The 57671-nt window shown below is 73.3% G+C and carries 44 protein-coding genes and 1 pseudogene (2 of these 45 cut by a window edge); 24 read left to right on the forward strand and 21 right to left on the reverse strand.

The window, feature by feature from the left end:
* On the reverse strand, nucleotides 1–411 hold the 5' portion of the coding sequence (locus ABT129_RS02865) for a response regulator (RefSeq protein WP_351895726.1). The gene continues 285 nt to the left of window position 1, outside the view; 411 of the gene's 696 nt are visible here — the first part of the coding sequence; it begins with the start codon at nucleotides 409–411; its stop codon lies beyond the left edge, outside the window.
* Complete coding sequence (locus tag ABT129_RS02870) at nucleotides 408–2096, reverse strand: sensor histidine kinase (RefSeq protein WP_351895729.1); 1689 nt, start codon at nucleotides 2094–2096, stop codon at nucleotides 408–410. Before ABT129_RS02870 ends, ABT129_RS02865 begins: the two co-directional genes overlap by 4 nt.
* A 148-nt stretch (nucleotides 2097–2244) precedes the next feature.
* Between ABT129_RS02870 and ABT129_RS02875 the strand changes: the two genes are divergently transcribed.
* On the forward strand, nucleotides 2245–3654 hold the full coding sequence (locus ABT129_RS02875; protein ID WP_502981631.1) for a cation:dicarboxylate symporter family transporter: 1410 nt from the start codon (nucleotides 2245–2247) through the stop codon (nucleotides 3652–3654).
* 233 nt (nucleotides 3655–3887) lie between these two features.
* On the opposite strand, the gene ABT129_RS02880 is transcribed toward ABT129_RS02875, so the two are convergent.
* A complete protein-coding gene (locus ABT129_RS02880; protein ID WP_351895733.1) occupies nucleotides 3888–4775 on the reverse strand; it encodes an aldo/keto reductase in 888 nt (295 codons plus the stop codon).
* A complete protein-coding gene (locus ABT129_RS02885; RefSeq protein WP_351895736.1) occupies nucleotides 4772–5734 on the reverse strand; it encodes an NAD-dependent epimerase/dehydratase family protein in 963 nt (320 codons plus the stop codon). The genes ABT129_RS02880 and ABT129_RS02885 overlap by 4 nt, the downstream gene beginning before the upstream one ends.
* Nucleotides 5735–5801: 67 nt before the next feature.
* Between ABT129_RS02885 and ABT129_RS02890 the strand changes: the two genes are divergently transcribed.
* The 4 genes from ABT129_RS02890 to ABT129_RS02905 all read left to right on the forward strand — a co-directional run bounded on the left by ABT129_RS02890 (nucleotide 5802) and on the right by ABT129_RS02905 (nucleotide 9605).
* A complete protein-coding gene (locus ABT129_RS02890) occupies nucleotides 5802–6341 on the forward strand; it encodes an Lrp/AsnC family transcriptional regulator (protein ID WP_351895738.1) in 540 nt (179 codons plus the stop codon).
* Between the two features lie 101 nt (nucleotides 6342–6442).
* The gene (locus ABT129_RS02895; RefSeq protein WP_351895741.1) at nucleotides 6443–6859 is read left to right on the forward strand and encodes a MerR family transcriptional regulator; all 417 of its coding nucleotides are present in this window, start codon (nucleotides 6443–6445) and stop codon (nucleotides 6857–6859) included.
* 5 nt (nucleotides 6860–6864) lie between these two features.
* On the forward strand, nucleotides 6865–7203 hold the full coding sequence (locus ABT129_RS02900) for a thioredoxin family protein (RefSeq protein WP_351895743.1): 339 nt from the start codon (nucleotides 6865–6867) through the stop codon (nucleotides 7201–7203).
* Between the two features lie 158 nt (nucleotides 7204–7361).
* Nucleotides 7362–9605: a HelD family protein gene (locus ABT129_RS02905; protein ID WP_351895746.1), complete on the forward strand. Its 2244-nt coding sequence runs from the start codon at nucleotides 7362–7364 to the stop codon at nucleotides 9603–9605.
* Here the strand turns inward: ABT129_RS02905 and ABT129_RS02910 are convergent.
* The 6 genes from ABT129_RS02910 to ABT129_RS02935 all read right to left on the reverse strand — a co-directional run bounded on the left by ABT129_RS02910 (nucleotide 9580) and on the right by ABT129_RS02935 (nucleotide 19569).
* Nucleotides 9580–10470 (reverse strand): ScbA/BarX family gamma-butyrolactone biosynthesis protein, encoded by an 891-nt coding sequence (locus ABT129_RS02910; protein ID WP_351895748.1) that lies wholly within the window; start codon nucleotides 10468–10470, stop codon nucleotides 9580–9582. The genes ABT129_RS02905 and ABT129_RS02910 overlap by 26 nt on opposite strands.
* Before the next feature lie 149 nt (nucleotides 10471–10619).
* Nucleotides 10620–12875 carry a 1,4-alpha-glucan branching enzyme gene (gene glgB / locus ABT129_RS02915; RefSeq protein WP_351895749.1) on the reverse strand — a complete coding sequence of 752 codons (2256 nt, stop codon included), beginning with the start codon at nucleotides 12873–12875 and terminating at the stop codon, nucleotides 10620–10622.
* A 163-nt stretch (nucleotides 12876–13038) separates the two neighbouring features.
* Nucleotides 13039–14388: a maltokinase N-terminal cap-like domain-containing protein gene (locus ABT129_RS02920; RefSeq protein ID WP_351895752.1), complete on the reverse strand. Its 1350-nt coding sequence runs from the start codon at nucleotides 14386–14388 to the stop codon at nucleotides 13039–13041.
* Between the two features lie 234 nt (nucleotides 14389–14622).
* Nucleotides 14623–16335: a maltose alpha-D-glucosyltransferase gene (gene treS, locus ABT129_RS02925; RefSeq protein WP_351895754.1), complete on the reverse strand. Its 1713-nt coding sequence runs from the start codon at nucleotides 16333–16335 to the stop codon at nucleotides 14623–14625.
* Nucleotides 16332–18317 carry an alpha-1,4-glucan--maltose-1-phosphate maltosyltransferase gene (locus ABT129_RS02930; protein ID WP_351895756.1) on the reverse strand — a complete coding sequence of 662 codons (1986 nt, stop codon included), beginning with the start codon at nucleotides 18315–18317 and terminating at the stop codon, nucleotides 16332–16334. The genes treS and ABT129_RS02930 overlap by 4 nt, the downstream gene beginning before the upstream one ends.
* Before the next feature lie 307 nt (nucleotides 18318–18624).
* Complete coding sequence (locus tag ABT129_RS02935; RefSeq protein ID WP_351895758.1) at nucleotides 18625–19569, reverse strand: SDR family oxidoreductase; 945 nt, start codon at nucleotides 19567–19569, stop codon at nucleotides 18625–18627.
* A gap of 118 nt (nucleotides 19570–19687) precedes the next feature.
* Between ABT129_RS02935 and ABT129_RS02940 the strand changes: the two genes are divergently transcribed.
* The 6 genes from ABT129_RS02940 to glgP all read left to right on the forward strand — a co-directional run bounded on the left by ABT129_RS02940 (nucleotide 19688) and on the right by glgP (nucleotide 29099).
* Nucleotides 19688–20707, forward strand: coding sequence for an AraC family transcriptional regulator (locus tag ABT129_RS02940; protein ID WP_351895760.1), 1020 nt, complete (start codon nucleotides 19688–19690; stop codon nucleotides 20705–20707).
* A gap of 193 nt (nucleotides 20708–20900) precedes the next feature.
* Nucleotides 20901–22331, forward strand: coding sequence for a 4-hydroxyphenylacetate 3-hydroxylase family protein (locus ABT129_RS02945; RefSeq protein WP_351895762.1), 1431 nt, complete (start codon nucleotides 20901–20903; stop codon nucleotides 22329–22331).
* On the forward strand, nucleotides 22328–23779 hold the full coding sequence (locus ABT129_RS02950; RefSeq protein ID WP_351895764.1) for an MFS transporter: 1452 nt from the start codon (nucleotides 22328–22330) through the stop codon (nucleotides 23777–23779). The genes ABT129_RS02945 and ABT129_RS02950 overlap by 4 nt, the downstream gene beginning before the upstream one ends.
* Nucleotides 23780–23886: 107 nt before the next feature.
* Nucleotides 23887–24993 carry a monodechloroaminopyrrolnitrin synthase PrnB family protein gene (locus ABT129_RS02955; RefSeq protein ID WP_351895766.1) on the forward strand — a complete coding sequence of 369 codons (1107 nt, stop codon included), beginning with the start codon at nucleotides 23887–23889 and terminating at the stop codon, nucleotides 24991–24993.
* Nucleotides 24994–25015: 22 nt separating this feature from the next.
* Entirely contained in the window at nucleotides 25016–26395 is a 1380-nt protein-coding gene (locus ABT129_RS02960; RefSeq protein WP_351895769.1) for an FAD-dependent monooxygenase, read from the forward strand.
* A 148-nt stretch (nucleotides 26396–26543) separates the two neighbouring features.
* On the forward strand, nucleotides 26544–29099 hold the full coding sequence (glgP, locus tag ABT129_RS02965; protein WP_351895771.1) for an alpha-glucan family phosphorylase: 2556 nt from the start codon (nucleotides 26544–26546) through the stop codon (nucleotides 29097–29099).
* Between the two features lie 18 nt (nucleotides 29100–29117).
* Here the strand turns inward: glgP and ABT129_RS02970 are convergent, their stop codons facing one another.
* From ABT129_RS02970 to ABT129_RS02985, 4 genes are all read right to left on the reverse strand, one after another.
* Entirely contained in the window at nucleotides 29118–30629 is a 1512-nt protein-coding gene (locus ABT129_RS02970) for a sensor histidine kinase (RefSeq protein ID WP_351895773.1), read from the reverse strand.
* On the reverse strand, nucleotides 30622–31278 hold the full coding sequence (locus tag ABT129_RS02975; protein ID WP_351895776.1) for a response regulator: 657 nt from the start codon (nucleotides 31276–31278) through the stop codon (nucleotides 30622–30624). The genes ABT129_RS02970 and ABT129_RS02975 overlap by 8 nt, the downstream gene beginning before the upstream one ends.
* Nucleotides 31279–31374: 96 nt before the next feature.
* Nucleotides 31375–33402, reverse strand: coding sequence for a M4 family metallopeptidase (locus tag ABT129_RS02980; protein WP_351895778.1), 2028 nt, complete (start codon nucleotides 33400–33402; stop codon nucleotides 31375–31377).
* 243 nt (nucleotides 33403–33645) lie between these two features.
* Nucleotides 33646–34584: a TetR/AcrR family transcriptional regulator C-terminal domain-containing protein gene (locus ABT129_RS02985; RefSeq protein WP_351895780.1), complete on the reverse strand. Its 939-nt coding sequence runs from the start codon at nucleotides 34582–34584 to the stop codon at nucleotides 33646–33648.
* A 124-nt stretch (nucleotides 34585–34708) separates the two neighbouring features.
* On the opposite strand from ABT129_RS02985, the gene ABT129_RS02990 reads away from it, so the two are divergent.
* Nucleotides 34709–36208: an MFS transporter gene (locus ABT129_RS02990; RefSeq protein ID WP_351895782.1), complete on the forward strand. Its 1500-nt coding sequence runs from the start codon at nucleotides 34709–34711 to the stop codon at nucleotides 36206–36208.
* Nucleotides 36209–36386: 178 nt separating this feature from the next.
* Here the strand turns inward: ABT129_RS02990 and ABT129_RS02995 are convergent, their stop codons facing one another.
* Both ABT129_RS02995 and ABT129_RS03000 read right to left on the reverse strand, forming a co-directional pair.
* The gene (locus ABT129_RS02995) at nucleotides 36387–38219 is read right to left on the reverse strand and encodes an ABC transporter ATP-binding protein (protein ID WP_351895784.1); all 1833 of its coding nucleotides are present in this window, start codon (nucleotides 38217–38219) and stop codon (nucleotides 36387–36389) included.
* Nucleotides 38216–40024, reverse strand: coding sequence for an ABC transporter ATP-binding protein (locus ABT129_RS03000; RefSeq protein ID WP_351895787.1), 1809 nt, complete (start codon nucleotides 40022–40024; stop codon nucleotides 38216–38218). The genes ABT129_RS02995 and ABT129_RS03000 overlap by 4 nt, the downstream gene beginning before the upstream one ends.
* Nucleotides 40025–40071: 47 nt before the next feature.
* Between ABT129_RS03000 and ABT129_RS03005 the strand changes: the two are divergent.
* A pseudogene (locus ABT129_RS03005) lies at nucleotides 40072–40212 on the forward strand (response regulator transcription factor); the annotation flags it as partial.
* 29 nt (nucleotides 40213–40241) lie between these two features.
* Nucleotides 40242–41213 (forward strand): AraC-like ligand-binding domain-containing protein, encoded by a 972-nt coding sequence (locus tag ABT129_RS03010; RefSeq protein WP_351895789.1) that lies wholly within the window; start codon nucleotides 40242–40244, stop codon nucleotides 41211–41213.
* A gap of 193 nt (nucleotides 41214–41406) precedes the next feature.
* Here the strand turns inward: ABT129_RS03010 and glgX are convergent, their stop codons facing one another.
* Entirely contained in the window at nucleotides 41407–43608 is a 2202-nt protein-coding gene (gene glgX, locus ABT129_RS03015) for a glycogen debranching protein GlgX (RefSeq protein ID WP_351895791.1), read from the reverse strand.
* 164 nt (nucleotides 43609–43772) lie between these two features.
* Here glgX and ABT129_RS03020 point away from each other — a divergent pair, with 164 nt between their 5' ends.
* The 8 genes from ABT129_RS03020 (at nucleotide 43773) to ABT129_RS03055 (ending at nucleotide 51591) form a co-directional block, all read left to right on the forward strand.
* Complete coding sequence (locus ABT129_RS03020; RefSeq protein ID WP_502981633.1) at nucleotides 43773–44990, forward strand: L,D-transpeptidase; 1218 nt, start codon at nucleotides 43773–43775, stop codon at nucleotides 44988–44990.
* 187 nt (nucleotides 44991–45177) lie between these two features.
* Nucleotides 45178–46437: a L,D-transpeptidase gene (locus tag ABT129_RS03025; RefSeq protein WP_351895794.1), complete on the forward strand. Its 1260-nt coding sequence runs from the start codon at nucleotides 45178–45180 to the stop codon at nucleotides 46435–46437.
* A 119-nt stretch (nucleotides 46438–46556) separates the two neighbouring features.
* Nucleotides 46557–47324: an enoyl-CoA hydratase/isomerase family protein gene (locus ABT129_RS03030; RefSeq protein WP_351895796.1), complete on the forward strand. Its 768-nt coding sequence runs from the start codon at nucleotides 46557–46559 to the stop codon at nucleotides 47322–47324.
* 112 nt (nucleotides 47325–47436) lie between these two features.
* The gene (locus ABT129_RS03035) at nucleotides 47437–47943 is read left to right on the forward strand and encodes an ATP-binding protein (RefSeq protein WP_351895798.1); all 507 of its coding nucleotides are present in this window, start codon (nucleotides 47437–47439) and stop codon (nucleotides 47941–47943) included.
* A gap of 424 nt (nucleotides 47944–48367) precedes the next feature.
* The gene (locus ABT129_RS03040) at nucleotides 48368–49132 is read left to right on the forward strand and encodes a polysaccharide deacetylase family protein (protein WP_351895801.1); all 765 of its coding nucleotides are present in this window, start codon (nucleotides 48368–48370) and stop codon (nucleotides 49130–49132) included.
* 38 nt (nucleotides 49133–49170) lie between these two features.
* Nucleotides 49171–50367 carry a YncE family protein gene (locus tag ABT129_RS03045; RefSeq protein ID WP_351895803.1) on the forward strand — a complete coding sequence of 399 codons (1197 nt, stop codon included), beginning with the start codon at nucleotides 49171–49173 and terminating at the stop codon, nucleotides 50365–50367.
* A gap of 59 nt (nucleotides 50368–50426) precedes the next feature.
* Entirely contained in the window at nucleotides 50427–50642 is a 216-nt protein-coding gene (locus tag ABT129_RS03050; protein ID WP_351895805.1) for an EF-hand domain-containing protein, read from the forward strand.
* Nucleotides 50643–51330: 688 nt separating this feature from the next.
* Nucleotides 51331–51591 (forward strand): hypothetical protein, encoded by a 261-nt coding sequence (locus ABT129_RS03055; protein ID WP_351895807.1) that lies wholly within the window; start codon nucleotides 51331–51333, stop codon nucleotides 51589–51591.
* A 34-nt stretch (nucleotides 51592–51625) separates the two neighbouring features.
* Here ABT129_RS03055 and ABT129_RS03060 read toward each other — a convergent pair whose 3' ends face one another.
* Nucleotides 51626–52612, reverse strand: coding sequence for a helix-turn-helix transcriptional regulator (locus tag ABT129_RS03060; RefSeq protein ID WP_351895810.1), 987 nt, complete (start codon nucleotides 52610–52612; stop codon nucleotides 51626–51628).
* A 162-nt stretch (nucleotides 52613–52774) separates the two neighbouring features.
* Between ABT129_RS03060 and ABT129_RS03065 the strand changes: the two genes are divergently transcribed.
* Both ABT129_RS03065 and ABT129_RS03070 read left to right on the forward strand, forming a co-directional pair.
* The gene (locus ABT129_RS03065) at nucleotides 52775–53302 is read left to right on the forward strand and encodes a hypothetical protein (protein WP_351895812.1); all 528 of its coding nucleotides are present in this window, start codon (nucleotides 52775–52777) and stop codon (nucleotides 53300–53302) included.
* Nucleotides 53303–53351: 49 nt separating this feature from the next.
* Nucleotides 53352–53957, forward strand: a complete 606-nt coding sequence (locus tag ABT129_RS03070; RefSeq protein ID WP_187623151.1) for a response regulator transcription factor — start codon at nucleotides 53352–53354, stop codon at nucleotides 53955–53957.
* A 113-nt stretch (nucleotides 53958–54070) separates the two neighbouring features.
* Here ABT129_RS03070 and ABT129_RS03075 read toward each other — a convergent pair whose 3' ends face one another.
* The 3 genes in view from ABT129_RS03075 to ABT129_RS03085 are tightly spaced (each overlapping or abutting the next) and all read right to left on the reverse strand, a layout consistent with a single transcriptional unit that may run on beyond the window.
* Nucleotides 54071–55186 carry a 3-dehydroquinate synthase II family protein gene (locus tag ABT129_RS03075; RefSeq protein WP_351895816.1) on the reverse strand — a complete coding sequence of 372 codons (1116 nt, stop codon included), beginning with the start codon at nucleotides 55184–55186 and terminating at the stop codon, nucleotides 54071–54073.
* Entirely contained in the window at nucleotides 55158–56126 is a 969-nt protein-coding gene (locus ABT129_RS03080; protein WP_351895818.1) for a 2-amino-3,7-dideoxy-D-threo-hept-6-ulosonate synthase, read from the reverse strand. Before ABT129_RS03080 ends, ABT129_RS03075 begins: the two co-directional genes overlap by 29 nt.
* Nucleotides 56123–57671, reverse strand: the 3' portion of a protein-coding gene (locus tag ABT129_RS03085) for a class I adenylate-forming enzyme family protein (RefSeq protein ID WP_351895821.1). The gene runs 257 nt beyond the window's last position; the window shows 1549 of its 1806 coding nt (coding positions 258–1806); its start codon lies beyond the right edge, outside the window — the gene reads right to left on this strand; it ends in the stop codon at nucleotides 56123–56125. Before ABT129_RS03085 ends, ABT129_RS03080 begins: the two co-directional genes overlap by 4 nt.

Consider the following 57671-nt stretch of genomic DNA (forward strand, 5'->3'; position numbering starts at 1 on the left):
CTCGTCCTGCCCGGAGGCCTCGCCGGCGGCGGCCCGGAACTCGGCGTACCGGGCGAGCCGGTCCCGCAGGGTCGCGAAGGCGAAGGGCTTCAGGACGTACTGGACGACGCCGAGGGAGACGCCCTCGCGGACGATCGCCAGGTCGCGGGCCGACGTCACGGCGATGACGTCGGCGGAGTGTCCGGCGGCGCGCAGGGCCCGCAGCAGCTGGAGGCCGTGGCCGTCGGGCAGGTACAGGTCGAGCAGGATCAGGTCGACCGGCGTCCGGTCGAGGACCCGGACGGCGGCGGCGCGGGAGTGAGCGACGCCGACGACGGTGAAGCCCTCGACCCGGCCCGCGTAGAGGGCGTGGGCGTCGGCGGCGACGGGGTCGTCCTCGACGACGAGGACGCGGAGCGGGGACACGGTCACGACGACACCTCGGCGCCGGGAGTGCCGGGAGCGGGGGAGGGGGCGGGACCGGCACCGCTGCCGTTTCCGCCTTCGCGTGGCAGCGGCAGCGGCCCCGCCACCGGGAGGGGCAGTCGTACGGTGAACTCCGCCCCGCCCTCCTGCGCTTCCGCGACGGCGAGCGTGCCCGCGGCGCGCGAGACCGCCTGGCCGACCAGCGCCAGGCCGAGGCCGCGCCCCGGACCCCGGGTGGTCCAGCCCCGGCCGAGGACCGCGTCCCGGTCGGCCGGGCGGACGCCGGGGCCGCTGTCGCCGACGCGGAGCAGCAGCTCGCCGTCGCCCGACCGGGCGGCGACGGTGACCGTCACCCGTGCGTGCGGGGTCCCGCCCACCGCCTCCACCGCGTTGTCGATGAGGTTGCCCAGGATCGTCACCAGGTCCCGGGACGGCAGGGTCGCGGGCACGAGCCCGTCGTCGATCCGGCTGTCCTCGGTGAGGACGAGCTCCACCCCCCGCTCGTTGGCCTGCGCCGCCTTGCCGAGCAGCAGGGCGGCGAGCACCGGCTCCCCGACGGCGTCGACGACGCGGTCGGTGAGCGCCTGGGCGAGTTCCAGCTCCGCCGTCGCGAACTCCACCGCCTCGGTCACCCGCCCCAGTTCGATGAGCGAGACGACCGTGTGCAGCCGGTTCGCCGCCTCGTGGGCCTGGGAGCGGAGCGCCTCCGTGAAGCCCCGCTCGGAGTCCAACTCGCCCGAGAGCGCCTGAAGTTCGGTCCGGTCCCGGAGGGTGGCGACCGTGCCGCGACGCTCTCCGCCCACCACCGGGCGGGTGTTGACGACGAGCACCCGGTCGGCCGTCAGGTGCGTCTCGTCGACGCGCGGCTCCGAGGACAGCAGTGCGCCGGTCAGCGTCGCCGGCAGGCCGAGCTCGGACGCCGGCCGGCCGACGACCCCGTCGTCCAGGCCGAGCAGCTCCCGCGCCCCGTCGTTGATGAGGGCGATCCGGCGTCGCCCGTCGAGCATCACGAGCCCTTCGCGGACCGCGTGCAGCGCGGCCTCGTGGTAGTCGTGCATCCGGCTGAGCTCCGTCGCGTTCATGCCGTGCGTATGGCGGCGCAGCCGCGCGTTGACGACGTACGTCCCCGCTCCGCCGAGCGCGAGCGCCGCGCCCGCCATGCCGAGCAGGGCGGTGACCTGCTCCCGTACCTGCTCGCTGATTTTGTCGATCGTGATGCCCGCGCTGACCAGGGCGACGATCCTGTCGCCGTCGAAGACGGGCGTCACCGTCCGCACGGAGGGGCCGAGGACCCCCAGGTGGGTCTCGGAGTGCGTCCGGCCCGCCGCGGCCTGCTCGATGTGCCCGAGGTAGGTCCGGCCGATCTGCGCGGGCTCGGGGTGGGTCCAGCGGGTGCCGTCCGGGGCCATGATCACCACGAAGGCGACGCCCGCGTGGCGGCGCAGGGACTCGGCGTACGGCTGGAGGAGCGCCGACGGGTCGGCGGAGCGGGCGGCCGCGACCACGGACGGGGAGTCGGCGACGGCCGCGGCGGTCGCGGTGGCCTGGCGCCGCGCGGTCTCCTCGGCCTGCGCCCGGTCCGTGACGTACGCGAAGACCGCGCACCCCGCCACGACGACGGCCACGAGCACGACCTGCATCGCGAAGAGCTGGCCGGCCAGGCTGCGGGGGCGGGGGAGGGGGAGACGCATGCGGGTAAGTGTGCACGGCGGAGGGTGGACCGGCGCTTTGCGTTCCCGAATCGTGCCCTGCCCACCGGACCGGTGACCCTCGGCCGCGCGCCCCCGACCCTTCGGCCGTGAACGAAACGTACGTAAGCGTGACCCCGGTCACAGGCTGATGGATAGTCGCGGAGTCCACCGGGACGTGGACACCCATCAGCACGAGGAGGACCCCGTGGCCGCACGACGGGACCGCACGCACTATCTCTATCTGGCCGTCATCGGAGCCGTACTGCTCGGCATCGTCGTCGGGTTCCTGGCGCCGGGCGTCGCCGTCGAGCTGAAGCCGCTGGGCACCGGCTTCGTCAACCTGATCAAGATGATGATCTCGCCGATCATCTTCTGCACGATCGTGCTCGGCGTCGGCTCGGTCCGGAAGGCCGCGAAGGTCGGCGCCGTCGGCGGTCTCGCCCTCGGTTACTTCATGGTCATGTCGACCGTCGCACTCGCGATCGGTCTCGTCGTCGGCAACCTCCTGGAGCCCGGCTCCGGGCTGCACCTCACCAAGGAGCTGGCCGAGGCCGGCGCCAAGCAGGCCGAGGGGGCGAGCGAGTCCACGCCGGACTTCCTGCTCGGGATCATCCCCACGACCCTCGTCTCCGCCTTCACCGAGGGCGAGGTCCTCCAGACCCTCCTCGTCGCCCTGCTCGCGGGCTTCGCGCTCCAGGCCATGGGCGCGGCCGGAGAACCGGTTCTGCGCGGGATCGGGCACATCCAGCGGCTCGTCTTCCGCATCCTCGGCATGATCATGTGGGCCGCGCCCGTCGGCGCGTTCGGCGCGATCGCGGCCGTCGTCGGCGCGACCGGCGTCGACGCGCTCAAGTCCCTCGCTGTCATCATGATCGGCTTCTACCTCACCTGCGGACTCTTCGTCTTCGTCGTGCTCGGCGCGCTGCTGCGGCTGGTCGCCGGGATCCACATCTGGGCCCTCCTGAAGTACCTCGGCCGCGAGTTCCTGCTGATCCTGTCCACCTCCTCCTCCGAGTCCGCGCTGCCGCGGCTCATCGCGAAGATGGAGCACCTGGGCGTCAGCAAGCCCGTCGTCGGCATCACCGTCCCGACCGGCTACTCCTTCAACCTCGACGGCACCGCGATCTACCTCACGATGGCCTCGCTCTTCGTCGCCGAGGCGATGGGCGACCCGCTCTCGGTCGGCGAGCAGATCTCGCTCCTCGTCTTCATGATCATCGCGTCGAAGGGGGCGGCGGGCGTCACCGGCGCGGGTCTCGCGACCCTCGCGGGCGGACTCCAGTCGCACCGCCCGGAGCTGGTCGACGGGGTGGGCCTGATCGTCGGCATCGACCGCTTCATGAGCGAGGCGCGCGCCCTCACCAACTTCGCGGGCAACGCCGTCGCGACGGTGCTGGTCGGCACCTGGACGAAGGAGATCGACAAGGCGCGGGTCTCCGAGGTCCTCGCCGGCCGCGTCCCGTTCGACGAGAAGACCCTCGTCGACGACCACGCCCCCACGGAGCTCCCGGACCAGCGCGCCGAGGGCGACGAGGAGAAGGCCCGCGCCGGCGTGTGACGCAGCCGGGGCGGACTCCGACCCCGAGTCCCGGGCCTTGAGCCGGATCCGGGCCTCGGGAGAGGGACGGTCCCGACCGCACCGCGGCCGGGACCGTCCCTCTCGCACTCCCCGTACGGGACCGCCCCTCGCGCTTCCTCCGTCCGGGGGCCGTGCCTCCGGTGCTCCGGTGCCGGGACCGTGCCTCCCGCGCTTCCCGCCCCGGTGCCGGCCCTCTCCGGTGCCGGCCGTGGCTAGGGGGCTCCGGACAGCTGCTCCAACTCCCCCTCGGAGAGGGGGAGTCCGGTCGCCGCCGCCGAGTCCCGCGCCGACTCCGGCCGGCTCGCGCCCGGGATCGGCAGCACCGCCTCCGACCGGGCGAGCAGCCAGGCGAGCGCCACCCGCTGCGGGCTCACCCCGCGCTCCCGTGCCACCCGGTGGAAGGCGCCGAACCGGGGGTCCTCCTCCCGGGCGGACGTCCCGTCCAGCGAGCTGCGCGAGATCCCGCCCAGCGGGCTCCACGGGAGGAAGGCGAGGCCGAGCTCCGCGCAGAGCCGCAGTTCCGGCTCGCCGGTGCGCACCGCGGGCGAGTAGCGGTTCTGCACGGAGACCAGCCGGTCGCCCAGGATCTCGCGGGCCAGCAGGATCTGCGCCGTGTCCACGTTGGAGACGCCGGCGAGCCTGACCGTCCCCGCGTCCAGCAACTCCCGTATCGCGCCCAGGGATTCGGCGTACGGGACGGCCGGATCCGGCTTGTGCAGCTGGTACAGGCCGATCGGGGCGGCCCCGAGGCGCCGCGCCGACGCCTCCGCCGCCCGGCGCAGATGCGCGGGGCGCCCGTCCACGCTCCAGCCGCCGTCCGCCGTACGGCCACGGCCGCCCTTCGTCGCCACGAGGACGTCGTCCACCCCGCCGCCGTACGAGGCGAGGGCCCGGGCCACGAGCAGTTCGCCCTCACCGGGCGCACCGCCGGGCGGGTGGTAGGAGTCGGCGGTGTCGAGCAGGGTCACCCCGGCGTCGAGGGCCGCGTGCACGGTGGCCACGGCCCGTGCCCCGTCCGGCCGGCCCTCGACGGAGAGCGGCATCGTGCCGAGCCCGACGGCCCCGACCCGTACGTCCCCCAGCATGCGGAACCGCGTCATTCCCCGGACCCCCCGACCGCCCCGTCCACCACGCCGGACGCGCCGGCCGCCCCCACGGGCGCGCCGCCGGACCCCCCGACCGTCTCGGCCACCGCCCGCGCGAGCCACTCGCCGGAGTGGGTGAAGGAGTAGCCGAGGCCGGTCGCGCGGGAGTTGTCCATCGCGTACGAGCGGGCGAAGGAGAACGGCGACACCTCGCCGACCTCCACCTCCTGGAAGACCGTCCGGCCACCCACCTGCCGCTCCATCTCGGCACAGATCTCCGCCGTGGTCAGCGGCCCGTGGGAATGAGCGTTGACCGGCCCGGTGAATTCCGCCTCGACCGTCCACGCGAGGAACGCCGCGATCTCCTCCACGTACACATAGGTGGCGGGACGGTTCACCGCGGGCACGGCGATCGGCTCGCCCGCCCGGACGCGCCGCGCGTAGTGGTCGAGCCGGCCGGTGAAGTCGTCGGCGCCGCCGAGCACATGGGCCACCCGCACCGACGTCCACGCGAACGGCGTGCCGGCCGCGAACACCGCCTCGGCCTGCCGCTTCCCCTCCCCGTAGTGGGCCTCGCGGAACTCCGGGTCGTCCCAGGCCGGGCCCGTGTCGACGACGACCGCGTCCAGGTCGAGGGCGGATTCGGCGACCGGTTCGGCCGAGTCCTCGTACTCGTACACCTCCACCGTCGACGTCATCACGTACCGGCGGGCGCGCGTCCCGAAGACGCGCCGGGCGATCTCCGCCTGGCGGGGGGTGTAGCAGACCTGGTCCACGACGACGTCGAAGGAGCGGCCCGCGAGAGCGGATTCCAGCGCGGCCTCGTCGTCGCGGTCGGCGACGAGATGCTCGATTCCCTCCGGGACCCCGGAGGAACCCCGGTTGAGAACCGTGATCCGATGCCCGGATTCCCGCAGCAGCGCGATGAGCCGCTTTCCGAAATAGCGATTTCCGCCGATGACGAGTACGTCCATGAATTCCAACTCCCTTGTTCCCGCGGACAAGTGTTACGTTGATCCGCCGCCGTCTGAAGGGGAGAACATGGGAGTCCCGGCCGCCGCACCGAAGGAACCACGGCATTCGCGCGCCGCCGCCGACGAAACCTCGGCGGTCGCGTACGACCCCATCGACCGGCAGATCCTGGACCTCCTGCAGAGCGACGGCCGCATCAAGCTCAGCGAGCTGGGCCGCCGCGTCCGGCTGAGTCCCGCGGCCGTCACCGAGCGGGTCCGCCGCCTGGAGGCGAGCGGCGCGGTCACCGGGTACGGCGCCCATGTCTCCCCGGCCCGGCTCGGCTACGGAATCCAGGCCTTCATCCGGGTCGACCCGCACGGCGGCTACACGCTCAAGCACCCGCGCACCCTGGAACTGACCGCCCGCCCCGAGGTCCTGGAGGCGCACCACGTGGTGGGGGAGGACTGCTGGATCCTCAAGGTCGCCGTCACCGACACCATCCACCTCGAAGAGGTCCTGGAGCAGACCTCGGCGCTCGGCCGGACCACCACCTCGATCGTCCTGTCGTCCCCGGTGGTCCGCAAACCCCTCCTGCCGCCCGGCGCGGACCGTCCCCGACAGCCGTGAGGGCGCCCGGACGCGGTGGGGGAGACCCAGGGGCCTGTCGTCACCTTCCCGTCCGCCCCGCTCTTGCCCTGACGTCGGCGTCAGGGCCTACGGTCGGGTACATGCGCATCGGAGAGCTGGCCGAGCGGGCCGGAACCACCCCGCGGACTCTGCGGTACTACGAGTCCCGGGGCCTCCTGACCGCCCGGCGCACGGAGCAGGGGCACCGCACCTACGACGAGGACGACCTGCGGCTCCTCCAGCAGATCAGGACCCTTCAGGACTTCGGGTTCGAGCTGGAGGAGACGCGGCCGTTCGTCGACTGTCTGCGCGCGGGGCACCCGGCCGGGGACTCCTGCCCCGCGTCGATCGCCGTCTACCGGCGGAAGGTCGCCGAGCTGGACGGTCTGATCGGGCAGCTCCGGGCGGTACGCGCCGAGGTGGGCGCCCAGCTGCTGCGGGCCGAGGCGGAGCTGCCGCTCGGTCCGGAGCCCCGGTGCGAACTCGGTACGGAGCGGGACACGGACAGGGAGGGGTGACGGGGATGACGACGCACGCGGAGGGCGTGGCCGAGGTCACGGACGCGGACTTCGGCGCGGAGGTGCTCGGCGCCGGGACGCCGGTCCTGGTGAAGTTCACCGCGGAGTGGTGCGGGCCGTGCCGGCAGCTGAGGCCGGTGCTCGCCGCGATCGCCAAGGAGGAGGCGGAGCGGCTCCGGGTCGTCGAGATCGACGTGGACCGGAACCCGGAGACGACCCTGCGGTACGGGGTGCTCGCGACGCCCACCCTGATGGTGTTCCGGGCGGGCGAGCCGGTGAAGTCGCTCGTCGGGGCCCGCCCCCGCCGCCGCCTCCTGGAGGAACTGGCGGACGTGCTCGACTGAGCCGGGACAGGGCGGGACTTCCCCAGGGCATACAGAAATACCCCGACTACAATGGACAGTCGGGGTATTTCTTCGCGTATATTGAGGGATTCCGTGTCCGGAAACGCCACGGACACGGAGAAGTTCACTAAACGCACTGTATCGCGCCGGGAGTCGAATTGTCAACCGAGGAATTTCGGAACGAGCAGCAATTCATCACCGATCTCTACGCACGGCTCGACGACCTGAGGGACGAGGCCGAGGCCGCCGTCGAGCGCGCCCTGCGCACCCCGGGGGTCGGCGGCAACCAGGGACGGCTCGAACGGGACGTGATGGTCGCCGAACAGTCCGGGCTGCTCGCCGCGTTCAACGCGGGGGAGAGCGGGCTCTGTTTCGGGCGCCTCGTCTTCAAGGACGGGCGCGACCACCACATCGGCCGGATCGGCATCCGCCGGGACGACCCGAACCGCACCCCGCTCGTCGTCGACTGGCGGGCCGAGCTCGCCCGCCCCTTCTACCTCGCCACCGGGTACGAGCCGATGGGGCTCTCCCGCCGCCGGCACATCAGCACCCTCGGCCGGACCGTCACCGCACTCCACGACGAGGTCCTCGACCTCGCCGACGCCACCCGCACCGGACACGAGAACCGCGACGCCGACGAGGTGCTGCTCGCCGCGCTCGACGCCGCCCGCACCGGGCGGATGCACGACATCGTGCAGACCATCCAGGCCGAGCAGGACGGCATCATCCGCTCCCCGCACCGCGGGGTCCTCGTCGTCGAGGGCGGCCCCGGCACCGGCAAGACGGCGGTCGCCCTGCACCGGGCCGCGTACCTCCTCTACGCGCACCGCGAGCAGCTGGCCAAGCGGGCCGTCCTCATCGTCGGACCCAACCCGGCCTTCCTCGGATACATCGCCGACGTGCTGCCCTCCCTCGGCGAGACCGGCGTCCTCCTCGCCACCCCCGCCGAGCTCTTCCCGGGCGTCCGCGCCACCGGCGCCGACACCCCGCGCGCCGCCGCCGTCAAGGGCTCCGCCGCCATGGCCGGGGCGCTCGCCGCGGCCGTACGCGACCGCCAGCAGGTCCCCGAGCGCGGCGCGCCGCTGATCGTCCCGCACGACGACGGCGACCTGGTCATCGACTGGGACATGGCCCTGGAGGCCCGCCACAAGGCGCGCGAGACCGCCCTCCCGCACAATCTCGCCCGCCCCTACTTCGTCTTCCGGATCCTGGACGCGCTCGCCGAACAGCTCGCCGACCGGATCGGCGCCGACCCCTACGGCGGCCCCAACTTCCTCGGCCCCGACGACATCGCGCTGCTCGCCAAGGGCATCGCGGGCAACCCCGAGGTGTACGCGGCCATCGACACGCTCTGGCCCGCCCTCACCCCGCGGGAGTTCCTCGCCGACTACCTGACCGAGCCCACCCACCTCGACGACGCGGACGCCCGGGAGATCCGGCGCGCCGCCGGCCCCTGGACCTCCGCCGACGTGCCGCTGCTCGACGAGGCCGCGGAACTCCTCGGCGAGGACGACTCCGCGGCCCGCGCCGCCGAGGAGGCCGAGCGGCAGAAGCAGATCCAGTACGCGCAGGGCGTCCTCGACGTCTCCTACGCCTCCCGCACCTACGAGTTCGAGGACAAGGAGGAGCAGGACAAGGACGCCTCCGAGGTCCTCTCGGCGCACGACATCATCGACGCCGAGCGCTTCGCCGAGCGCCACGAGGAGGCCGACCACCGCACCGCCGCCGAGCGCGCCGCCGCCGACCGCACCTGGGCCTTCGGCCACATCATCGTCGACGAGGCGCAGGAGCTCTCCGCGATGGCCTGGCGGCTCCTCATGCGCCGCAGCCCCACCCGCTCGATGACCCTGGTCGGCGACCCCGCCCAGACCGGCGACCCGGCCGGCGTCGGCGCCTGGGACCGGATCCTCGCCCCGTACGTGGAGGAGCGCTGGGAGCTGGTCCGGCTCGGCGTCAACTACCGCACGCCCGCCGAGATCATGGCGGTCGCGGCGGAGGTGCGACGGGCCGACGATCCGGGGTTCGAGCCGCCGAGCTCGGTGCGCTCCACCGGCGTGGAACCCTGGGACCGGACGGTCGACGACCCGGTGAAGGAGGCCGCCGACGCGGTGGCGGCCGAGCTGCGCGCCGAGGGCCGGATCGCCGTCATCGCCCCGCCGGAACTGCACCCGGGCCTGGTCGCGGCCCTGCCGGACGCCGGGTACGGGCCGGCTCCCGACCTCGCCCGGCCGGTGGTCCTGCTCGACCCCCGGCAGGCGAAGGGGCTGGAGTTCGACACGGTCCTGGTGGTCGACCCGGAGGGCATCGTGGCGGGCGCCGCGCACGGCACGAACGACCTGTACGTGGCGCTGACCCGGGCCACCCAGCGGCTCGGGATCATCCGCTCCGCAGCCCGCAGCTGAAGAGCCGCAGGCCGTCCTGGTACCCGGTGACCTCGAAGGTCCCCGCCGCGCTCCCGGGCTCCGCCCGGAGCAGGCAGGGGCCGCCGTGGAACTCCGCGTACCGGTCGAAGGCGATCCGCAGGGCGGCCGGAACGTAGGGGTGGGGCCAGACGGCCGCGGCGGCGGCCTGCCGGGACGCTTCGAGGAAGATCATCCCCGGTATGTGGTCGGTGGGCCGCTGGAAGAGGGTGGGATGGCCGGTGTCGACGACCAGTTCCCACACGCCCTCCCGCCCGGTGGGGGCCAGCAGGACGTCCTCGGGCCCGGACCGGCCGGTGAGCGGCGCCGGCGCCCTGCGAGTCCCGGCGCCGGGGCGCACGGCCCCCGCCTCGACGTGCCCGCCGCGCAGCCTGCGGTAGGCGGCGGGACCGGCCAGCCGGGCGTGGCCGGCGCCCGTCGCGACCACACGGGCAGCGCGCCGTACGGTCCACTCCACCCGGATCTCGATCAACTGGTCTCCCCGTGAGAGGAGTTCGGCGAACCGGACCTCTATGTCCGCCTCGTCGTCGGTGACCGCGAGCCCGTCCGGGTCACAGGTGAGGGAGATCTCGCCCAGCAGGATGTGCCGGGTCAGCGGGACCCCGTGGGCCGCGTGCAGCAGGGCCATCGTGGCCTGCCGCAGCGTCTCGGCCACGAGCAACGGGTCGTGGCACCGCTCGGCGCCCCGGCGGAGCGGGGCGAAGAACGGGTGGTCGGTGGGCCAGGCGGCCCGCACCGCGAAGCGGTCCCTCCCGTCGAGCGGTCGCCACTCGACGGGAAAGGTGTCCTCGCCGCGCACCCGATGGCAGAGCTGCGGCGACAGGCGCCGCTCCATGGTGTCCCGCATGACATCCCCGCTCGTCTGGATCTGTCGGCTCGATCCGGAGAGTGAAGATAGCCGAACAATCCGTAGGTTGTCCGAACGGGTGAACGATCAACTGGGTGAGTGTCACGTATCGGCCACGGAGCGGGCTCCGCCGCTCCGTGGCCCCGGGCTCACGCGGGCCGCAGCCAGACCGTCGCCAGCGGCGGCAGCGTCATCCGGATGCTGGCCGCGCGTCCGTGGTGCGGCACCGACTCCGTCTTCACCGGGTCGCGCCCCACCACGTCCCCGCCGCCGTAGCGGCCGGCGTCCGTGTTCAGCACCTCCGACCAGGCGACCACCGCCTCCGGAACCCCCAGCCGGTAGTCGTGCCGCACGACCGGCGAGAAGTTGCAGACGGCGAGCAGCGGGGAGCCGAACGCGTCGAAACGCAGGAAGGCGAAGACGTTGTCCTCGGCCGCGTCCCCGACCACCCACTGGAAGCCCTCCGGCGCGGTGTCCCGCTCCCAGAGCGAGGGCGTCGCCGCGTACACCGTGTTCAGGTCACGGACGAGGTCCCGCACCCCCCGGTGGTCGGGCTCCGCCCCGTACGCCGGATCGAGCAGCCACCAGTCGGGCCCGTGGTCCGCCGACCACTCCGCCCCCTGGGCGAACTCCTGCCCCATGTAGAGCAGTTGCTTGCCCGGGTGGGCCCACATGAAGCCCAGATAGGCGCGGTGGTTGGCGCGCTGCTGCCACCAGTCGCCCGGCATCTTCGACACCAGGGACCGCTTGCCGTGCACCACCTCGTCGTGCGAGATCGGCAGGATGTAGTTCTCGCTGTACGCGTACACCATCGAGAAGGTCATCTCGTGGTGGTGGTACTTGCGGTGCACCGGCTCCTTCTGCACGTACTCCAGCGAGTCGTGCATCCAGCCCATGTTCCACTTCATGCCGAAGCCCAGACCGCCGAAGCCCCCGGGGCCCACCTGGTCCGTCGCCCGCGTCACCCCGTCCCAGGCCGTGGACTCCTCCGCGAAGGTCACGATCCCCGGGCAGCGCCGGTACACCGTGGCGTTCATCTCCTGGAGGAAGGCCACCGCGTCCAGGTTCTCCCGGCCGCCGAACTCGTTCGGCAGCCACTCGCCGTGCTCCCGCGAGTAGTCCAGGTAGAGCATCGACGCCACCGCGTCCACCCGCAGACCGTCGATGTGGAACTCCTGGCACCAGTACACGGCGTTCGCCACCAGGAAGTTCCGCACCTCCTTGCGCCCGTAGTCGAACTCCAGGGTGCCCCAGTCCGGATGGTGCGAACGGCGCGGGTCCTCGTGCTCGTACAGCGGACGCCCGTCGAACTCGGCCAGCGCCCAGTCGTCCTTCGGGAAGTGCGCCGGGACCCAGTCCATCAGGACCCCGATCCCCGCGCGGTGCAGCGCGTCCACCAGGAACCTGAAGTCGTCGGGGGTGCCCATGCGGGCCGTCGGCGCGTAGAAGCCGGTGACCTGGTAGCCCCACGAGCCGCCGAAGGGGTGCTCCGTGACCGGCATCAGCTCCACGTGCGTGAACCCGAGGTCACGGACGTACGCGGGAAGCTGCTCGGCGAGCTGGCGGTAGGTGAGTCCGGGCCGCCAGGACGGCAGGTGCACCTCGTACACCGAGAGCGGCGCCTCGTGGTGCGGCCGCGCCCCCCGTCGCTCCATCCACTCCGCGTCGTCCCACGTGTAGTGCGACTCGGTGACGATCGACGCGGTGTTCGGCGGGCACTCGGTGCGGCGCGCCATCGGGTCCGCGCGGACCGTGTGCGTGCCGTCGGGGCGCGTGATGTCGTACTTGTAGAGCGCGCCCTCGCCGATGCCCGGCACGAACAGCTCCCACACGCCGGTCGAACCCAGCGAGCGCATCGGCAGCCCGGTGCCGTCCCAGTGGGTGAAGTCACCGGTGACGCGGACCCCGCGCGCGTTGGGCGCCCAGACCGCGAAGCGGGTGCCGGTCACGCCCCCGTGGGTCATGGGGTGCGAGCCGAGGGCCGTCCACAGCTCCTCGTGCCGGCCCTCCCCGATCAGGTGCAGGTCGAGCTCGCCGAGGGAGGGCAGGAAGCGGTACGGGTCGTCCACGGCCAGCTCGTCGGGCCCGTCGTAGCGGACCCGCAGCTCGTACGCGGGGACCTTGCGGAGCAGGGGCAGCAGCCCCGAGAAGAGGCCGTCGCCGTCGTCGTGCAGCGCCACGCGCTTGCCCTTGGTGACGACGGTGACCTCCTTCGCCCAGGGGCGCAGCACCCGGACCACCACCCCGCCGCGCACCGGGTGCGCGCCGAGCACGCCGTGCGGGTCGTGATGCTCCCCGGCGAGCAGCCGGGCCCGGTCGCCCGGATCGAGCGGAGGTGGCGCCTTCCGGGGCGCGGGGGGCTTGGTGGTGCTGCGGGCCGTCTTGCCTGCGGGGCGGGCGGTCACCGGGATGCCTCCTAAGGGGTACGGGGGTACTGATGCGCAACGGTGGGGTGAGGGGGCGGGACACTCGGCCGAACGGGTCCCACCCCCGTTGAGGGCAATCGTTCCTCCGGGGGGACCCCCACCCCCCGGAGGACGACGGCCCGCGCGGGGCGTGGGGGTCGGGTCATGGGGAGGCCGCCAGTCGTTCGATCGCCGACATCGGGACGGGGAGCCAGTCCGGGCGGTGACGGGCCTCGTAGACGACCTCGTAGACCGCCTTGTCCGTCTCGTAGGCGTGGAGCAGCGCCGGGTCCGCCCGGGGATCCGCCCCCGACGCCTCCGCGTACCCCGCGCAGTACGCGGCCCGGCACCGCGCCGCCCACTCCGCGTTCCAGGGCCGGTGCGTGCGGGCCGCGTAGTCGAAGGAGCGGAGCATTCCGGCGACGTCACGGACGGTGGGCTGCGGGCTGCGCCGCTCGTCGAGCGGTTTCGCCGGTTCGCCCTCGAAGTCGATGACGGCCCAGCCGCCGTCGGAGCCCCGCAGGGTCTGCCCGAGGTGCAGGTCGCCGTGGATGCGCTGGACCGCGCCGCCGCCGACCGCCCCGCTCGCCGCCGCGAAGACGGCCCGGAGCCCGGGCACGTGCGGCAGCAGCGCGGGGACGGCCTGCGCCGCCGCGTGCAGCCGCCGGTCCATCGCGGCGGCCAGCTGTTCGGTCTCGGCCCGCCCGAGCCGTTTGGTCGGCAGGGCGGAGGCGAGCGCGAGGTGGACCTCGGCCGTGGCGCGGCCGAGGGCCCGCGCCTCGGTGGTGAACTCCCGTCCGTCGGCGAGCGCGTCGAGGGCGAGCCGCCAGCCGTCGCGGGAGTCGCGCAGATAGGGCTGGAGCACGCCGAGCGTGGAGGCTCCGGACTCGAACCAGGCGACCGGGGCCGGGACCCTCGCGCAGCCGGCGCCGGCGAGCGCGAGCGGCAGTTCCAGGTCGGGGTTGGCCCCCGGGCTGACCCGGCGGAAGATCTTGAGGATGTAGGAATCCCCGTACACCAGGGACGAGTTGGACTGCTCGGCGTCCAGGACGCGCGGCGCGAGCGCGGGCGGCAGCGCCGTCGTGGCGTGGAAGCGCAGGGGGCCGGTCCGGCCCGGGGTGCGCAGCCGTTCGTAGAGGAGGCCGGCGAGCCGCGGGTCGCGCAGCCCCTCGTACACGGCACGTCCGGCGAACGGCCCCTGCCGGATCCGCCCGATCAGGGCGGGGGCGAGGCGGGGCGGGAGCTGGGTCCGTACGCCCAGGAGGATCTGGTAGCAGTCGGCGGGTGTTCCGGCCGGGCGTCCCGGCTGTTCCACCCGTACGAGCAGATGGAGGAGACCGGGTCCCGCGCCGTCCAGGGGCAGCAGCTCGGTGGCCGCGTCCAGCGTGAATCCCGTGACCCGGCGACCCTTGCCCGCGAACCAGCGCTGCCGTGGCAGCCATTCGTGGAGCAGGGGGGCGAGTGACGGAAGGAGGGCGTCCGGGGCCCGGGTGGTGGATGCGGTCTCCGGCATGGCATCGCGTCCTTTCCCCGGGGCGCGCAGATGGCTGTCGTATGCGTTCAAATGCGCAGAGTGTCCCGGATGGCGGCTGGGGCTGTCCGGATGTGCGGGACGTGTCGGAGGGGGAAGATCCGTATGGGTCCGGCAAGAAGGCCCATATGGACCTGAATCGTGTGTGGTTCACAGTGCCCAGAGTGGGACGGGAGGAAACCGTCCCACCCCGGACGAATCCGAACTGACCGTCGGTCAGCCCTTCTTGAGACGGAACCAGTAGAAGCCGTGTCCCGCAAGGGTCAGGAGGTAGGGGAGCTGGCCGATGGCCGGGAACGTCACCCCGCCGATCAGCTCGACCGGCTGGATGCCGTCGAAGCGGCGCAGGTCGAGTTCGGTCGGCTGCGCGAACCGCGAGAAGTTGTTCACGCAGAGGACCAGATCGCCGTCCATGCCCTCTTCGGGGGCGGTCTCCCGCAGAAAGGCGAGTACCGCCGGGTTGGAGGCCGGGAGTTCGGTGTACGTCCCCGTGCCGAAGGCCCGGTTCTGCTTGCGGATCTCGATCATCCGCTTCGTCCAGTGCAGCAGGGAGGACGGCGAGGCCATCCCCGCCTCGACGTTGGTCACCTGGTAGCCGTGGACCGGGTCCATGATGGCCGGAAGGTAGAGCCGCCCCGGGTCGCAGGAGGAGAAGCCCGCGTTCCGGTCGGGCGTCCACTGCATCGGGGTCCGCACCCCGTCCCGGTCGCCGAGCCAGATGTTGTCGCCCATGCCGATCTCGTCGCCGTAGTACAGCACCGGCGAGCCGGGCAGCGAGAAGAGCAGCGCGGTGAACAGCTCCATCTGCTTGCGGTCGTTGTCCAGGAGCGGGGCGAGCCGGCGCCGGATGCCGATGTTGGCCCGCATCCGCGGGTCCTTGGCGTATTCGGCGTACATGTAGTCGCGCTCTTCGTCCGTGACCATCTCGAGGGTGAGCTCGTCGTGGTTGCGCAGGAAGATGCCCCACTGGCAGCCGGAGGGGATCTCCGGGGTCTTCGCCAGGATCTCGGACACCGGGTAGCGGGACTCGCGCCGGACGGCCATGAAGATCCGCGGCATGACCGGGAAGTGGAAGGCCATGTGGCACTCGTCGCCGCCGGAGCCGAAGTCGCCGAAGTAGTCGACGACGTCCTCCGGCCACTGGTTGGCCTCGGCGAGCAGCACCGTGTCCGGGTAGTGGTCGTCGATCTCCTTGCGGACCCGCTTGAGGAAGGAGTGGGTCCGGGGGAGGTTCTCGCAGTTGGTGCCCTCCTGCTGGTACAGGTACGGCACCGCGTCGAGCCGGAACCCGTCGATCCCCAGGTCCAGCCAGAACTTCAGCGAGGAGAGGATCTCCTCCTGCACGGCCGGGTTCTCGTAGTTGAGGTCGGGCTGGTGCGAGAAGAACCGGTGCCAGTAGTACTGCTTGCGGACCGGGTCGAAGGTCCAGTTCGAGGACTCGGTGTCGACGAAGATGATCCGGGCGTCCGCGTACTGCTTGTCGTCGTCGGCCCAGACGTAGTAGTCGCCGTACGGCCCCTCCGGGTCGCTCCGCGACTCCTGGAACCACGGGTGCTGGTCGCTCGTGTGGTTCATCACGAAGTCGATGACCACGCGCATCCCGCGCTGGTGGGCCGAGTCGACGAACTCGACGAAGTCGGCGAGGTCGCCGAACTCGGGCAGCACCGACGTGTAGTCGGCGACGTCGTAGCCGCCGTCCCGCAGCGGGGACTTGAAGAACGGCGGCAGCCAGAGGCAGTCGACGCCCAGCCACTGGAGGTAGTCCAGTTTGGACGTGATGCCCTTCAGGTCGCCGACGCCGTCCCCGTTGCTGTCCTGGAAGGAACGGACGAGGACCTCGTAGAAGACGGCCCGCTTGAACCAGTCGGGATCGCGGTCCTTGGCGGGGGTGTCCTCGAAGGTGTCGGGGACGGGCTCGTTGACGGTCATGATGTGGGTGACCCTCCGGTCTGCGGGGACGGTCGCAGGACGAGGACGTGCGCGGGTGTGACACCCGGCTCTAGGCGCACGTAGCTGGCCCTGCCCCAGTGATAGGTCTCGCCGGTGAGCTCGTCGCGCACCGGCACGGTCTCGTGCCAGTCGAGGCCGAGTTCCGGCATGTCCAACGAGAGCGTCGCCTCCTGGGTGTGGTGCGGGTCGAGGTTGACGACCACCAGAACGGTGTTCGAACCCGATCGCTTGCTGTACGCGATCACCTGCGGGTTGTCGGTCCGGTGGAAGGAGAGGTTCCGAAGCCGGCGGAGCGCCGGGTGACGGCGCCTGATCCGGTTCAGGGTGGTGATCAGCGGGGTGATCGTGGTCCCGGCCCGCTCGGCCGACTCCCAGTCGCGCGGCCTCAGTTCGTACTTCTCCGAGTCGAGGTACTCCTCGCCGCCGTCCCGCAGCGCGGCGTTCTCGCACAGCTCGTACCCGGCGTACATCCCCCAGGAGGGCGAGAGCGTGGCCGCGAGCACCGCCCGCACCTCGAACGCCGGCCGGCCGCCCTCCTGGAGGTAGCCGGGCAGGATGTCCGGGGTGTTCACGAAGAAGTTCGGCCGCATCTGCGCCGCCGTCTCCCCGGAGAGCTCCGTCAGGTACTCCGTGAGCTCCTCCTTGGTGTTGCGCCAGGTGAAGTACGTGTACGACTGCTGGAAGCCGACCGCGCCGAGCGTCCGCATCATCGCCGGCCGCGTGAAGGCCTCCGCCAGGAAGATCACGTCCGGGTCGGCCCGGTTGATCTCGCCGATCACCCGCTCCCAGAACACCACCGGCTTGGTGTGCGGGTTGTCGACGCGGAAGATCCGGATGCCGTGGTCCATCCAGTGCCGCAGCACCCGCACGGTCTCCGCGACGATCCCGTCCATGTCGGTGTCGAACGCGATCGGGTAGATGTCCTGGTACTTCTTCGGCGGGTTCTCCGCGTACGCGATCGAACCGTCCGGGCGGTGGTGGAACCACTCCGGGTGCTTCTCCACCCACGGGTGGTCCGGGGAGCACTGGAGCGCGAAGTCCAGCGCGATCTCCAGACGCAGCTCCCGGGCCCGCGCCACGAAGGCGTCGAAGTCCTCGAAGCTCCCCAGGTCCGGGTGGAGCGCGTCGTGCCCGCCCTCCGGCGAGCCGATCGCCCACGGCACGCCCACGTCGTTCGGCGCGGCCGAGAGCGAGTTGTTGGGTCCCTTGCGGTGGGTCTCGCCGATCGGGTGCACCGGCGGCAGGTACACCACGTCGAAGCCCATGGCCGCGATCGCCGGGAGCCGCTCGGCCGCGGTACGGAAGTTCCCCGGGACCGTACGGCCCTTCACCTTCCGCACGCCCTCCGAGCGCGGGAAGAACTCGTACCAGGAGCCGAACAGGGCGCGCTCCCGCTCCACCTGGAGCGGCAACGCGGGCGAGGAGGAGAGGAGTTCGCGCAGCGGGTGGCGGTCGAGCGCCTCGACGACCCGGGGGTTCAGGGCCGCCGCGAGCCGGACGGCCGCCGGGCGGGAGACGTCGCGCAGCGCGTCCGACGCGGCGAGCACGGCCTCCCGGCCGCCGCCCTTCTTCGGGACGCCCTTCGCGGCCCGCTCGTGCAGCTCGGCGCCCTCGGCGAGCACCAGCTCGGAGTCGATCCCGGCCGGGATCTTGATCTTCGCGGTGTGGCGCCAGGTGGCCACCGGATCGCTCCACGCCTCGACGGTGTACGTCCACAGGCCTTCGGCGTCGGGGGTGACCTCGGCACCCCAGCGATCGGTGCCCGGAGCCAGTTCGCGCATCGGGGTCCAGGGACCCGGGCGGCCCGTGGGGCCGTGCAGCACGACATTGGCGGCGACCGCGTCGTGGCCCTCGCGGAAGACGGTCGCCGTCACCTCGAAGGACTCTCCGGCCACCGCCTTCGCGGGGCGCCGACCGCAGTCGACCAGTGGGCGTACGTCCAGTACGGGAATGCGTCCCATGAGCGGATTCACAGCATCACCTGATGGTTTACGGGGGTGCGGGTGGTGGTTCGCTCTTTCTAGCTCCGTCGACGGCCGGCGGGTTGCGGGCATGGCCGCTCCTGTCCGCGTTCACTCGGATGGCGGGTCCACAGGGATGAACAGGGGTCACGGGGAGACGGGTTCGGGGGGTTACCGGTGAAGCCTTCCCACCGTCCTCGGGTGGGCAATCCCGGCGCTTTGTTAACTACTAGGGCGTAGCCGTCCTAGCAAGCACACAAACAGGCCCCGCCCGAAGTCGGGCGGGGCCGGATTCACACGGGTGCCGTCAGTGGCGGCGCGGCGACGCGTCCGGTTCGTCCGCGTCCGTCGACCAGACCTGCCAGGGCTGACGGGCCACCCACTCCTCCACCGGGGCCGGTTCGAGGGCGAGGACCTCCGTCGACACCCCGTCGTCGTCCGCCATCAGCAGCGGATCGGCGCCGGTCGCCATGTAGTGGTAGATCCCGGCCACCCCCGCCGCCGTCTCCGGGCCGAGGAGCCCCGCGAGCCCGCGCTCGAAGGCGGCCGGATCCAGCTCCTCGTACCGCACCGCCCGCCCGAGGCCCCGGCCGAAGGCCGCCGCGAGCTCGCCGCCCGTCAGCGAGCGCTCACCGCCGATGTCGAAGGTCCGCCCCTCCAGGCCGTCCCGGGTCAGCGCGGCGAGCGCCGCCTCCGCCAGGCCCCGGTGCGAGAGCCACGCCGTCCGCGCCGACGCCGGCAGCGGATAGGCGAGCACACCGGCGCCGACCAGCGCCGGACCGTTCCACGGCGAGAACAGGTTGTCCAGGTACACCGGCGGCCGGATCACCACCAGCGGCACCCCGCTGTCCCGCAGCACCCGCTCCGCGAGCCGCCGCGTCTCGAACGCGGCGACGTCCGTCGGACCCAGCGGAAGCCGGGTGTTGGCGTTGAAGACCAGCCGCCGGACCCCCGCCTCCAGGGCCGCGTCCGCGACGTTCCGCGCGTACGCCTCCACCCGTTCGGTGTCGTACACCAGCGGCATCGTGACGAACCCGTGCGTCGTCCCCGCGAAGAGCCGCCGCACGTCCTCCGGGCGCCCCAGGTCGCCGGCGAGGAAGAAGGCGCCCGGCAGCGGCGGCCGGTCGGCCGAGGGGCGCCGGGTCAGGGCCCGCACCCCGTGGTGCCGCTCGGCCAGCAGACGGGCCACCGCGCCCCCCTGGAAGCCGGTCGCGCCCACGACCGCCACCCGCATCGGAATCTCACTGGACATGTCTGTCTGAGGCCCTTCGATAGACTTTCGCTGCTGTCGTGTCGGCGTCGTCCAAGGCTCGCCGCGACGGCTTCGGCCGTTCAATTAACAAACCGGGGCGGAAGTTGAAGGATCGTCCATGGCAACCGTGGGAACCGACCGTCACGACCACCGCGACCGGCGGGGCACGCGCGAGACGCGCGACACGCACGACGAGCACGAGGAACACGACGACCTCCTGAGCGAACTGCTCAAACCCCTCCGGCTCACCGGAGTCTTCGACAGCCGCTGGCACGTCCGCGCCCCCTGGGCCATCGAGGGCGACGCCGAACGCAGCTGCGCCGTCCTCCACTACGTCGTCGAGGGAGACTGCTGGATCACCACCGACGACGAACCCCCGCTCGAACTGCACGCCGGTGACCTCGTCGTCTTCCCCACCGGCACCGCGCACCGCCTCGCCGACCGGCCCGACCGGCAGGGCGTCCCGCTCAAGGCCGTCCTGCCCGAGCGGCAGCCCGGCACCTCCGGCGAGATCGTCATCGAGGGCAGCGGCCCCGAGAGCCGGCTCCTGTGCGCCGGGCTCCACTACGACGCCAGCGCCGCCACCGGCCTCTACACCTCGCTGCCCTGGGCGCTCGTCCTCGACGGCGCCCAGGTCGACCGCGAGCCGCTGCTCCGCGACACCCTGCGGCTGCTCGCCGCCCCCGACCGGCCCGTCGGACCCGGCGACCGGCTCATCACCCTGCGCGCCTTCGAGATGGCGCTCGTCCTCGCGCTCCGCCCGCTCCTGCGCGAACTCGCCGGGAACCCGGCCTCGCTGCCGCTGCTCCGGCACCCCGGGATCAGCCGGGCCGTCGTCATGATGGCCACCCGGTTCGCCGAACCCTGGACGATCGACGCCCTCGCCCGCGAGGTCGGCATGTCCCGCTCCGCGTTCACCGCCGCCTTCCGCGAGCTGGTCGGCGACTCCCCGGCCCGGTACCTCGCCGCACGCCGGATGCAGGAGGCCGGCCGGCTGCTCACCGAGACCTCGCTCCCGCAGTCCGCCGTGCCCGACCGCGTCGGCTACCGGAGCGCCGTCGGCTTCCACCTCGCCTTCCGGAAGTGGTTCGGCGTCACCCCCGGGGAGTACCGGGCGGGAGCCGTCCGGGCCGCCTGAGCGGCTCCGGGCCGGCCCCGCCCGGCCGGCCCGGAGGGCTCCGTACCTCTTCCAGGTCGGCCGACCTGACATCTTCGGAGCCCTCTGGACGGTTCTTAAGGACCCCTGGACGGACGTTCATTGTCCCGAGGGGGTGCGCCGGACAGTCTCGGGACCGGCACAGCCGTGACACCCGAGGAGAGGCGACACACCGGTGACGAGGTCCGGGCAGGAGTATCTGGAGGGACTGCGCGACGGGCGCGAGATCTGGCTCGACGGGGAGCGCGTCAAGGACGTCACCGCGCACCCCGCCTTCCGGGCCACCGCGGCCTCCCTCGCCGGGCTCTACGACCTCGCCGACGACCCCGCGCACCGCCCCGTCCTCGTCCGGGACGGGGTGCGCCGGGCCTACGCCGTCCCCCGTTCGTACGAGGACCTCGTCGCCCGCCGCCGCGCCTTCCGTACGACGGCCGAGGCCGGCTACGGCTTCCTCGGCCGCACCCCCGACTACATGGCCGCGGGCGCGGCCGGGTTCGCCGCCGCGCCCGCCGTCTTCACCGGCGCGACCTTCGACGGCTCCGGGCACGCCCTCGCCTTCCACCGCCGGCTCGCCGAGGGCGACCTGCACACCGCGTTCACCCTGACCAACCCGGCCGGCGGCACCGGCGAGGACGACCGCACCCTGCGGGTCGTCGCGGAACGGGACGGCGGGATCGTCGTCCGCGGCGCCAAGACCGTCGGCACCGGCGCGGTCTTCGCCGACGAACTCCTCGTCGGCACCATCGAACCGCTCGCCGCCGACGACACCGAGCACGCCGTCACCTTCTCCGTACGGCTCGACACCCCCGGCCTCAAGCTGATCTCCCGCACCTCCTACGAGGAACGCTCCCGGTCCGTCTTCGACCACCCGCTCTCCTCCCGGTACGACGAGAACGACGCGATGCTGGTCTGCGAGGACGTCTTCGTGCCCTGGGAACGGGTCCTCACCCACCGCGACCCGGTCACCACCGGCGCCGTCTGGTGGCAGACCCCCGCCTACCTGAACCTCGTCCACCAGTCCGCCACCCGCTTCTGGACCAAGCTGGAGTTCCTCACCGGACTCGCCATCCTGATCACCCGCTCCCACGGCACCGAGAAGCTGCCGCCCGTCACCCAGGCCCTCGGCCGGCTCCTCGGCGCGGTCGCCCAGGCCAAGGCCTTCGTCCTCGCCGCCGAGGCCTCGTACGAGCAGGTCGACGGAGGGCGCGGCGGCGTCCGCACCGGGCAGGAGATCTCCTTCGCCCAGCGGATCATGGCCGGCGAGCTCTACCCGCGCGCGATCCAGGACATCAAGCTCCTCGCGGGCGGCGCCCTCGTCCAGCTCCCGGCGAGCGGACAGGACCTCCTCCACCCCGAACTGGGGCCGCTGGTCCGCCGCTACTTCGGCACCCCCGGCCAACCCGCCGAGGACCGGATCAAGCTCCTCAAGCTCGCCTGGGACGCCCTCGGTTCCGAGTTCGCGGGCCGCCACGAACAGTACGAGCGCTTCTACCACGGCGCCCCGCACGTCTACCTGACCATGCAGACCTGGGCCGGCTCCGCGGGCGACTGCGAGAGCCTCGCGCAGGCCTGCCTCGACGGCTACGACCTCGGGACGACCCGGTGACGGCGCCACCACCGGGGCCCCGGCGCGGGGCGCTCGCCCTCCTCGCCTCCACCCAGCTGCTGCTGATCACGGACACCGCGATCGTCAACGTCGCACTGCCCTCGGTCGGCCAGGACCTCGGCTCCGGCTCCGCCGGACTCTCCTGGGTCGCCAACGCCTACCTCATCGCCTTCGGCGGGCTCCTCCTCCTCGGCGGCCGCGTCGCCGACCTCCTCGGCCACCGGCGGGTCTTCCTCGGCGGCCTCGGCCTGCTGGCCGTCGCCTCCGCCGCCGGTGGTCTCGCCCCCGGCGCCGACGCCCTCGTCGCCGCCCGCGCCGTCCAGGGCGTCGGCGCCGCCCTCGCCGCGGCCGCCGCCTTCGCCCTGCTGCTCCTGCTCTTCCCCGACGGCCCCGCCCGGCACCGGGCCCTCGGCGCGTTCGCCGCGATGGGCGGCCTCGGCGGAGTCCTCGGCACGGTCCTCGGCGGCGTCCTCACCGACCTCCTCGGCTGGCGCTCCACGTTCTGGCTGAACGTCCTCCTCGCGGCGGTGCTCGCCGTCCTCGCCCTCCGCGTCCTCGACCACCGCACCGGCCGCCCCCGCCCGGGCGGCTTCGACCTCGCCGGAGCGCTCACCGCGACCGCCGGACTCGGGCTCCTCGCCTACGCGCTGGTCGGCGCGGCGGAGGCCGGATGGCTGTCCGCCCGCACCCTCGGGGCCGCGGGAGCGGGGCTCGCGCTGCTCCTCGCCTTCGCCGCCGTCGAGAACCGCGCCGCCGCGCCGCTCGTCCCGCCCGAGGTCCTGACCCGGCCCGCACCGCGCCTCGCCAACCTCCTGGCCGCCCTCGCCCAGACGACGCTGTTCCCGATGTTCTTCCTGGTCAGCCTCTACCTACAGAGCGTCCTCGGGTACCCGCCCCTCGGCGGCGGCCTCGGCCTGCTGCCGCTGTCGCTCGTCGTCGTCGCCCTCGCCCCGCAGACCGGGCGGATCATCCACCGGCTCGGTCTGCGCCGGACGACGACCCTCGGCTTCGTCCTGCTGTGCGCCGGGACCCTCTGGCTGGCCCTGGCACTCACCCCGGACGGCACCTTCGCGAGCACCGTCCTCGCCCCGAGCCTCCTCCTCGGCGCCGCCCTGCCGCTCGTCATGGTCACCACCAACGTGGCGGCCACCGCGGACGCCGCGCCCGAGGAGACCGGACTCGCCTCCGGACTCGTCAACACCAGCCAGCAGTTCGGCTCGGTCCTCGGACTCGCCGTCCTGGTGGCCGTCGCCGCCGGCCGAACCGAGGGCGTCGACGCGGCCCGGACGGTCGCGGAGACCGCCGGCCACCGCGCGGCCCTGCTCACGGGCGCCGGGTTCGCCGCGGTGGCCGCCCTCCTCTCGCTCCGTCTCCACCGGGCGAGACCCGCCGGGGCCGATGACCCCGACCGCCGGCGAGCGACCCGAAGGGGCGCGCGGCTGTCGTGAGGGAGAGCGTGCGGAGGCCCCGGGGAACGGGGCGAGCACGGCCGGCCGTCGGCAGCCGCACCAGCGCCCCGGAGGCGCACGAGCCCACGAAGAGAAGGAGCCCCGTCTTGCTCGGCGACCCGCGTCACCGCACCGAGGACATACGCGCCGCCGACCCGCTCGGCGCCGACGCCCTGCTCGCCGCCGTGCCCGCCATGAACGCGGACGCCGACGTCGCCGCGCTGACCGTCGCCCTGCGCACCCTCGTGCCCGATCCCGACCGGGCCGCGCAGTGGAGCGTCGGCCACGCGCTGGCCGCGATGCGCGACCTCGGCATCCTGCTGGGCTCCCTGAAGCGGCACGGCGTGCAGCCCCTCGCCGCCGTCCCCGAGGCGCTGCCCGTCCTCGAACTCCTCGGGCTCCGCACCGACATGGTGCCCCGGGACACGGTCCACCACTACACCACCTGGAACCCGCCGGGCCCGCGCCGCCGCTCGTACACCGGTCATCCGGCGGAGGCCCGCCTCCAGGAAGCCGTACGGATGGTCTTCCCCGGTCTGGTCGGCGCCCTCGACGACTGCGGCCTGGTCGCCCGCCTCGAACCGTACGACCCGCGCTTCGCGGCCGCCCTCGACCGGGTGGCCCACCGCGTCCGGGCGATGGTCGACTCCATCGACCTCACCGTGGCGCAGGTGTCGCCCGAGTACTTCGCCCACACCCTGCGGCCGTACTTCGAGGAGGTCGAGGTGGCCGGCCGCGACTACCTGGGCCCGGCCGCCGCCCAGGTCCCGCTCTGGCTGGTCGATCTGACGCTGTGGCAGTGCGACCGCTCGGACCCCGCCTACGACGCCTTCCTCGCCGAGTCCGTGCCGTACGCGCTGCCCGCCTGGCGCGCGTTCCACGCCCGGCACCGGGGCGGGGTGTCGGCGGTGAGCAGACTGTCGGCCGCGGTGAGCTGGGAGGGCGCCGGCCGGCTGCCGCCCTCGCTCACCGCGTCCGCGGAGGCGCTGGGCCGGGTCCTTCGCCTCCTGAAGACCTTCCGCGCCCGGCACCTCGGCCTCGCCCGCAAGGCGTACAGCGAGGACGTGCGTCTGTACGAGGAGGGCAGCGGCGGGGCCCCGGTCGCGCTGCTGCGCTCGATCCTGGATCTGACCAGGGAGAACGAGACCATGGTGCGCCGCGCGAGCGTGCGGCGCCGTCCCGCAGGGGCCCCAGTCGGGCCGTCGGCCGCGTAGCGGCGCCGAAGGAGCAGTCGAGATGTCCCCCCACACCCCCTCCCGTGCGTACGGACGCGGCTTCGCCGCCCCCTCCTACGGACAGAGCCCGCACATCGTGATCGCCGGCGGCGGCGTCGCCGGGCTCACCGCCGCCCTCGCCCTGCACGCCGCCGGATTCGAACGGGTGACGGTCGTCGAGGCGGCGCCCGCGATCCGCCCGGTGGGCGCCGGGCTCAACCTGATGCCGAACGCGGTCCGCGAACTGGACGCGCTCGGCCTGCTCGACGCCCTGGAGGCGGGCGCCCTGCGCACCCGCGAGCTGCGCTACTACCACCGGTCGGGCGCGCTGATATCCCGGGAACCGCGCGGACTGGGCGCCGGCTACCGCTGGCCCCAGCTCTCGGTCCACCGCGGCCACCTCCAGCAGGTCCTCGCGGGGGCGGTACGGGCCAGGCTCGGGCCCGCCGCCCTGGTCACCGGCGTCCGCGTGACCGGGCTCGAAACGTCACCGGACGGGCGGCCGCGGCTGCGGCTCGAACACCGGGACGGCGCCGTCCGGGGCCGCGCCTCGCTGGAACCGGACGTCCTCGTCGGCGCGGACGGCATCCGCTCGGCCGTACGGGCGGCGCTGCACCCGGGGGAGGGCGGCCCGCCCTGGAACGGGACGCTGGTGTGGCGGGGCGTCTCCCGGATGCCGGCGCGGGCCGTGGGCTCGTTCATGTTCATCGCGGGCGACGACCGGCAGAAGGCCGTCGTGTACCCGATGAGCCGGCCCACCGGACCCGGCCGCGAGGTCCTGGTGAACTGGGCGCTCGCCCGCCCCGCGGAAGGCACCTGCGGGACCCGCGCGTTCACCGGCTCCGGCGAGGAGCGGTTCCACGGCGACTGGAACCGTCCCGTCCCCGTCGAGACCTTCCTCCCGTACTACGAGGGCTGGGAGTTCGACGGCGTCAGCGTCCCCGACCTCCTGCGCGCCGCCGACTCCGCGCACGAGTACCCCATGGTCGACCGCGAACCCCTGGACCGCTGGACGCACGGCCGCACCACCCTCATCGGCGACGCCGCCCACGCCATGTACCCGATCGGCTCCAACGGGGCGACCCAGTCCATCGTCGACGCGCGCGCCCTCGCCCACGCCCTCGCCCGGCACCGCGACCCCGCCGAGGGCCTCGCCGCCTACGAACGCGAACGCCGCCCCGTCACCACCGCGCTCCAGCGGGCCAACCGCGAACTCGGCCCCGAGGTCGTCATCAACCTCGCCCACGCGCGCGCCCCGCAGGGCTTCACCGACATCCACGACGTCATCCCCGCCGAGGAACTCGCCGCCATCGCCGGCCGGTACGCCGCCACCGGCGCCTTCGACCCGACGGCCGTGAACCAGGGCTCCCCGTACGAGGTCCCGCTCCCGGCCATCGGCTGACCCCTTCTCCCCGCCGGCCGACACGCGCCCCGCCACTCCCACGCGCCGTGGCCCGGCGGGGCGTCGTGCCCTAACGTCGGAGCGGAACGACGGACGCACAGCGTGGTGCGTCCACTCCGCTCCGTACTCGCCTGCGAAGGTGGAACGCGTGAAGGCAATCCGTCGATTCACCGTGCGTCCCGTCCTCCCCGACACCCTTCGACCCCTCGCCGACCTCGCGCACAACCTGCGCTGGTCCTGGCACGAGCCCACCCGGGCCCTCTTCGACTCCCTCGCGCCCGAGGGACCCTCCGGAGCCGACCCCGTCCGGATCCTCGGCACCCTCGAAGCCCCCCGGCTCGCCGCGCTCGCCGCCGACCCGGAGTTCCTGGCCCGGCTGCGGTCCGCCGCCGAGGACCTCGACACCTATCTCCACGCCCCCCGCTGGTACCAGCGCCAGCCGGGTGAACCCCCCGCCGCCCTCGCCTACTTCTCGCCCGAGTTCGGCGTCGCCGCCGCCCTGCCCCAGTACTCCGGCGGTCTCGGCATCCTCGCCGGCGACCACCTCAAGTCCGCCAGCGACCTCGGCGTCCCCCTCATCGGCGTCGGCCTGCTCTACCGGCACGGCTACTTCCGCCAGTCCCTCGGCCGCGACGGCTGGCAGCAGGAGCAGTACCCCGTCCTCGACCCCGGCGAGCTGCCCGTCTCCCTGCTCCGCGAGGCCGACGGCACCCCCGCCCGGATCACCCTCGCCCTGCCCGGCGGGCGCAGCCTGCACGCCCACCTCTGGGTCGCCCGCGTCGGCCGGGTCCCGCTCCTCATGCTCGACTCCGACGTCGAGGAGAACGCCCCCGGCGAACGGAGCGTCACCGACCGGCTGTACGGCGGCGGCAGCGAGCACCGGCTCCTCCAGGAGATGCTGCTCGGCATCGGCGGGGTCCGCGCCGTCCGGACGTACACCCGGCTCACCGGCACCCCCGCCCCCGAGGTCTTCCACACCAACGAGGGCCACGCCGGCTTCCTCGGCCTCGAACGCATCCGCGAACTCCAGGGGGAGGGGCTCGACTTCGACAGCGCCCTGGAGACCGTCCGCGCCGGGACCGTCTTCACCACCCACACCCCCGTCCCGGCCGGCATCGACCGCTTCGAACGGAGCCTGGTCGCCCGCCACCTCGGCCAGGACGGCGCGCTGCCCGGCGTCGACACCGGACGGGTCCTCGCCCTCGGCGACGAGACCGCGCTCGGCGGCGAACCCGGCGTCTTCAACATGGCCGCCATGGGCCTGCGCCTCGCCCAGCGCGCCAACGGCGTCTCCACCCTCCACGGGGCCGTCAGCCGGGCCATGTTCGCCGGGCTCTGGCCGGGCTTCGACGCCGACGAGGTGCCGATCGGCTCCATCACCAACGGCGTCCACGCCCCCACCTGGGTCGCCCCCGAGGTCGGCCGGCTCGGCCCCGACCCCGCCGACCGGGAGCTGTGGCAGCTCCGCCGCACCCTGCGCGAACGGCTCGTGACCGACGTACGGGAGAGGCTGCGGGCCTCCTGGCTCCAGCGCGGGGCCGCAGCCGCCGAACTCGGCTGGACCGACTCCGTCCTCGACCCCGACGTCCTCACCATCGGCTTCGCCCGCCGGGTCCCCTCGTACAAGCGGCTCACCCTCATGCTCCGGGACAAGGACCGGCTGCGGGCCCTGCTGCTCCACCCCGAGCGGCCCGTGCAGCTCGTCGTCGCCGGCAAGGCGCACCCGGCCGACGACGGCGGGAAGCGGCTCGTGCAGGAACTCGTCCGGTTCGCCGACGACCCCCGGGTCCGGCACCGGATCGTCTTCCTGCCCGACTACGGCATGGAGATGGCGCGGGGGCTCTACCCGGGCTGCGACGTCTGGCTCAACAATCCGCTGCGCCCCCTGGAGGCCTGCGGCACCAGCGGGATGAAGGCGGCCCTCAACGGCTGCCTCAACCTCTCCGTCCTCGACGGCTGGTGGGACGAGTGGTTCGAGCCCGACTTCGGCTGGGCCATCCCGACCGCCGACGGGGCGGCCGCCGCCGACGAGGACCGCCGCGACGACCTGGAGGCCTCCGCCCTCTACGAGCTGATCGAACGCCGGGTCGCGCCCCGCTTCTACGACCGCGGCCCCGACGGCGTACCGGCCGACTGGACGGCGATGGTCCGGCGCACCCTCACCGACCTCGGCCCGAAGGTGCTCGCCGACCGGATGGTCCGCGAGTACGTCGAGCGGCTCTACGTCCCCGCGGCCGCCGCCCGCCGGGCGCTCACCCCGGAGCGGGCGCGGGACCTCGCGGCCTGGAAGGCGCGGGTGCGGGAGGCCTGGCCCCGGGTGACCGTCGACCACGTCGAGGTCGGTGACGGGCTCGTGGACGACCTCGCGGACGCGGAGCTCGGCGCGACCCCGGTCGTCCGGGTCCGGGTCGCGCTCGGCGCGCTCGGCGCCGACGACGTCGAGGTGCAGGCCGTCACCGGCCGGGTCGACGCCGACGACACCCTCGCCGAGCCCCGTGCCGTCCCGCTGAAGCCGGCGGGCGGCCCGGACCTGGACGGCCGGCAGCCGTACGCGGGCACCCTGGAACTCGACCGCACGGGTTCCTTCGGCTGCACGGTCCGGGTCCGGCCCACCCATCCGCTCCTCGCCCACCCCTCCGAACTGGGTCTGGTGGCCCTGCCGGAGGAGTCGACGGGGGAGGGGGCGGGGGTCCTGCTGAGGTAGCCCCGGGCCGACGGGCCCCTAGGGCACCTCGGCCTTGTCGGCGAGGTGCCCGTCGACGAAGCAGAGCCGGTACACCGGGATCGCGGCGAGCATCGCCGACCGGTAGTACCGGCATTCGTCCATGCCGGGCGGTTCGGCCGGGGCCACCTGCGGCGCGGCGTCCAGCGGGTGCTCGGGCCAGTCGTCGGTCTGCTCGGCGATCTGCGCGAGCGACTGCCCGACCGTGATCCGGGCGTAGTCGTCCGGCTCCAGGTACGACTGGGACTGCGTCCACAGGGCGACCCCGGCCATCAGCAGGCCCAGCGCGGCGAGGAGCGCGAGCGGGATCCAGATCGCCCGCGCGAGGCCCTTGCGCACCTCGCGCCGGGCCCGGTCCAGCTCGCGGGCCGAGGTGGGCGCGGCGGGCAGCGGCGTGGGGGCCCCGCGCGGCAGGACGGCGGCGAGGGCGAACCCGCCGTCGCCGGTGGCTCCGTGGGCGAGGGTGCCGCCCGCGAGACGGACCCGTTCGTCGAGGCCGACGAGCCCCGTTCCGCCGGAGCCGGGGGAGCGCGTCCCGCCGGGGGCGCCGGGGCCGCTGACCACCTCGGCCCGGACGTTCCCCGCCTCCTGGGTGACGGAGACCGTGACGGCCGCGCCGGGCGCGTGCTTGGCCGCGTTGGTGAGGCCCTCCTGCACGACCCGGTGCAGGGCGAGCCCCGACATGCCCGGCAGCTCGGGCACCGGGGCCGGGGTCAGCGTGACCGCGAGCCCCGACGCCCGGGCGCGGGCCGTCAGCTCCTCGACGGTCTCGCCGGGCGGGCTCGTCGACGCCGGGTCGCCGTCCTCGCGCAGCACGCCGATGATGTCCCGGAGCCGGGCCGTCGCGTCCGCCGCCGCACGGCGCAGTTCGCCCGCCGCCCGCTGCTGGTCGGCGCCCAGCTCGGGGGAGACCTCCAGGGCGCCCGCGCGGATCGCGATCAGGGCCAGGTCGTGGCCGAGCGAGTCGTGCATGTCGCCCGCGATCCGGGAGCGTTCGCGCAGCCGCTCCCGGTCGGCGACGGCCGCGTGCTCGCGCTCCATCCGGTCGGCCAGCTCCCAGCCGCTGCGGACGAGGCGGTCGTACTGGCGTACGTACCGGCCGATCAGCCAGGGGGCGACGACGGCGAGGGCGAGCGCGAGCAGCAGGGTGAACCACTGGCCGAGCGAGGTGTGGGTGACCGAGGTGAGGACGAGGCCGGTCGCCGCGATGGCGCCGAACAGCCAGAGCGCCGCCCGGGTGTGCTCCTGGCGCCGTCCCGCGAGATAGCCGAAGGCGACCAGGGCCAGGCTGTAGGAGGGGGTGAACAGTTCCAGGGTGGCCGGCAGGCTCGCCGCGACCGTGACCGCGAGCGGCACCAGCGGCCACCGGCGGCTGACCGCGACACAGCCGCCGAGGACCACCACCCCGACGGCGACCTGGAGCCAGCTGCCTCCGTCGTTCGGGTCCGACTTCAGCAGGACGGGGACGCAGAGCAGCAGCCACAGGAGCAGGTCGAAGACGCGGTCACGCATCGGGGACCAGGCCCGCCTCGTACGCGAGGACCGCGAGCTGGACCCGGTTGCGCAGGCCCAGCCGGCCGAGGACGGCGCTGACGTGTGCCTTCACGGTGCCCTCGACGACGTACATGCGGTCGGCGATCTCCTGGTTGGAGAGCCCGGCGCCGAGGAGCGCGACGACCTCCCGCTCCCGGCCGGTGAGCGGTTCGAGCCGGGTCCGGGCCCGCGCCGCGCGGGTGAAGCGCTCGCCGCCGAGGGTGTCGATGACCCGGCGGGCGACGGTGGGGGAGAGGGCGGCGCCGCCCCCGGCCACGGCCCGTACCCCGGCGATGAGTTCGCGCGGGTCCCCGGACTTGAGCAGGAAGCCGCTGACGCCGCTGCCGAGCGCGCGGGCGATGAACGCGTCCTCGGAGAAGGTGGTGAGCATGACGACGGCCGCCTCCGGTACGGCCGCGCGCAGTTCCTCGGCCGCGCCGAGTCCGTCGAGCCGGGGCATCCGGATGTCCAGGAGGACGACGTCGGGCCGGTGCTCCCGGGCGAGTTCGACGGCCTCGTGGCCGTCGCCGGCCTCGGCGACCACCTCGATCCCGGGGTCGGTGGCGAGGATCGCCCGTACCCCGGCCCTGATCATCGTCTCGTCGTCGGCAAGCAGCACCCTGATCATGGCGCCAACCCTACGCAGACGGGCGGAAGCCCCGGGGGCGTGGCCCCCGGGGCTTCCTCACACCTCAGCGCACCGCCGTGCGCCGTCGTTCCCGGGTTACGGGAACGTCAGCTTGAAGTTGTTGATGTAGCCGGTGTCGGCCGCGGCCTTGTCCTGGACGCGGAGCTTCCAGGCGCCGTTCGCGACCTCGGAGGAGGCGTTCACGGTGTAGGCCTGGACGATGTTGTCGGCGCTGCCGCCGGTCCGGTTGTGCAGGTTGTAGACCGAACCGTCGGGGGCGACGAGGTCGACGACGAGGTCACCCTTGTAGGTGTGGACGATGTCCACGTCCACCTTGAGGGCGGCGGGCGCGTTGCCCGTGACGCCGGTGACGTTGACGGTGGAGGTCACCGCGGCGCCGTTGTCCGGGACGGAGACGTCGGCACCGTTCTCGAAGACCTTGCCGCCGGGGTTGCCGCCGCCGGGGCGGGCACCCACGTTGATGCCGGCCCAGGCGTTCTCGACGGCCAGGACCTCGGGGCTGCCGGCGCCGTACAGCTCGGTGGCCACCGCGACGGTGCCCGTGCGGGCGCCGGCGTAGTTGGTCGAGGAGCCGAACTTGGTGGTGAGCGCCTTGAACCAGATCAGCGAGGCCTTGTCACGGCCGATGCCGGTGACGGGGAGGCCGTCGGAGGTCGGGGAGTCGTAGGAGACGCCGTTGACCGTCTTGACGCCGCTGCCCTCGGAGAGCAGGTAGTACCAGTGGTTCGCCGGGCCCGAGGAGTAGTGGACGTCGATCGAGCCGATGCCCGAGTACCACGCGTCCTTGGACGAGCCGTCCTTGCTCGGCTTGTCCATGTAGCGGAGCGGGGTGCCGTTGCCGCGGATGTCGATCTTCTCGCCGACGAGGTAGTCGCCCGGGTCGTTGGCGTTGTTGGCGTAGAACTCGACGGCCGCCGCGAAGATGTCCGAGGTGGCCTCGTTGAGGCCGCCGGACTCGCCGCTGTAGACCAGGCCGGCGGTGTTGGAGGTGACGCCGTGCGTCATCTCGTGCGCGGCCACGTCGATCGAGGTCAGCGGCTTGTTGTTGCCCGCGCCGTCGCCGTACGTCATGCAGAAGCAGGAGTCGGACCAGAAGGCGTTGACGTACGCGTTGCCGTAGTGGACCCGGGAGTACGCGCCGACGCCGTCACCCTTGATGCCGGTGCGGCCGTGCACGTTCTTGTAGTAGTCCCAGGTGAGCGCGGCGCCGTAGTGCGCGTCGGCGCCCGCGGTCTCCAGGTTCGCCGCGGTGCCGTTGCCCCAGACGTCGTCGGGCCCGGAGAAGAGCGTTCCGGTGCCGGACGTACCCCGGTTGAGGTTGTACGTCTTGTGGTTGCCGCGGCCGGTGTCGGTCAGCGTGTACGAGGGCGCGGTGCCGAGGGTGACCGTGCCGCTGTACTGCGTGTTGCCGGTGCCGGTCTCGATGGCCTGCCACTCGAAGAGCTTCGCGCCGGTCTTGGCGTCCGTCACGACGTGCAGCTCGTTCGGGGTGCCGTCGTGCTGGAGGCCGCCGACGACGGTCTCGTACGCGAGGACGGGCACGCCCTGGGCCGCCCAGACGACCTTGCGCGGGGCGCGGTCGGCCTTGGCCTTGTCGGAGCCGTCCGCCTGGGCGAGGCCGACGGCCTGCTTCTCGGCGGCGGCCGGGGCCAGCGTGGCGGTGGTGGAGATGTTCCTGAGCTCCGCGCGGGAGGACTTGGTGACACCGGTGGTGGTGCCGGCCTGGGTCTCGGCGACGATCAGGTCACCGCCCAGGACGGGCAGCCCGGCGTAGGTCCGCTCGTAGCGCGTGTGGGTCGTGCCGTCGCGGTCCTGCACGACGTCGCGGACGACCAGCTTCTCCTCGGCGCCGAGGCCGAGGGTCTTGGCCGTGGCCGCCTTGTCGGCGTCCGCCGCCTTGATGAGCGCGGTGCGCTCGGCGGGGGTGAGGTCGGCCGGGAGCTTGCCGGGGTTCGCCGAGGTGCCCTGCTGGGCCTTGGGGGCGATGCTCCAGGGGGCGTCTGCCGCGGTGGCGGCACCCGTCTGGACGCTCACGGTGAGCATGGCGGCGGCGGCTATCAGGGCGCCGGTCGCGGTGGCGCGACGGCTGGGCGTGGATCTCACGCAGACTCCTTCTTGCGAGGGGGGTACCGGCGGACTGGGTGAGGTCCGTCCGGGCGGAGCAAGCAGAGCTGTGGAGCACGTTCAGGTGACGCGGACTCGTTCTGGTGGCGCGGACTCGTTCGGGTGAAGACGTGAACTGTGGTGCGAAGAGCCGGGGAGAGAGTGACAGGAATGACGGGGACCTGTCATGAGCGCGTCGGCAAGTTGGCCGGAAATCGTTCGCTGCCCGTAAGGCCGTGTTCGTTAACCGGACGTTTCGTCGATCATGGACGCGATGCCGTCCAGTGTTCGCCCGAGCCCGAATTCGAAGAGCGTCCGCAGATCGAGACCGTACCCGCCGCCGCTCGCCACCGAGGCCAACTCCGGGTACGAGCCAGCCGATTGGATCGCGTCGAATCGTGGCTCGTTCTGTTCCATCCACTCGCTGTCGGAGATGCCCGAATCCTGGCGTGCCTGCTCCTCCATGTCGTCCGCCATCGACAGGCCCTGGATGTACGCCAGGATCGCCAGATGGGTGTGGAGCTTCTGGGTGGGGGTCAGCGGCGTGCCGCGCAGCGCCCGGAGCACCCACTCCGTGTACGCCATCGCGTTCGGCGTCGCGACCGGCCTGGTGAACGAGGCCATCGTGTGGGTCAGCCACGGGTGGCGCGCGTACACGTCGCGCAGCCAGCGAGCGCCCCGCTCCAGGCCCGTCCGCCAGTGCGGCGGGACGGGGCCGAGGGGGACCTCCCCGCACGCCACGTCCGTCATCAGCCGGACCAGCTCCGCCTTGCCCGAGACGTGACGGTAGAGCGTCATCGTCGAGACGCCCAGGATCGTCGCCACCCGACGCATCGTCAGGGCGTGCAGGCCTTCGGTGTCCGCGAGGCCGAGGGCCGCCGTGACCACCTGGCCCCGGGTGAGGGCGGGCGCCGGCCTGGGGCCGGCCGGGGGCGCGGACGGGGCCGGACGGGCCGGCGGTCGCCCGCCCGCCGTCACCACCGTGCCGACCCCCGGCACCGGGCGCGCCAGGCCCTCCTGGCGCAGCACCGCCAGCGCCTTCGTCGCCGTCGCCATGGCCACCCCCCACTCGCGCGTGATCGCCCGCGTGGACGGCAGCCGGTCCCCGGGCGCCAGCTCGCCCAGCCGGATCCGGCGGCGGAGCTCGGCGGCGACGGCGAGGTAGGGCGGCAGGGTCGTCATGGCCGGAGTGTACTAGTGCGCCCGGGAAGGGGTTCGAGGCTCTGAGCTTGCCTGTTCCAGGGATGGTTGCCGGTGCACTAGGGCGGGGGTGGCGGCGTACACGTACCGCTGTTTCCCTCCCCTCATGACACTCACCTCAGGCACCGGACCGACGACCGGCCCCGGACCCGGCCCCGTCCGCGCCGGACGGCGGGAGTGGGGCGCGCTCGGCGTCCTCATGCTGCCGCTGCTCCTCGTCTCCATGGACATCTCCGTCCTCTACTTCGCCGTCCCCGCCATCAGCGCCGACCTGAAGCCCGGAGCCACCGAACAGCTCTGGATCCTCGACACCTACGGCTTCGTCCTCGCCGGGCTCCTCGTCACCATGGGAGCCCTCGGAGACCGGATCGGGCGCCGGCGGGTCCTGCTCGGCGGGGCCGCGCTGTTCGGGGTCGCCTCCGTCGCCGCCGCGTACGCCGGGAGTCCGGGTGCCCTCATCGGCGCCCGTGCGCTGCTCGGCGTCGCCGGGGCCTGCCTGATGCCGGCCACCCTCGCCCTGATCCGGGTCCTCTTCGTGGATCCGGGCCAGCGCGCCAAGGCCGTGACGCTGTGGACGTCGGTGATGGCGAGCGGCATCGCCCTCGGGCCGGTCGTCAGCGGCGCCCTCGTCGAGCACTTCTGGTGGGGGTCGGTGTTCCTCGTCAACCTGCCCGCCATGGCGCTGCTCCTGGTGCTGGGGCCGTTGCTGCTTCCCGAGTCCAGGGGCGGGGGCGGCGGCGGGCGGTTCGACGTGGTCAGCGCCCTGCTCTCGTTCGGGGCCGTGCTGCCGGTGATCCACGGGATCAAGGAGATCGCCAAGGACGGGTGGGCGCCGCTTCCGGTGGCGGTCGTGGTGGCCGGGCTGCTGCTCGCCGTCGTCTTCGCGCGTCGACAGGGGCGGATCGCCCACCCCATGGTCGACCTGGGGCTCTTCCGGAACCGGGCCTACGGCGGGGCCGTTCTCGTCAACCTGCTCGCCATGGTGGCGACCGTGGGGTACGCCGTCTTCCTCACCCAGTACCTGCAGTCCGTCCTGGGGCGCAGCCCGTTCGAGGCGGCGCTGTGGAGCCTCGTGCCGACCGGCGGTGTCCTTCTCGCCGCTCCCGTGGCGGCGGGCATCGCCCGGCGGGTGGAGCGGGCGTACGTGATGGGGGCGGGGTTCCTCGTCGCCGCCGGAGGGTTCTCGTGGCTCGTCGGGATCGATCGCGGCACACCGCTCTGGGGAGTCCTCGTGGCCGGAGCCGTGTACGCCGGTGGGCTCGTCTCCGCCATGACCCTCGCCAACGAGCTGGCGCTCGGCGCGGCTCCGCCCGAGCGGGCGGGATCCGCCGCCGCCGTGCTCGAATCGGGGCAGGAGTTCGGCGGGGCGCTCGGCATGGCCGTACTCGGATCGGTGGGCGCGGCCGTCTACACCGCCGCGATGCCCGCCTCCGCTCCGGCCGCGGCGCGCGAGACGCTCGGCGGCGCGCTGGCCTTCGGGCCCTCGGTGGTGGACGCCGCGCGCTCCGCCTTCGTCGAGGCCATGGGCGGGGTGGCCCTGGGGGCCGCGGTGGTGATGGTGGGGGCCGCGGTGCTGGCCGTCGCGCTGCTGCGCCCCCGGCGTTGACACCTCATGGGTGGCGCGGCGGGGTGGTGAAGCCGATCGCGCCCGCGCGTGGTGCGGGGCGGGTGGTACGCGGGACCGAAGCCGGGCCCGCCCGCAGGCGGCGCGGCGGAATGCCGACGCCGGGCCCGCCCGCGCGTGGTGCGGTGGGAGCCGCCCCGGCCCCCACCGCCGTCGTGCGTCAGCCCACCAGGCTCTCGCGCCAGGCCCGGTGCAGCCCCGCGTAGTGGCCCTCGCCGGAGACGAGCGCCGAGGGCGGGCCGTCCTCGACGATCCGGCCCGCCTCCATGACGAGGACCCGGTCCGCCACCTCGACCGTGGAGAGGCGGTGGGCGATCACCACCGCCGTACGGCCGGCCAGGACCGTGTCCATCGCCTGCTGCACCGCCCGCTCTCCCGGTACGTCCAGGGAGCTGGTCGCCTCGTCGAGGATCAGGACCGCCGGGTCCGCCAGGAGCGCGCGGGCGAACGCCACCAGTTGGCGCTGGCCGGCGGAGATGCGGCCGCCGCGCTTGCGGACGTCCGTGTCGTAGCCGTCCGGGAGGCCGGTGATGAAGGCGTGCGCGCCGATGGCGCGGGCCGCCGCCTCGATCTCCTCCCGGGTCGCGTCCGGGCGGCCGATCGCGATGTTGTCGGCGATCGTTCCCGAGAAGAGGAACGCCTCCTGCGTGACCATGACGACGCCCCGGCGGAGTTCCGGGGTGGACAGGTCACGGAGGTCCACGCCGTCGAGCCGGACCTCGCCGTCCGTGGGGTCGTAGAAGCGGGCGAGGAGCTTGGCGAGGGTCGACTTGCCCGCGCCCGTCGCGCCCACCACGGCGACCGTCTGGCCCGGCGGGATCGTCAGGTCGAAGGCGGGGAGGATCTCGCCGCCCGTGCGGTAGGCGAAGCGGACCCCGTCGAAGACGACCTCGCGGCCCGGGGTCCCGGTGCGGCCGGGGAGCTCCCTGGGCGCCGTCGTCTCCGGTACGCCCGGTTCCTGGGCCAGCAGACCCGCGATCTTGGTGAGGGACGCCGCCGCCGACTCGTACGAGTTGAGGAACATGCCCAGGCGGTCGATCGGGTCGTACAGGCGCCGCATGTACAGCACCGCCGCCGCCAGGACGCCCAGTTCCAGGGAGCCCGAGGCCACCCGGTAGGCGCCCCACAGGCACATGCCGGCGACCGCCGTGTTCGCGACGAGCCGTGAGCCGACGACGTAGCGGGCCATCTCCAGGAGCGCGTCGCCGTTGCTGCGCTCGTGGCGGTGGTTGAGCGCCGCGAACTCGGTCTCGTTCACCCGCTCCCGGCGGAACGCCCGGACGGGGCGGATGCCGTTCATCGTCTCCGCGAACTTCACGATCACGCCCGCGATGGCCGTGGAACGCTCGGCGTAGACCGCTCCCGCCCGCTTCCGGTAGAGGCGCACCAGGAGGTACAGGGGGAGGAAGGAGGCGACCGCCACCGCGCCGATGCCCAGGTCCAGCCAGAGGAGGATGACGGAGATCGACGCGAAGGAGAGCACCACGCCGATCAGTTCCTGGAGGCCCTCGGAGAGGAGTTCCCGCAGCGACTCGACGTCCGTCGTCGAGCGGGAGATCAGCCGGCCCGAGGTGTAGCGCTCGTGGAAGTCGACGCTGAGGATCTGGGCGTGGCGGAAGATCCGGCCGCGCAGGTCGAGGAGGACGTCCTGGTTGATCCGGGCCGCCCCGCGGACGAAGGCGTACTGGAGGACGCCCGAGAGCGCCGCGCAGAGGAGATAGCCGAGCCCCACCGCGACGACCGGTCCGTGGTCGCCGGCGCGGAACGCAGGGACGCCCCGGTCGATCGCGTAGGCGACGAGGAGCGGGCCCGCCTGGACCGCTCCCTCCTTGACGAGCAGGACCAGGGCGGCGACGGTGACGCGGGCCCGGTGCGTGGCCAGGAGCGAACGCAGCAGGGCGCCCGTCGCCCCGCGGGGTGCGGGCAGGTCGTCGCGGTCGAAGGGGTCGCCGTCCGTGGCCCGCTGCCCGGGGAGCGTGGTGGTGTCCGTCATCGGTTCCCGTCCTCGGCCTTGCCTTCGCCGGACATCAGCCAGGCGTACTCCTCGCTGCTCCGCAGCAGCTCCTGATGGGTGCCGACGGCCGCGATCCGGCCCTCGGACAGCAGCGCCACCCGGTCGGCCAGCATCACGGTCGACGGGCGGTGCGCCACGACCAGTGCCGTCGTCTCCCGCAGGACCTCCCGCAGGGCCGCCTCGACGCGTGCCTCCGTGTGGACGTCGAGGGCGGAGAGCGGGTCGTCCAGGACCAGGAAGCGGGGGCGGCCGACGACCGCCCGTGCCAGGGCGAGCCGCTGGCGCTGGCCGCCGGAGAGGCTCAGGCCCTGCTCGCCGACCTGGGTCGCGGCGCCCTCGGGCAGCCGGTCGACGAAGCCGTCGGCCTGGGCCACGCCCAGGGCGCGCCGCAGCTCCGGGTCGCCCGCCGTCCCGTCGGTGCCCATGAGGACGTTCTCCCCGACGCTGGCGGAGAAGAGGGTGGGCTCCTCGAAGGCCATCGACACCAGGGACCGCAGCCGCTCGCGCTCCATCCGGGCGATGTCCTCGCCGTCGAGCAGGATGCGGCCGCCGGACGCCTCGTGCAGTCGCGGTACGAGGGCGGTGAGCGTGGTCTTGCCGGAGCCGGTGCCGCCGACCAGGGCCAGCGTCTCGCCGGGGCGGATGTGCAGGTCGATGCCGTCCAGGACGGGCGGGGAGCCCTCCGGGGCGTCCGGGTAGCGGAACGTCACGCCTTCGAAGCGCACACCGGCGGGGCCGTCCGCGGCGTCCGTCCCCGCGGGGGTGTCCGGTTCCTCCTCGGCGTCCATCACCTCGAAGTACCGTTCCGTCGCGGTCGCCGCCTCCTGGCTCATCGCGAGCAGGAAGCCGATCGACTCCACCGGCCAGCGCAGCGCCAGCGCCGTCGACAGGAACGCGACGAGCGTGCCCGCCGACAGGTCCCCGTCCGCGACCTGTACGGTGCCGAGCACCAGGGCCGCGCCGATGGCCAGTTCGGGGACGACGGTGATGACCGCCCAGATCATGGCGAGCAGGCGGGCCTTGACCAGCTCCGTGCCGCGCAGCCCGTCGGCCAGCTCGCGGAAGGCCTTCGCCTGGCTGCGGTGGCGGCCGAAGCCCTTGACGATGCGGATGCCGAGGACGCTCTCCTCGACGACCGTCGTCAGATCGCCCACCTGGTCCTGCGCGCGGCGCGCCACCGTGCCGTACTTGCCCTCGAAGATCGAGCAGACGATCACCAGGGGGATGACGGGCGTGAGGAGGACGAGCCCGAGGGACCAGTCCTGGGCGAGCAGCAGGACGTAACCCGCGAGGATCGTCACCCCGTTGACCAGGAGGAACGTCAGCGGGAAGGCCAGGAACATCCGGACCAGCATCAGGTCGGTCGTGCCGCGCGAGAGCAGCTGCCCGGACGCCCACCGGTCGTGGAAGGCGATCGGCAGCCGCTGCAGCCTGCCGTACAGGTCGGCCCGCATCCGTGCCTCGACGCCGGAGAGCGGCCGGGCCACCAGCCAGCGCCGGTACCCGAAGAGCAGCGCCTCGGCGATGCCGAGCAGCAGCAGGTAGAGGGCGCCCAGCCACACCCCGCCCGGGTCCCGGTCCGCGACGGGGCCGTCGACCAGCCACTTCAGGACGAGCGGGATCACGAGCGACAGACAGGAGGCGACGATCGCGACGACCGCGGCGGTGAACAGACGCCCCCGCACGGGCCGCACGTACGGCCACAGACGGAGCAGCACCCGCACCGCGGAGCGGTCGGGGGCGTCGGGGGCGGGGGGCTCTGGGGCGACAGGTTTCTCGGGCATCAGGCCCGACCATACGGTTCACCACTGACACGTCTCATCCGGTTTTCCGGCCGGCCGCCGCCGAGCTCTTCATCAGCGAGGCCACCGTCGAGACCCGCCTCACCCACATCTATGGCAAGTTGGGGGTCAAGGACCGGGCGGCCGCCGTCGCCGCCGGTTACGACCGGGGGATCCTGGGCCGCTGCTGAGCGCGGGCCGGGGGACGGAGGGCATTCCCGTGCGCGTCCACCGCATCAGCACCGAGGACCTGCCGGCCCGCGAACGCTTCGGGTACTGGCACGACATGACGGCCGCCGCCCTCATCCCCACCGTCATGGGCAGCGAGCACGCCGGGGACTTCCGGGCCGAGGCGCACACCCTCGACCTCGGCGCCGCCCAGGTCACCGCCCTGCGCTACCCGCCGCTGACCACCCGCCGCACACCCCGGCTGATCAGCCGCGCCGACCCCGGCTACCACCAGCTCTCGCTCACGCTGAGCGGGGAGATGGCGATCTCCCAGGCCGGACGGGACAACGTCTTCCGCGCGGGGGACCTCACCGTCTACGACTCCTCGCTGCCCTTCGACGGCGCCACCCGGCACCCCGGCGGCCGGCTCGACCACATCGTCGTCCAGTTCCCCAAGGCGCTCCTGCCGCTGCCCGCCCGCGAGGCCGAGCGGCTCGTCGCGCTCCGGATCCCCGGCGACACCGGGTTCGGCGCCCTGCTCGCCCCGTTCCTCGTGCGGCTCGCCGCCGACCCGGGGGCCTTCGGGCCCGGGGACGGGCCGCGCCTGACGACCGTGCTCCTCGACCTGCTCGCGGGCGCCGCCGCCGCACGGCTGGACGCCGACACCGCGCCCGAACCGGAGAGCCGCCGCCGGGCCCTCTTCCTGCGCACCCAGGACTTCGTACGCCGCCGCCTCTCCGACCCCGACCTCGCCCCGGGCACCGTCGCCGCCGCCCACCACATCTCGGTGCGCTACCTCCACCGGCTCTACCAGGACCACGGCCTCACCGTCGCCGGCTGGATCCGCGACGAGCGGCTCGCCCGCGCGGCCCGCGACCTCGCCGACCCCGCGCAGCACGGCACCCCCGTCCGGGCCGTCGCCGCCCGCTGGGGCTTCCGCCACCACGCCGCCTTCAGCCGGGCCTTCCGCACGGCCCACGGGCACAGCCCCAGCGAGCACCGGGAGTGCGCGCAGGGTCAATGAGCCGTGCGCCGGAGGCCAACGACACCGCCCGGCGCCCGGCCGAGACTGATCGCACACGCGGTCCGTCGCACGGGGGAGGTCACGGCGGGCCGCGGCACGGGTGCCCGTGCGGGCCGCGCCCCGGCCCGCGGGGGAAGCACACCCTCGGCCCCGCCCGGCCACCGCCGTCGCGCCGCGGTGGCCGGGCCGGGGCTCACCCCGCGACCCGCAGCAGGACCATCGACCGCGCCCCCACCGTGAGCGTCCCGCCGCCCCGGTGGAGCGTCCCCGGGGGGTGCGACTGGTCCTCGCGGGCCGTGTCGACGACCAGTTCGTACGTCTGCGCCCACGGCGCTCCCGGGAGGCGGAAGTCGAGCGGCCGGTGGCCCGCGTGGAGGACGGCGAGGAAGCTGTCGTCGGTGATCTGCTCGCCCCGCTCGTCCCGGCCCGGTATGTCACGGCCCGACAGGTAGAGGCCGAGCGTGGCCGTGGGCGCGTACCAGTCGGGCTCCGTCATCTCGGCGCCCTCCGAGGTGAACCAGGCCAGGTCGCGCAGGCCGTCCGTGCCCTGGGGACGGCCGGAGAAGAAGGCGCGGCGGCGCAGGACCGGGTGGTGGTGGCGGAGGGCGAGCAGCCGGCGGGTGAGGGCGAGGAGCTGGGCCCGCCCGGGGTCGTCCGGGAGGGTCCAGTCGATCCAGCCGGTCTCGTTGTCCTGGCAGTAGGCGTTGTTGTTGCCGCCCTGGGTGCGGCCCATCTCGTCGCCGGCGACGAGCATCGGGACCCCGGTGGAGAGGAGGAGGGTGGTGAGGAGGTTGCGCTGCTGGCGCAGGCGCAGCGCGTTCACCCCGGGGTCGTCGGTCTCGCCCTCCACCCCGCAGTTCCAGGAGCGGTTGTCGTGGGTGCCGTCGCGGTTGCCCTCGCCGTTGGCCTCGTTGTGCTTGCGCTCGTACGTGACGAGGTCCCGCAGGGTGAAGCCGTCGTGCGCGGTGACGAAGTTGACGGAGGCGTAGGGCCGGCGCCCGCCCCAGGCGTACAGGTCGCTGGAGCCGGAGAGCCGGTAGCCGAGGTCCCGTACGTCGGGGAGCGCGCCGCGCCAGAAGTCCCGTACGGCGTCCCGGTATCGGTCGTTCCACTCGGTCCACAGCGGGGGGAAGGCGCCGACCTGGTAGCCGCCGTTGCCCACGTCCCACGGTTCGGCGATGAGCTTGACCCGGCGGAGCACCGGGTCCTGGGCGATCACGGCGAGGAACGGGGAGAGCATGTCGACGTCGTGCATGGAGCGGGCCAGCGCCGCCGCCAGGTCGAAGCGGAAGCCGTCCACGCCCATCTCCGTCACCCAGTACCGCAGGCTGTCGGTGATCAGCCGCAGCACCTGCGGCTGTACGACGTGCAGGGTGTTGCCGCAGCCCGTGTAGTCGGTGTAGCGGCGGGCGTCCGACGGGAGCCGGTAGTAGCCCCGGTTGTCGATGCCCTTCAGGGAGAGGGTGGGGCCACGCTCGCCCGCCTCCGCCGTGTGGTTGTAGACGACGTCGAGGATGACCTCGATCCCGGCCGCGTGCAGCGCCCGCACCATCCGTTTGAACTCGCCGACCTGCTGCCCGGCGGTCCCCGAGGACGAGTAGCCGGCGTGCGGGGCGAAGTAGCCGATCGAGTTGTAGCCCCAGTGGTTGCGCAGCCCGCGTCGCAGGAGGTGGTCCTCGTGCGCGAACTGGTGCACCGGCAGCAGCTCCACCGCCGTCACCCCGAGCTGTACGAGGTGCTCGATCGCCGCCGGGTGCGCGAGGCCCGCGTAGGTGCCCCGGAGGTGCTCGGGGATGCCCGGGTGGAGCCGGGTGAAGCCCTTCACGTGCAGCTCGTAGATGACCGAGTCCTGCCAGGGCGTCTTGGGTCTGCGGTCGTCGGACCAGTCGTCGTCGTCCTGGACGACGACCCCCTTCGGGACGTGCGGGGCGGAGTCCCGCTCGTCGCGGACGGTGTCGGCCACGTGCTGCTGCGGCCAGTCCCGCACGTGCCCGTACACCTCGGGCGGCAGGGTGAAGTCGCCGTCCACGGCCCGCGCGTACGGATCGAGGAGCAGCTTCGCCGGGTTCCAGCGGGCGCCCGTCCAGGGGTCCCAGCGGCCGTGCACCCGGTAGCCGTACCGCTGTCCGGCCCCGATCCCGGGCACGAAGCCGTGCCAGATCTCGTGCGTCAGCTCGGTCAGCGGCAGCCGTACCTCCGTCCCGTCAGGGTCGAAGAGGCACAGCTCCACGGCCTCCGCCCCGCCCGCCCACAGGGCGAAGTTGGTGCCCGCGACCCCGTCGGGCCCCACCCGGCAGCGCGCGCCGAGCGGCGTCGGCGCCCCCGGCCACACCGGTGGCCCGGCCCGCTCCGGGGCATGCTTCGGTACCGCCTCCTGCTCGGCTGCGCTCGTCACCGTCCCGGCCTCCCGCGGCTCGTCGGGCCCGAACGCGGGGGAGCGGCGGCGTCCCTGCCGCCGCGCCCGCGCGTGGTCCTCCCCCTGTTCTGCCCGCAGGGCCGTCCTCCCAACATGACCCGCACGCACGTTTCCCCTGGAGGGTGGCCGTCGTTGGGCCGAGCGTGACACTTGTATGGAAGCGGGCGAGGCACGCCCTCGCGGTGGCGGGACTGATGGCGGGCCTCGTGGGCTGCACGGCGTCGGGCGGCGGTGGCGGCATCGGAGTCGCCCTGCCGGGCAAGGCACGGGCTCCCGGTGACGTCATTCTGGTCAGCCCGGAGGACGGCAGCCGCGGGGTGCCGGCCGAGGGCCCGGTCGAGGTGAAGGTGGACAGCGGCCGGCTCGAACGGGTGACCGTGGTCCAGGTGGAGGACGCCCAGCGGACCGAGGTCGCGGGGGAGATCTCCGCGGACGGGCTGCGCTGGCGCCCCCGGGCGGAGTCCCGGCTCGCGCTCGCCGCGAAGTACAGCGTGGACGCGGTCGCGCTCGACGCCCACGGGCGCCGCTCGGCCCGGCACACCACCTTCACCACCGTGGTGCCCGAGAGCCGCTTCATCGGCTACTTCAAACCGGAGAACCGTTCCACGGTCGGCGTCGGCATGATCGTCTCCTTCGGCTTCAACCTGCCGATCGAGAACCGGGCCGAGGTCGAGCGCGCCATCCGGATCACCTCGGTGCCGCCGGTGGAGGTCGTCGGCCACTGGTTCGGCAAGGAGCGGCTCGACTTCCGCCCCGCCACCTACTGGCGACCGGGCACCCGGGTCACCGTCGAACTCGGTCTGCGCGACGTCGAGGGGGCGCCCGGCGTCTACGGCATCCAGCGCAAGACGGTCGGCTTCACCGTCGGCCGCTCCCAGGTCTCCCTGGTGGACGCCGCCGCCCACACCATGGAGGTCAGGCGGAACGGCGAACTCCTCACCACGATCCCGATCACCGCGGGAGCGCCGAAGACCACCACGTACAACGGCAGGATGGTCGTCACCGAGCTGTACGACGTGACGCGGATGGACGGCCGGACGGTCGGCTTCGGCGGCGAGTACGACATCAAGGACGTGCCGCACGCCATGCGGCTCACCGAGTCGGGGACCTTCCTCCACGGCAACTACTGGGCCTCGCCGGAGACGTTCGGCTCCGCCAACGTCAGCCACGGCTGCGTCGGGCTCCGCGACGACAAGGGCGGCAGCACCGAGTCGCCGGCGGGCTGGTTCTTCGAGCGGACCCTCGTCGGCGACGTGGTGGAGGTGGTCAACTCCCAGGACCGCAAGGTCGCTCCCGACAACGGCCTCGGAGGCTGGAACATGGAGTGGAACCTCTGGAAGGCCGGCTCGGCGCTGCGCTGACCCCTCCGTCTCCCCCGCACCACCCGCCGCTTCCGCCCTCTTACCAGGTCGATCGGGACGGAACGGTGACATTCACGAGGATCTTTCGTGTCCTGCGGTGTGATTATCTAGCGCCGTGTGCGCGAGTGAATGCGCACGGGGGTGGGGCCGTGGCGGTTGCCAGGCCGTGCGAGGGGAGACGACCACAGTGAACGGGCAGCCGATATCGGGGGCATCGGTAGGGGCGACGGGGCGGCGCGGCCGGCGACGCGGGGGCGTCCGGCTGACGGCCCTGGCGACGGGGGCGATGCTCCTGGCGCTCACCGCCTGCGGCGGCGGCGGGACGCCGGCCGGTACGGGGGGCAAGGGACCGGCCGCCGAGGGCGGCGGCCAGGGGAACGCGGCCTCCCAGGCGGTCGTGACGATCCTTCCGAAGGACGGCGCCGACTCGGTCGCCACCAGCGGGGCCCTCAAGGTCACCGCGGCGCAGGGCAAGCTGAGCACGGTCACGGTCGCCGACTCCAAGGGCACCGCGGTCGAGGGGAAGATCGCCGCGGACGGCGCCAGCTGGACGCCCACCGCCCACCTCGCCGGTGGCACCCAGTACAAGGTCCACGCCGTCGCGAAGGACGCCGAGGGCCGCGAGTCGGCGAAGGACACCACCTTCACGACCCTCGTCCCGAAGAACACCTTCATCGGCCACTACACGCCGGAGGACGGTTCGACCGTCGGCGTCGGCATGCCGGTGTCCATCAACTTCACCCGGGGCATCACCGACCCCGAGGCCGTCGAGAAGGCCATCAAGGTGACGGCCGTGCCGTCCGTGCCGATCGAGGGCCACTGGTTCGGCAACGACCGCCTGGACTTCCGCCCGGAGAACTACTGGGCCGCCGGCACCAAGGTGACCGTGCACCTCAACCTGGACGGCGTCGAGGGCCGCCCGGGCGTCTACGGCAAGCAGAAGAAGACGGTCACCTTCACCATCGGCCGCCGTCAGGTCTCCACCGTCGACGCGAGCGCCAAGACGATGAAGATCGAGCGCGACGGGAAGATCATCAAGACGATCCCGATCACCGCGGGCGCGCCGTCCACGACCACGTACAACGGTCAGATGGTCATCAGCGAGAAGTACAAGGTGACCCGCATGAACGGGGCCACGGTCGGCTTCGGCGGCGAGTACGACATCAAGGACGTGCCGCACGCGATGCGCCTGTCCACCTCCGGCACCTTCGTGCACGGCAACTACTGGGCCTCGGCCGGCACCTTCGGCTCCTCCAACGTCAGCCACGGCTGCGTCGGCCTCCAGGACGCGCGGGGCGCGGGCGACAGCTCGATGCCGGCCGCCTGGTTCTACGACCGCTCGATCATCGGTGACGTGGTCGTCGTGAAGAACTCGAAGGACAAGCAGATCAAGCCGGACAACGGCCTCAACGGCTGGAACATGGACTGGTCGGAGTGGATCGCCTAGGTCCCGCCCGACCGCCCGCGTGACGGGGGCCCGGTGCTGTGAGCAACAGCACCGGGCCCCCGCGCGTGCGTGTCCTCCGGGGGGAAGCCCCCCGGACCCCCCGCCACTAACCTTCCCCCATGACTGTGAACCTCGAAGTCGCCGAAGGCGTCGGCACGATCCGCCTCGACCGCCCCCCGATGAACGCCCTGGACGTCGCCACCCAGGACCGGCTGCGCGAGCTGGCCCAGGAGGCCACCGACCGGGACGACGTACGGGCCGTGATCCTCTACGGCGGGGAGAAGGTGTTCGCGGCCGGCGCGGACATCAAGGAGATGCAGGCCATGGACCACGTGGCCATGGTCAAGCGCTCCCGCGCCCTCCAGGACTCCTTCACCGCCGTCGCCCGCATCCCCAAGCCGGTCGTCGCCGCCGTCACCGGGTACGCGCTCGGCGGCGGCTGCGAGCTCGCGCTCTGCGCCGACTACCGGATCGCCGCCGACAACGCGAAGCTGGGCCAGCCGGAGATCCTGCTCGGCCTGATCCCCGGCGCCGGCGGCACCCAGCGCCTCTCCCGGCTCGTCGGCCCCTCCAAGGCCAAGGACCTCATCTTCACCGGCCGGATGGTCAAGGCGGACGAGGCCCTGGCCCTGGGCCTGGTCGACCGGGTCGTCCCGGCCGCCGAGGTGTACGAGCAGGCGCACGCCTGGGCCGCCAGGCTGGCGCAGGGCCCGGCGGTCGCCCTGCGGGCCGCGAAGGAGGCGATCGACCAGGGGCTGGAGGCCGACATCGACACCGGTCTCGCCATCGAGCGCACCTGGTTCGCGGGTCTGTTCGCGACCGAGGACCGCGAGCGCGGGATGCGCAGCTTCGTCGAGGAGGGGCCGGGCAAGGCGAAGTTCGTCTGAGCCCCCGGCGCGCCGGGGGCGCGCGGGCCCGCGCCGTGACAGACGTCCCTTGTGGGGGCCGATTCCACCGGAACGGCCCCCGCGGACACGTCCGTGCGGCCATGATGGGGGCATGGCGGGCCTGGAGGGTAGGGAACAACCGTGGCAGCGCGCAAGCGCCGCCGCCTCGCGGTGGTCACCGGCCGCGGACGACGAACAGGCCGCCGAAGCAGTGGAGTTGTACGGCAACCCGGCCGAGGAGGATGTCCGGCTGCCGTCCCGGCCCGAATCCGCGTGGGTGGCCCGCAGGCTCACCCAGCACGTCGTGATGCGGCAGTGGGCGCTGGGCCCGCAGATCGCCGAGCACGCGGTCCTGCTCGTCTCGGAGCTCGTCGGGAACGCGGTCCGGCACACCGGCGCCCGGGTCTTCGCGCTGAGGCTGCAGCGGCGGCGCGGCTGGATCAGGGTCGAGGTGCGCGACCCCTCGCGCGGGCTGCCCTGTCTGATGCCGGTCCACGAGCTCGACATCAGCGGCCGGGGCCTCTTCCTCGTCGACAAGCTCTCGGACCGCTGGGGCGTGGACCTCGCGCCGCGCGGCAAGACGACCTGGTTCGAGATGCGGGTCACCGACCGTCCCTGAGCGCGGCGGCCGGGTCCGTACCCCCGTCGCCCGTGTGGGCGGGGTCCTCCGCATACACGGAAGCCCCCGTGTGCCGTGGTGAGGCACGTGGGGGCTTCCGTGTGATGCGCCGTGGACGGGGGGGGTGTATCCACGGCCGCTATGTCGACCTTGCCCGGGTCAATGGGGGTCGTGTCCTCGACTATGACAGACGGGGGGCCCTACCGCCAAAAGTCCCTAGTGGGGCAAAGTGGTGCCAATGTGGACACTTTAATAGTGAATCGTTGGTGACGTGTGGCACCCACCTTGCAAACAGTGAATGGCTATGCGGTTCGTCGGGTGTTTCTCGGGCCCGTCCGCATGGTGGACATCGGAAGCGAGTCCGTAAACGTCCTGAATTGGCGTAATCGTGATGAAACGGGCATCTCCGCCCTTAAATGGTCGCGTGAAGCCGATCGACCGCCGCGGAGCCCTCCGGGCCGGAGCGGCCGCCGCCCTCGCGGGAACCCTCGCCACCGCCTGCGGCACCGACCCCCGCCCCGCCGCGCCCGCCCCCCGGCGACCCGCCCCCGCGCCCCGCGCGGCCCCCGCCCCGCGGCGCCTCCCCGGACAGCCCGCCGAGATCGACCACGGCCCCCGCGACCGGCCCCGCGTCGCCCTCACCTTCCACGGCCAGGGCGACCCCGCCCTCGCCCGGACCCTCCTCGGCCAGGCGGAGAAGGCCGGCGCCCGCGTCACCGTCCTCGCCGTCGGCAGCTGGCTCGACGCCCACCCCGACCTCGCCCGCCGCGTCCTCGACGGCGGACACGACCTCGGCAACCACACCCAGCGCCACATCGACGTCAACGCCATGACCGAGGCCGAGGCCCTCGCCGAGATCGAGGCCTGCGCCACCCGGCTGCGCCGGCTCACCGGCTCCATCGGCACCTGGTTCCGGCCCTCCCGGACCCAGCACGCCACCCCCGCCGTCCTGCGCGCCGCCCACCGCGCCGGATACCCGCACGTCCTCTCGTACGACGTCGACTCCCTCGACTTCACCTCACCCGGCGCCGACGCCGTCGTGCGCAACGTCACCGGGGCCGTCCGCCCCGGCTCCGTCGTCAGCCTGCACTTCGGCTACCCGGACACCGCCGCCGCGCTGCCCCTCCTCCTCGCCGACCTCGACCGCCGCGGACTGCGCGCGGTCACCACCACGGAGCTGCTGACCTGATGGCCCACCGCACGCAGAGACACGCCACGAGCCCCCTCATGAGCGACCCCCGCCCGGTCAGGAGGCTCACGGCGAGGACCGGGGCCCTCCTCGCCGCCGCCCTCCTCACCACGCTCGCCGGCTGCGGCGGGGACCCGGAGGACGGCGCCGCCCCGGTGAAGAAGGCCGCCGCCCCCGCCGTACCCAAGCCGGCGGCGGCCCCCGCCGGGCTCCCCGGCATGCCGCCGCCGCTCGACCCCGAGGACGTCTACGCCGCCGACCGGCCCGACAAGCTCTCCCCGGTCGTCAAGAACTTCCCGTCCCGGGTCTACGTCCCGAACACCAACTCCAACACCGTCTCCGTCATCGACCCGGCCACCTACCAGGTCGTCGAGACCATCCCCGTCGGCATCCAGCCCCAGCACGTCGTGCCCTCCTGGGACCTGAAGACCCTCTGGGTCAACAACAACCGGGGCCACACCCTCACCCCCATCGACCCCGCCACCGGCGTCGCGGGCAAGCCCGTCGAGGTCCACGACCCGTACAACCTCTACTTCACGCCCAACGGCAAGTACGCGATCGTGATGGCCTCGCTCGACCGCGAACTCGTCTTCCGCGACCCGCACACCATGGAGCGGCGCAAGACCGTCCCGGTCAGCTGCTACGGCGTCAACCACGCCGACTTCTCCGCCGACGGACGCTACTTCGTCGTCTCCTGCGAGTTCTCCGGCGAGCTGCTCAAGGTCGACACCGAGAAGATGGAGGTGATCGGCCAGCAGAAACTGCCCTTCGAGGGCGCCATGCCGCAGGACGTGAAGATCTCCCCGGACGGCAAGACCTTCTACATCGCCGACATGATGGCCCACGGCGTGTGGGTGCTGGACGGCGAGAAGTTCACCACCCCGACGCTGCTGCCCACCGGCAAGGGCGCCCACGGCCTGTACATCAGCCGGGACTCGCGCGAGATGTACATCCCCAACCGCGGCGAGGGCTCGATCTCCGTCTTCGACTTCGGGAAGGACAAGCTCACCAAGAAGTGGTGGCTGCCGGACGGCGGCTCCCCCGACATGGGAGGCGTCTCCGCCGACGGCAAGGTGCTGTGGCTGTCCGGCCGCTACGACTCCGAGGTCTACGCGATCGACACCACGAACGGGAAGCAGCTGGCCCGCATCCCGGTCGGCGGCGGCCCCCACGGCCTCGCCGTCTACCCCCAGCCGGGCCGCTACTCCCTCGGTCACACGGGCGTCTTCCGGTAGCCCCGACCGGGCCAGCTAATCTGACCCCGTCAGAGAAGCACCATGAAGGGGCGGAAGCAGTGGCGGACATCGAGTCGGCACGCACGGCATTCAACCGGTACGACGTGGACGGGGACGGCTTCATCACCGCCGCCGAGTACAAGAGCGTCATGGCGCAGCTGGGCGACTTCCACGTCACCGAGACGGTCGCCGAGGCCCTCATCAAGCAGCGCGACGACAACGGCGACGGCAGGCTGTCCTGGGACGAGTTCTGGTCCCACCTCAGCAAGGCCTGACCCACCCGCCCGGGACGGGTGCCGCAACGCAGAGTTGCCGCCCGTCCGGGGCTCCGGTGCCTTCCGTCCGGTGACGCCCCCGGACCCCCTGCCCCGCTGCCGCCGGTCCGGTGACGCCCCCCGGACCCCTCGCGCCGGTGCCGCCCGTCCGGTGACGCCCCCGGACCCCCGCCGCCCCCTCACCCCGCGATGAGCCGCCGATGGGCCACCGATGAGCGGGTGATGAGCGGGCGATGAGCCCCGGACGAGTCACCGGTGACCCGTCGACGACCGGTCGGTGACCCTCCTCCGGCTCCCCGCCGGACTCCTCCGCCCCGGGGCGGTCGGCAGCTTCCCACCACCCGGTCGCCGCCCCGTCCGCCTGGTGCGGGCGGCAACTCGTTCCGGCATGTGCCCGTGGCCGGATTACGGCCGGAGCGCGACCGGTCGGGTGCGCGCCCCCCACCTGGCCTTTTGGCCGGAAGAGAAGGGTCCGCTCGGAGCGGACCTCCGCATTTCCCGCAGGTCCCGAGGCAGCTCTTTGCCAGGCAGCTTCCTGGCCTGTCCGGAAGCGGACAGCCGGGTCCCGGCAGTGATTTCCTCTGGGTGTGCGGGCGGGACGGCCGAAAAGCCACCGGCCGCCAAGGACCTCCTGACACGCACGTACGCCGCACCCGTACCGCATCCGCACCTCGGAATGGAGACCCACATGTCCTGTCGCTCCCGCCGCGCAAGCAGTGTCCTCGCCGCCGTCGCCGCCGCCGTCCTCGGCGGTCTGCTGATGGCCTCCCCGGCCGAGGCCGCGCCCGTGGCCCCGCCGGTCGTCACCGACAGCGCCGACGACTTCGTCTGGGACCTGCCGCCCCGCCCCGGCATGCCGGGCGACCTCCCGGGCGTCTGCCTCCCCGGCCTGCCCTGCTTCCCCGACATCCCGGGCGACTTCGTCTGGGACACCACTCCGAGGGACTGACCACCATGCGTGTCACCATCGCCGCCGGACGCCGTCAGATCCACTCCCTGCGCGTCGCCTGCACCCCCGCCTCGAACCGGCTGGACGCACCGAGCCGCTCCATCAGGTCGGCCACGATCCGCCGCTCCGTCCGCACCCCGATGCCGAGCGCACGCGCCACCGCCTCGTCGGTGAGACCGCTCGCCAGGAGTTGCAGGAGCTTGCGCTCCTGTGGCGTGAGCCCACCGGGCAGCAGGGCGTCACCGGGCCCGTCGAGCGGGGTGGAGTGCTCCCAGTACGCCTCGAAGAGGGCCCGCATGGCCAGGACCACCGGCTGGCTGCTGAAGAGCAGCGCGGACGGCTGTGCCTGGCCGGGCAGTCCGGCCACGACCGCCGCCGTCGTGTCCACGATGAGGAGACGCATCGGGAGGGTCGGCGAGGTACGTATCTCGCTGCCGCGCTCCGCCATCCACTGGGCGTGACCCCGGGTCACCCGGTCGCCCGCGACGCTGTCCAGGTAGATCGTCCGGAAGCGCACACCGCGCTCCATCGCCCGCTCGTTCAGGGGCCGGCCGGCCTCCACGGACTCCGCCCTGAGCGCCTTGACCGGATGGAAGGCGAGCGACTCGTGCGTACAGGACTCGGCGAGGGCTTCGAGCCGGATGCGGATGTCGTCGACGTTGTCGAGGTGCTCCGCCCCGTCGAGACCGCCCGACGGGCCCGAGGCCGTGTACTCGGCCGCGAGGGCGGCGAGGGCGGCACGGTTCTGCTCGATCCGCTGCTGCCGCGAGGCGAGCTCGCGCTCCTCCCGCTGGAGCAGCACCTTCAGGCCGAGCGAGGGGTTCACCGCGCGCATCCGGCCCGGGGTGTCCCGGGACGGCGCGAGCAGCGAGAGGCGGGTGAGCAGGTCGAGCGCCTCCTCCACCCGCTCCGTCGTGCAGCTCAGCAACTTCGCCAGACGCTCCGGATCGTGCTCCTTGTGGAACAGGATCGCGCGGTACACGCCCAGGGTGTGCTGATCGAGTGACGAGACCTCGTCCACGTGGTGTCCCCCTTCGGACCACGGTCGTACACCGTCCCCGGCCCGGTCACAGGCGGAGACCTCAGAACCGGTGGCCCTGCTTTTTTCGTGAGCCGCCCGATTCACCCCGTTCACACGATCATCACGCTACCCGTTCGACGATCTCCTCGTAAGGGAGTTCACGTGCTCCAGACCGGATCCTCCCCGCCGCGGCTCGACGGTCTCGTCGTCCTCGTCGTCGACGCCACCACGGGTGTCGGCCGGGAGCTCACGACCCGCCTGTGCGCCGCCGGGGCGGTCGTCGCCGTCGTCGGCGCCGGCCACCCGGACCGCGGCGACGACGCCGCCACCAACGCGGCCTTCCTCTGCAAGGCGCTCACCGACGCCGGCCTGGTGGCCCTGCCGTACCGGATCGACATCGGCGATCCGGCCGAGGCCGGCCGGCTGCCCGGCCAGATCGCCGCCGACGCCGGACCGGTGGACGCCGGCGTCGTCGTCCTGCCGCCGCCGGACGCCACCGGAGAACTGACACGCGCCTTCCGCGCCGTCTCGGCCGCACTCGCGGCCGCGCTGCCGCCCGGCGCCCGGCACATCGAGCGCACGCCGGCCGCCCAGGCCGGACCGGGCACGACGACGGCGGAGGACCGCGACTGGGTCCGCTCCGTCGTCGACGGCCTGGCCGCCGACGCGGCGCGGGCGACCAGTCGCTGACCGGCGGCCCGCGAGGGCCGCCGCCACAGAAGTCACCACGGGGAGAGAGATGTCCATTCGCGTCGTCGTGGCCGGTGACCACCAACTGGTCCTGGAGGCCTTCGCCGAGACCCTGAACGGCACCAACGGCCTGGACGTCGTGGGGCTCGCCACGACGTTCGAGGCGGTGCTGCCCGCCGTCCAACGGCACCGGCCGACCGTCCTGCTGCTCGGCGAGAGCACCATGGGAGGCAAGGCGCTGCACGCGGCGACCGAGGTGCGCTCGCACCATCCGAGCTGCGGCGTGGCGCTGATGGTCGGCTCGGCCACGCCGTCCGTGGTGGACCGGGCGGTGGCCGCCGGGGCGCTCGGCGTCGTCCCCAAGACGGCCCGGCTGCCGCAGCTGATCACAACCCTGGTGGGGGTGGCGGGGGGCTGCCTCACCGTCGACCCGGGGCTGCTGCGGACCCCGGCGGCGGGGGAGACGGTGCTCAGCGTCCGCGAGACGGACGTGCTGCGGCTGACCGCCGGCGGGGCGACGGTCAAGGAGATCGCGGGCGAGCTCTACCTCGCGGCGGGGACGGTACGGAACCTCACCTCGGCGGCGATCAAGAAGCTCGGCGGCCGCAACCGGTTCGACGCGGCGCGCATCGCCGCGGAGTGCGGGCTGCTGTGAGCGCCGTACCGGGGGCGCCGGGGACGGCCGGGACCGGACGCGCGCCGGCCCCGGCACGGGGTGTGCCGGGGCGGGGCTTCACGACGTGGTGGAGCGGGGCGCTCCGTACGCTCCTACTTCTCCAGGCAGAACTCGTTGATCGGGTAGCCCACGTGACGGTCGGCCGTCGGCAGGTGCCCCAGGATGCGGTCGCCCGGCTTGAGTTCGGTGCTGTTGAGCACCGAGGCGCCGGGACCGAGGACCCGCACGTGCCAGTCGTCCTGGAGGATCAGGTTGACCGTCTGACCGCTGGGCGCGACCGCGTCGATGGAGATGAGCGGACGGGTCTCGATCTTCACCCGGCCGACGCTGACCGGCCGGGTGCGGCCGTCGACGTCGACCGCCAGGACGGAGCTGCCGGCGTGCAGCTCGCTCAGGTAGTGGGTGCGGCCGTTCTGCCCCACGGTGTACGAGTGGAGGGCGCCGGCGTTCACCCGGAACGGGCGGGTCGGCATGTACGGCAGCGGGTGGGTCTCGCTGACGCACAGGACCATGCCCTTGGAGTGGGAGCCCACCAGGATGCCCTCGTCCTTGCGGAAGTGGGTCGTGGTGTCGACGCAGGCGCGCTCGCCCATCCCGATGTGCGTGGTGGCCGTGACCTCCAGCTCGACCAGGGAGATCTCACCGCCGTGCGCGGTCGCCGCGGTCCGCAGGGCCGTCGCGTCGCCGACCTTGCGGCCCCGCATCAGGACCCCGTCCGAGCCGTGCTCCAGGACGCCGTAGAGGATCTCGGCCTCCTCGGTGTCGGCGGCCGTCGTCACGATCGAACCGGGCGCGCCCGAGGCGGCCGCGATGACGATCTCCAGCGGGATCTTCGTCGGGTCGCGGAAGTCGAGGACGCTCCACGCCTCCAGACGCGCCGCCAGGCACGCGTCCTCCAGGGTGTCGGCGTCGACGATCTCCACGTACCGCCCGAACCGGACCTCCGGGTGGGCCGCTTCGAGCTCGGCCCGCCCGTCGCGCGGACCGGGAACGATCACCACGTCGGCCTCGCCCAGGTCGGCGGGGACGGTCGGGGCGCCGTTCTCGAAGAGCAGGACCTTGCGCACGGTGGGCGGCAGACCGGCGAAGACCGCCGGGTCGGCGGCGACGATGCCGTCGATCTTCTGGTGCACGGCCTCCTCCAGGACGGCGGCGGTGGCGTCGCCGGCCTCGCGGATGTCAAGCCAGCACAGTTTGGCGTCCGTCATGATGCGGACCTCCTGTCAGGTTGTCGAGAGATGAGTCGTCGAGGTGCGGGGTGTGCGGGTCGTCGAGCGGTGTGCCGTCGAGGTGGTCGGGGGTGAGGCGTTCGCTGTGCAGCCGCTCCCGTCCGCCCGCCTCGCTGAACGGGCCGGTGGTGAAGTGCTGTTCGGGGAAGTGGTGCACGATCCGGGCCACCTTGGCCGCCAGCGCGCGCGGGTCCTTGGCCTGGAAGATGTTGCGGCCCATGGCCACCCCGCCCGCCCCTCCGGCGATGGCGTCCCTGACGTACGCGAGGACCTCCTCCTCCTTCTCCAGGGCGGGTCCGCCGGCGACGAGCACCGGCACGGGGCAGGCCGCGGTCAGGTCGAGCATCTCCGCGGTGGATCCGAGGAAGACGGTCTTGACCAGGTCCGCGCCCAGGTCGGCGGCGATCGTCACGGCGTGCGCGACGACGGCCGGGTCCCGGGGGTCGCTGATCCGCGGCCCGCGCGGGTACACCATCGCGAGCAGCGGCAGGTTCCAGCGGTCGCAGGCGTCGGCGATCCGGCCGAGGTCGCCGATCTGCTGCCGCTCGTCGTCGGAGCCGAGGTTGACGTGGACGCTGACCGCGTCCGCGCCGAGGCGCAGGGCCTCCTCGACGCCGGCGACGACGTACTTGGCATCGGGGTCGAGCGCCTGGCTGGTGCTCGCGTTGAGGTGGATGATCAGCGACATCGCGGCGAACCGCTCCGGGCTGATGTGCCGCACGCTGCCCTTGTGCACGACGACGGCGTCCGCACCGCCGGCGGCGATCCGGGCGGCGAGCTGGTCGAGCGTGGTGCCCTTCGGCACCACGGGACCGTCGTGGATCGAATGGTCGAGAGGGGTGATCATCAGGCCGGCCGTGCTGTGGCGGTAGAGCCGCCGTAGCCGCAGCGACCGGGCGAAGTGGCCGAAACCGGTCATGGAACGCCCTTTCTGGTTCGCGAGGAGGCGTGATCGGGCTGGTGACCCGGGCCGCTCGCGCGGACGGGGTCGGCCCGCGCGGTGGCTCCGCGCGGGGAGCTGAGGGCCGGTCCGCCGACGCGCGGGGCACCGGGGGTGCCCGTGGCGAGGGAGCCCGGCGGTGCGGAGGCCTCGGCGGCGAGGGAGCCCGGCGGCGCGGGGGCCCTGGTGGCGAAGGTGCCCGGCGGCCCGGAGGCCGTGGTGGCGAAGGGACCCGGCGGTGCGGTGGCCTTCGTGGTGGCGGGGTCCGGTGGCGAGACGGAGCGCAGATAGGCGCGGTCCGGTTTGCCCGAGGGGGTGAGGGGGAGCTTCGGCCAGACCGATACGCGTACCGGGGTGTGTTCCGGAGTCAGCGCCGCGGCCACGTACCCCCGCAGGTCGCAGGAGGTGTGCCCGGCCCCCGAGTACAGCTCGACGGCCGCGTGCACCTGCTCCACCCAGTCGCGGTCGCGCACCCCGAACACCGTGGCCTGACGCACCTGCGGATGGCGCATCAGCGCCTCCTCGATGGCCGCCGGGTCCAGCTTGAGCCCGCCGTGTTTGATCACGTCGCCCACCCGGCCGTCGAGCCGGAGGTAGCCGTACCGGTCCCAGTGCCCCAGGTCCCCGGTGCACAGCCAGCCGTCGCGGAAGACCGTGCCGGTGCGCTCCTCGTCGCCCAGGTAGCCGGCCGTGACGGTGGGCGAGCTGATCCAGATCTCGCCCGACACCCCCCGCTCCACCTGTGGGCCGCCGCCGGCGCCGCGGATCTCCACCCGCACCCAGGGGAAGGGGCGGCCCGCCGAGCCGAGCAGCTCGGGTTCCCGGTGGTCCAGCGGGTTCAGGCTGCTGATGCCGCCCGCCTCCGTCGTCCCGTACACCTGGATGAGCACGTCGCCGAAGAGCTCGACGGCCCGTGCCACCCGCGCCGGGGCCGCCGGGGTGCCGCTGTAGGTGATGCGGCGCAGCGACGACAACTCCGTGAGCGGGGCCGCCGGGTGGTCCAGGAGCCGGTAGAGGTGCGGGACGGCGAGGTAGACGTCGGTCACCCCGTGCCGCTCGAAGGCGTCGAGCACGTCGCCCGGTTCGAACGCGTCGTGCAGGACGACCCGCCCGCCGCTCGCGAGGACCGCGTCGGCCATCGGCGCGGTCGTGTGGCTGATCGGCGTGACGGACAGCAGCGTCGCGGGTCCCCGGGGATCGAGGCCATGGGCGAGGCGGGAGACGAGCTCCTCACGCGTGTCGTACCGCTGGGCGACCATCTTCGGCCGGCCCGTGCTCCCGCTGGTGAACTCGACGGTCGCGAGGTCGTCCGGGCGCGGTTCGGGGAGCCGGGCCGGCAGCGGTGGTGCCGCGGGTCCGGCCGCCGTCCCCCACGGGAGGGTCAGCGCGGTCACGGCCGGTACGCGGCGGGTGAGCCATGCGCCGCGCTCGGCGCTCTCGTCGTCGACGAGCAGGACCGACACCCCGAGGTCCTCCAGGAGCTGGGCCTGGGTGGCGACCGAGAAGGTCTCCGTGTCGGTCCGC

It is taken from the genome of Streptomyces sp. NPDC002057 (genome assembly GCF_040296665.1).
Taxonomy (GTDB): domain Bacteria; phylum Actinomycetota; class Actinomycetes; order Streptomycetales; family Streptomycetaceae; genus Streptomyces.

Excerpts from the sequence above, each read along its gene's own strand:
- ABT129_RS02875 (WP_502981631.1), top strand. The coding sequence starts at position 2,245 with ATGGATAGTCGCGGAGTCCACCGGGACGTGGACACCCATCAGCACGAG.
- ABT129_RS02890 (WP_351895738.1), top strand. The coding sequence starts at position 5,802 with ATGGGAGTCCCGGCCGCCGCACCGAAGGAACCACGGCATTCGCGCGCC.
- ABT129_RS02970 (WP_351895773.1), bottom strand. The coding sequence starts at position 30,629 with ATGCGTGACCGCGTCTTCGACCTGCTCCTGTGGCTGCTGCTCTGCGTC.
- ABT129_RS02870 (WP_351895729.1), bottom strand. The coding sequence starts at position 2,096 with ATGCGTCTCCCCCTCCCCCGCCCCCGCAGCCTGGCCGGCCAGCTCTTC.
- ABT129_RS02920 (WP_351895752.1), bottom strand. The coding sequence starts at position 14,388 with ATGCCGGAGACCGCATCCACCACCCGGGCCCCGGACGCCCTCCTTCCG.
- ABT129_RS02935 (WP_351895758.1), bottom strand. The coding sequence starts at position 19,569 with ATGTCCAGTGAGATTCCGATGCGGGTGGCGGTCGTGGGCGCGACCGGC.
- ABT129_RS03030 (WP_351895796.1), top strand. The coding sequence starts at position 46,557 with ATGACTGTGAACCTCGAAGTCGCCGAAGGCGTCGGCACGATCCGCCTC.
- ABT129_RS03000 (WP_351895787.1), bottom strand. The coding sequence starts at position 40,024 with ATGCCCGAGAAACCTGTCGCCCCAGAGCCCCCCGCCCCCGACGCCCCC.
- ABT129_RS02885 (WP_351895736.1), bottom strand. The coding sequence starts at position 5,734 with ATGGACGTACTCGTCATCGGCGGAAATCGCTATTTCGGAAAGCGGCTC.
- ABT129_RS02985 (WP_351895780.1), bottom strand. The coding sequence starts at position 34,584 with ATGACGACCCTGCCGCCCTACCTCGCCGTCGCCGCCGAGCTCCGCCGC.
- ABT129_RS03075 (WP_351895816.1), bottom strand. The coding sequence starts at position 55,186 with ATGACGGACGCCAAACTGTGCTGGCTTGACATCCGCGAGGCCGGCGAC.
- ABT129_RS03080 (WP_351895818.1), bottom strand. The coding sequence starts at position 56,126 with ATGACCGGTTTCGGCCACTTCGCCCGGTCGCTGCGGCTACGGCGGCTC.
- ABT129_RS03070 (WP_187623151.1), top strand. The coding sequence starts at position 53,352 with ATGTCCATTCGCGTCGTCGTGGCCGGTGACCACCAACTGGTCCTGGAG.
- ABT129_RS02900 (WP_351895743.1), top strand. The coding sequence starts at position 6,865 with ATGACGACGCACGCGGAGGGCGTGGCCGAGGTCACGGACGCGGACTTC.
- ABT129_RS02880 (WP_351895733.1), bottom strand. The coding sequence starts at position 4,775 with ATGACGCGGTTCCGCATGCTGGGGGACGTACGGGTCGGGGCCGTCGGG.
- ABT129_RS02895 (WP_351895741.1), top strand. The coding sequence starts at position 6,443 with ATGCGCATCGGAGAGCTGGCCGAGCGGGCCGGAACCACCCCGCGGACT.
- ABT129_RS02990 (WP_351895782.1), top strand. The coding sequence starts at position 34,709 with ATGACACTCACCTCAGGCACCGGACCGACGACCGGCCCCGGACCCGGC.
- ABT129_RS02995 (WP_351895784.1), bottom strand. The coding sequence starts at position 38,219 with ATGACGGACACCACCACGCTCCCCGGGCAGCGGGCCACGGACGGCGAC.
- ABT129_RS03055 (WP_351895807.1), top strand. The coding sequence starts at position 51,331 with ATGTCCTGTCGCTCCCGCCGCGCAAGCAGTGTCCTCGCCGCCGTCGCC.
- ABT129_RS03045 (WP_351895803.1), top strand. The coding sequence starts at position 49,171 with ATGAGCGACCCCCGCCCGGTCAGGAGGCTCACGGCGAGGACCGGGGCC.
- ABT129_RS03035 (WP_351895798.1), top strand. The coding sequence starts at position 47,437 with ATGGCGGGCCTGGAGGGTAGGGAACAACCGTGGCAGCGCGCAAGCGCC.
- ABT129_RS02975 (WP_351895776.1), bottom strand. The coding sequence starts at position 31,278 with ATGATCAGGGTGCTGCTTGCCGACGACGAGACGATGATCAGGGCCGGG.
- ABT129_RS02930 (WP_351895756.1), bottom strand. The coding sequence starts at position 18,317 with ATGGGACGCATTCCCGTACTGGACGTACGCCCACTGGTCGACTGCGGT.
- ABT129_RS02940 (WP_351895760.1), top strand. The coding sequence starts at position 19,688 with ATGGCAACCGTGGGAACCGACCGTCACGACCACCGCGACCGGCGGGGC.
- ABT129_RS02960 (WP_351895769.1), top strand. The coding sequence starts at position 25,016 with ATGTCCCCCCACACCCCCTCCCGTGCGTACGGACGCGGCTTCGCCGCC.
- ABT129_RS02910 (WP_351895748.1), bottom strand. The coding sequence starts at position 10,470 with ATGCGGGACACCATGGAGCGGCGCCTGTCGCCGCAGCTCTGCCATCGG.
- treS (WP_351895754.1), bottom strand. The coding sequence starts at position 16,335 with ATGACCGTCAACGAGCCCGTCCCCGACACCTTCGAGGACACCCCCGCC.